Source organism: Euzebyales bacterium (genome assembly GCA_035461305.1).
GTDB lineage: Bacteria > Actinomycetota > Nitriliruptoria > Euzebyales > JAHELV01 > JAHELV01.
The window spans coordinates 1-56046 of sequence record DATHVN010000179.1; the positions used below are offsets into that span (position 1 = coordinate 1).

At 70.9% G+C, this 56046-nt stretch carries 62 protein-coding genes and 1 pseudogene (1 of these 63 only partly in view); 44 read left to right on the top strand and 19 right to left on the bottom strand.

Annotated features, from left to right (window positions below):
- From VK923_16545 to rffA, 3 genes are all read left to right on the top strand, one after another.
- On the top strand, window positions 1-1407 hold a 1407-nt coding region (locus VK923_16545), incomplete at its 5' end, for a glycosyltransferase family 39 protein (protein HSJ46287.1).
- Window positions 1404-2468, top strand: coding sequence for a glucose-1-phosphate thymidylyltransferase (locus VK923_16550; protein ID HSJ46288.1), 1065 nt, complete (start codon window positions 1404-1406; stop codon window positions 2466-2468). The genes VK923_16545 and VK923_16550, both read left to right, overlap by 4 nt.
- Window positions 2465-3622, top strand: a complete 1158-nt coding sequence (gene rffA / locus VK923_16555; GenBank protein HSJ46289.1) for a dTDP-4-amino-4,6-dideoxygalactose transaminase — start codon at window positions 2465-2467, stop codon at window positions 3620-3622. The genes VK923_16550 and rffA overlap by 4 nt, the downstream gene beginning before the upstream one ends.
- Window positions 3623-3631: 9 nt before the next feature.
- On the opposite strand, the gene VK923_16560 is transcribed toward rffA, so the two are convergent.
- Window positions 3632-4363: a sulfotransferase gene (locus VK923_16560; GenBank protein HSJ46290.1), complete on the bottom strand. Its 732-nt coding sequence runs from the start codon at window positions 4361-4363 to the stop codon at window positions 3632-3634.
- 189 nt (window positions 4364-4552) lie between these two features.
- On the opposite strand from VK923_16560, the gene rfbB reads away from it, so the two are divergent.
- Window positions 4553-5563 (top strand): dTDP-glucose 4,6-dehydratase, encoded by a 1011-nt coding sequence (rfbB, locus tag VK923_16565; protein ID HSJ46291.1) that lies wholly within the window; start codon window positions 4553-4555, stop codon window positions 5561-5563.
- Between the two features lie 12 nt (window positions 5564-5575).
- On the opposite strand, the gene VK923_16570 is transcribed toward rfbB, so the two are convergent.
- The gene (locus VK923_16570) at window positions 5576-6877 is read right to left on the bottom strand and encodes a hypothetical protein (protein HSJ46292.1); all 1302 of its coding nucleotides are present in this window, start codon (window positions 6875-6877) and stop codon (window positions 5576-5578) included.
- A 151-nt stretch (window positions 6878-7028) separates the two neighbouring features.
- On the opposite strand from VK923_16570, the gene VK923_16575 reads away from it, so the two are divergent.
- Both VK923_16575 and VK923_16580 read left to right on the top strand, forming a co-directional pair.
- Window positions 7029-7910: an amidohydrolase family protein gene (locus VK923_16575; GenBank protein HSJ46293.1), complete on the top strand. Its 882-nt coding sequence runs from the start codon at window positions 7029-7031 to the stop codon at window positions 7908-7910.
- Between the two features lie 33 nt (window positions 7911-7943).
- The gene (locus tag VK923_16580; GenBank protein HSJ46294.1) at window positions 7944-9029 is read left to right on the top strand and encodes a maleylacetate reductase; all 1086 of its coding nucleotides are present in this window, start codon (window positions 7944-7946) and stop codon (window positions 9027-9029) included.
- Here the strand turns inward: VK923_16580 and VK923_16585 are convergent.
- Window positions 9004-9321, bottom strand: a complete 318-nt coding sequence (locus tag VK923_16585) for a DUF5808 domain-containing protein (GenBank protein ID HSJ46295.1) — start codon at window positions 9319-9321, stop codon at window positions 9004-9006. The genes VK923_16580 and VK923_16585 overlap by 26 nt on opposite strands.
- Before the next feature lie 59 nt (window positions 9322-9380).
- Complete coding sequence (locus tag VK923_16590) at window positions 9381-9827, bottom strand: hypothetical protein (protein HSJ46296.1); 447 nt, start codon at window positions 9825-9827, stop codon at window positions 9381-9383.
- Window positions 9828-10310: 483 nt separating this feature from the next.
- On the opposite strand from VK923_16590, the gene VK923_16595 reads away from it, so the two are divergent.
- Both VK923_16595 and VK923_16600 read left to right on the top strand, forming a co-directional pair.
- Window positions 10311-11465 (top strand): aminotransferase class I/II-fold pyridoxal phosphate-dependent enzyme, encoded by a 1155-nt coding sequence (locus VK923_16595; protein ID HSJ46297.1) that lies wholly within the window; start codon window positions 10311-10313, stop codon window positions 11463-11465.
- Window positions 11462-12040 carry an Hsp20/alpha crystallin family protein gene (locus tag VK923_16600; protein ID HSJ46298.1) on the top strand — a complete coding sequence of 193 codons (579 nt, stop codon included), beginning with the start codon at window positions 11462-11464 and terminating at the stop codon, window positions 12038-12040. The genes VK923_16595 and VK923_16600 overlap by 4 nt, the downstream gene beginning before the upstream one ends.
- On the opposite strand, the gene VK923_16605 is transcribed toward VK923_16600, so the two are convergent.
- On the bottom strand, window positions 11949-13478 hold the full coding sequence (locus VK923_16605; GenBank protein HSJ46299.1) for a hypothetical protein: 1530 nt from the start codon (window positions 13476-13478) through the stop codon (window positions 11949-11951). The genes VK923_16600 and VK923_16605 overlap by 92 nt on opposite strands.
- A 215-nt stretch (window positions 13479-13693) precedes the next feature.
- Between VK923_16605 and VK923_16610 the strand changes: the two genes are divergently transcribed.
- Entirely contained in the window at window positions 13694-14104 is a 411-nt protein-coding gene (locus VK923_16610) for a pyridoxamine 5'-phosphate oxidase family protein (GenBank protein HSJ46300.1), read from the top strand.
- A gap of 67 nt (window positions 14105-14171) precedes the next feature.
- Entirely contained in the window at window positions 14172-14585 is a 414-nt protein-coding gene (locus VK923_16615; GenBank protein HSJ46301.1) for a CBS domain-containing protein, read from the top strand.
- On the opposite strand, the gene VK923_16620 is transcribed toward VK923_16615, so the two are convergent.
- Window positions 14571-15254 carry a response regulator transcription factor gene (locus tag VK923_16620; GenBank protein HSJ46302.1) on the bottom strand — a complete coding sequence of 228 codons (684 nt, stop codon included), beginning with the start codon at window positions 15252-15254 and terminating at the stop codon, window positions 14571-14573. The two genes, VK923_16615 and VK923_16620, sit on opposite strands and share 15 nt — an antisense overlap.
- A gap of 61 nt (window positions 15255-15315) precedes the next feature.
- Between VK923_16620 and VK923_16625 the strand changes: the two genes are divergently transcribed.
- The 3 genes from VK923_16625 to VK923_16635 all read left to right on the top strand — a co-directional run bounded on the left by VK923_16625 (window position 15316) and on the right by VK923_16635 (window position 18894).
- On the top strand, window positions 15316-16941 hold the full coding sequence (locus tag VK923_16625; GenBank protein HSJ46303.1) for a GAF domain-containing sensor histidine kinase: 1626 nt from the start codon (window positions 15316-15318) through the stop codon (window positions 16939-16941).
- Between the two features lie 104 nt (window positions 16942-17045).
- Entirely contained in the window at window positions 17046-17456 is a 411-nt protein-coding gene (locus tag VK923_16630; GenBank protein HSJ46304.1) for a pyridoxamine 5'-phosphate oxidase family protein, read from the top strand.
- 235 nt (window positions 17457-17691) lie between these two features.
- Window positions 17692-18894 (top strand): cyclopropane-fatty-acyl-phospholipid synthase family protein, encoded by a 1203-nt coding sequence (locus tag VK923_16635; GenBank protein ID HSJ46305.1) that lies wholly within the window; start codon window positions 17692-17694, stop codon window positions 18892-18894.
- A gap of 33 nt (window positions 18895-18927) precedes the next feature.
- Here the strand turns inward: VK923_16635 and VK923_16640 are convergent, their stop codons facing one another.
- Window positions 18928-19098 carry a hypothetical protein gene (locus VK923_16640; GenBank protein ID HSJ46306.1) on the bottom strand — a complete coding sequence of 57 codons (171 nt, stop codon included), beginning with the start codon at window positions 19096-19098 and terminating at the stop codon, window positions 18928-18930.
- Window positions 19095-19691 (bottom strand): hypothetical protein, encoded by a 597-nt coding sequence (locus tag VK923_16645; GenBank protein ID HSJ46307.1) that lies wholly within the window; start codon window positions 19689-19691, stop codon window positions 19095-19097. Before VK923_16645 ends, VK923_16640 begins: the two co-directional genes overlap by 4 nt.
- Before the next feature lie 542 nt (window positions 19692-20233).
- On the opposite strand from VK923_16645, the pseudogene VK923_16650 reads away from it, so the two are divergent.
- Window positions 20234-20764 (top strand): annotated as a pseudogene (locus tag VK923_16650) (LLM class flavin-dependent oxidoreductase).
- A gap of 183 nt (window positions 20765-20947) precedes the next feature.
- Here the strand turns inward: VK923_16650 and VK923_16655 are convergent.
- Both VK923_16655 and VK923_16660 read right to left on the bottom strand, forming a co-directional pair.
- Window positions 20948-21205: a hypothetical protein gene (locus VK923_16655; GenBank protein HSJ46308.1), complete on the bottom strand. Its 258-nt coding sequence runs from the start codon at window positions 21203-21205 to the stop codon at window positions 20948-20950.
- A 58-nt stretch (window positions 21206-21263) separates the two neighbouring features.
- The gene (locus VK923_16660; GenBank protein ID HSJ46309.1) at window positions 21264-22712 is read right to left on the bottom strand and encodes a GH1 family beta-glucosidase; all 1449 of its coding nucleotides are present in this window, start codon (window positions 22710-22712) and stop codon (window positions 21264-21266) included.
- Between VK923_16660 and VK923_16665 the strand changes: the two genes are divergently transcribed.
- The 9 genes from VK923_16665 to VK923_16705 all read left to right on the top strand — a co-directional run bounded on the left by VK923_16665 (window position 22713) and on the right by VK923_16705 (window position 30184).
- Window positions 22713-23276 carry a Fur family transcriptional regulator gene (locus tag VK923_16665; GenBank protein HSJ46310.1) on the top strand — a complete coding sequence of 188 codons (564 nt, stop codon included), beginning with the start codon at window positions 22713-22715 and terminating at the stop codon, window positions 23274-23276.
- Between the two features lie 101 nt (window positions 23277-23377).
- Window positions 23378-24394 (top strand): energy-coupling factor ABC transporter permease, encoded by a 1017-nt coding sequence (locus tag VK923_16670; GenBank protein ID HSJ46311.1) that lies wholly within the window; start codon window positions 23378-23380, stop codon window positions 24392-24394.
- A 1-nt stretch (window position 24395) separates the two neighbouring features.
- Window positions 24396-25163: a cobalt ECF transporter T component CbiQ gene (gene cbiQ / locus VK923_16675; protein HSJ46312.1), complete on the top strand. Its 768-nt coding sequence runs from the start codon at window positions 24396-24398 to the stop codon at window positions 25161-25163.
- Window positions 25160-25969 carry an ABC transporter ATP-binding protein gene (locus VK923_16680; GenBank protein HSJ46313.1) on the top strand — a complete coding sequence of 270 codons (810 nt, stop codon included), beginning with the start codon at window positions 25160-25162 and terminating at the stop codon, window positions 25967-25969. Before cbiQ ends, VK923_16680 begins: the two co-directional genes overlap by 4 nt.
- Before the next feature lie 125 nt (window positions 25970-26094).
- Entirely contained in the window at window positions 26095-28344 is a 2250-nt protein-coding gene (locus tag VK923_16685) for a malate synthase G (protein ID HSJ46314.1), read from the top strand.
- On the top strand, window positions 28341-28769 hold the full coding sequence (locus tag VK923_16690) for a heme-binding protein (GenBank protein ID HSJ46315.1): 429 nt from the start codon (window positions 28341-28343) through the stop codon (window positions 28767-28769). The genes VK923_16685 and VK923_16690 overlap by 4 nt, the downstream gene beginning before the upstream one ends.
- Before the next feature lie 250 nt (window positions 28770-29019).
- On the top strand, window positions 29020-29178 hold the full coding sequence (locus VK923_16695; protein HSJ46316.1) for a hypothetical protein: 159 nt from the start codon (window positions 29020-29022) through the stop codon (window positions 29176-29178).
- 179 nt (window positions 29179-29357) lie between these two features.
- Window positions 29358-29798: a VOC family protein gene (locus VK923_16700; protein ID HSJ46317.1), complete on the top strand. Its 441-nt coding sequence runs from the start codon at window positions 29358-29360 to the stop codon at window positions 29796-29798.
- 62 nt (window positions 29799-29860) lie between these two features.
- On the top strand, window positions 29861-30184 hold the full coding sequence (locus VK923_16705) for a metalloregulator ArsR/SmtB family transcription factor (protein ID HSJ46318.1): 324 nt from the start codon (window positions 29861-29863) through the stop codon (window positions 30182-30184).
- A gap of 1087 nt (window positions 30185-31271) precedes the next feature.
- On the opposite strand, the gene VK923_16710 is transcribed toward VK923_16705, so the two are convergent.
- Window positions 31272-32213, bottom strand: a complete 942-nt coding sequence (locus VK923_16710; GenBank protein ID HSJ46319.1) for a sensor histidine kinase — start codon at window positions 32211-32213, stop codon at window positions 31272-31274.
- Between the two features lie 528 nt (window positions 32214-32741).
- Here VK923_16710 and VK923_16715 point away from each other — a divergent pair.
- From VK923_16715 to VK923_16770, 12 genes are all read left to right on the top strand, one after another.
- A complete protein-coding gene (locus tag VK923_16715) occupies window positions 32742-33311 on the top strand; it encodes a hypothetical protein (GenBank protein ID HSJ46320.1) in 570 nt (189 codons plus the stop codon).
- A 94-nt stretch (window positions 33312-33405) separates the two neighbouring features.
- Window positions 33406-33771 carry a metalloregulator ArsR/SmtB family transcription factor gene (locus VK923_16720; protein HSJ46321.1) on the top strand — a complete coding sequence of 122 codons (366 nt, stop codon included), beginning with the start codon at window positions 33406-33408 and terminating at the stop codon, window positions 33769-33771.
- Window positions 33768-34133: an NADH-quinone oxidoreductase subunit A gene (locus VK923_16725; GenBank protein HSJ46322.1), complete on the top strand. Its 366-nt coding sequence runs from the start codon at window positions 33768-33770 to the stop codon at window positions 34131-34133. Before VK923_16720 ends, VK923_16725 begins: the two co-directional genes overlap by 4 nt.
- Window positions 34124-35170, top strand: a complete 1047-nt coding sequence (locus tag VK923_16730) for a hypothetical protein (protein HSJ46323.1) — start codon at window positions 34124-34126, stop codon at window positions 35168-35170. The genes VK923_16725 and VK923_16730 overlap by 10 nt, the downstream gene beginning before the upstream one ends.
- Entirely contained in the window at window positions 35167-36108 is a 942-nt protein-coding gene (locus VK923_16735) for an NADH-quinone oxidoreductase subunit H (GenBank protein ID HSJ46324.1), read from the top strand. Before VK923_16730 ends, VK923_16735 begins: the two co-directional genes overlap by 4 nt.
- Window positions 36105-36716 carry an NADH-quinone oxidoreductase subunit J gene (locus tag VK923_16740; GenBank protein ID HSJ46325.1) on the top strand — a complete coding sequence of 204 codons (612 nt, stop codon included), beginning with the start codon at window positions 36105-36107 and terminating at the stop codon, window positions 36714-36716. Before VK923_16735 ends, VK923_16740 begins: the two co-directional genes overlap by 4 nt.
- Window positions 36717-36903: 187 nt before the next feature.
- Window positions 36904-37194, top strand: coding sequence for an NADH-quinone oxidoreductase subunit K (locus VK923_16745; protein ID HSJ46326.1), 291 nt, complete (start codon window positions 36904-36906; stop codon window positions 37192-37194).
- 4 nt (window positions 37195-37198) lie between these two features.
- Window positions 37199-39118: a proton-conducting transporter membrane subunit gene (locus tag VK923_16750; protein HSJ46327.1), complete on the top strand. Its 1920-nt coding sequence runs from the start codon at window positions 37199-37201 to the stop codon at window positions 39116-39118.
- Between the two features lies 1 nt (window position 39119).
- Window positions 39120-40619: an NADH-quinone oxidoreductase subunit M gene (locus VK923_16755; GenBank protein HSJ46328.1), complete on the top strand. Its 1500-nt coding sequence runs from the start codon at window positions 39120-39122 to the stop codon at window positions 40617-40619.
- A 2-nt stretch (window positions 40620-40621) separates the two neighbouring features.
- Window positions 40622-42061, top strand: a complete 1440-nt coding sequence (locus tag VK923_16760) for an NADH-quinone oxidoreductase subunit N (GenBank protein ID HSJ46329.1) — start codon at window positions 40622-40624, stop codon at window positions 42059-42061.
- A 134-nt stretch (window positions 42062-42195) separates the two neighbouring features.
- On the top strand, window positions 42196-43311 hold the full coding sequence (locus VK923_16765; protein HSJ46330.1) for a sialidase family protein: 1116 nt from the start codon (window positions 42196-42198) through the stop codon (window positions 43309-43311).
- On the top strand, window positions 43308-43649 hold the full coding sequence (locus VK923_16770; protein ID HSJ46331.1) for a MoaD/ThiS family protein: 342 nt from the start codon (window positions 43308-43310) through the stop codon (window positions 43647-43649). The genes VK923_16765 and VK923_16770 overlap by 4 nt, the downstream gene beginning before the upstream one ends.
- Before the next feature lie 26 nt (window positions 43650-43675).
- On the opposite strand, the gene VK923_16775 is transcribed toward VK923_16770, so the two are convergent.
- Window positions 43676-44761 carry an NAD-dependent epimerase/dehydratase family protein gene (locus VK923_16775; protein HSJ46332.1) on the bottom strand — a complete coding sequence of 362 codons (1086 nt, stop codon included), beginning with the start codon at window positions 44759-44761 and terminating at the stop codon, window positions 43676-43678.
- A gap of 10 nt (window positions 44762-44771) precedes the next feature.
- Window positions 44772-45212, bottom strand: coding sequence for a CoA-binding protein (locus VK923_16780; protein ID HSJ46333.1), 441 nt, complete (start codon window positions 45210-45212; stop codon window positions 44772-44774).
- A 238-nt stretch (window positions 45213-45450) separates the two neighbouring features.
- Here VK923_16780 and VK923_16785 point away from each other — a divergent pair, with 238 nt between their 5' ends.
- Both VK923_16785 and VK923_16790 read left to right on the top strand, forming a co-directional pair.
- Complete coding sequence (locus tag VK923_16785) at window positions 45451-46569, top strand: CBS domain-containing protein (protein HSJ46334.1); 1119 nt, start codon at window positions 45451-45453, stop codon at window positions 46567-46569.
- A gap of 249 nt (window positions 46570-46818) precedes the next feature.
- Window positions 46819-47997, top strand: coding sequence for a zinc-dependent alcohol dehydrogenase (locus VK923_16790; GenBank protein HSJ46335.1), 1179 nt, complete (start codon window positions 46819-46821; stop codon window positions 47995-47997).
- 62 nt (window positions 47998-48059) lie between these two features.
- On the opposite strand, the gene VK923_16795 is transcribed toward VK923_16790, so the two are convergent.
- Together VK923_16795 and VK923_16800 are read right to left on the bottom strand one after the other, a co-directional pair.
- Window positions 48060-48650 (bottom strand): UdgX family uracil-DNA binding protein, encoded by a 591-nt coding sequence (locus tag VK923_16795; GenBank protein HSJ46336.1) that lies wholly within the window; start codon window positions 48648-48650, stop codon window positions 48060-48062.
- 239 nt (window positions 48651-48889) lie between these two features.
- Window positions 48890-49120 carry a hypothetical protein gene (locus VK923_16800; protein HSJ46337.1) on the bottom strand — a complete coding sequence of 77 codons (231 nt, stop codon included), beginning with the start codon at window positions 49118-49120 and terminating at the stop codon, window positions 48890-48892.
- A 25-nt stretch (window positions 49121-49145) separates the two neighbouring features.
- On the opposite strand from VK923_16800, the gene VK923_16805 reads away from it, so the two are divergent.
- From VK923_16805 to VK923_16830, 6 genes are all read left to right on the top strand, one after another.
- Complete coding sequence (locus VK923_16805) at window positions 49146-49556, top strand: hypothetical protein (GenBank protein ID HSJ46338.1); 411 nt, start codon at window positions 49146-49148, stop codon at window positions 49554-49556.
- A gap of 39 nt (window positions 49557-49595) precedes the next feature.
- Window positions 49596-49826, top strand: a complete 231-nt coding sequence (locus VK923_16810; GenBank protein ID HSJ46339.1) for a PfkB family carbohydrate kinase — start codon at window positions 49596-49598, stop codon at window positions 49824-49826.
- 77 nt (window positions 49827-49903) lie between these two features.
- Window positions 49904-50377 (top strand): hypothetical protein, encoded by a 474-nt coding sequence (locus tag VK923_16815; protein ID HSJ46340.1) that lies wholly within the window; start codon window positions 49904-49906, stop codon window positions 50375-50377.
- 16 nt (window positions 50378-50393) lie between these two features.
- Entirely contained in the window at window positions 50394-50849 is a 456-nt protein-coding gene (locus VK923_16820) for a YetF domain-containing protein (GenBank protein ID HSJ46341.1), read from the top strand.
- 387 nt (window positions 50850-51236) lie between these two features.
- Window positions 51237-51620: a ChaB family protein gene (locus VK923_16825; GenBank protein ID HSJ46342.1), complete on the top strand. Its 384-nt coding sequence runs from the start codon at window positions 51237-51239 to the stop codon at window positions 51618-51620.
- 32 nt (window positions 51621-51652) lie between these two features.
- The gene (locus VK923_16830; protein ID HSJ46343.1) at window positions 51653-52498 is read left to right on the top strand and encodes an SDR family oxidoreductase; all 846 of its coding nucleotides are present in this window, start codon (window positions 51653-51655) and stop codon (window positions 52496-52498) included.
- Between the two features lie 341 nt (window positions 52499-52839).
- Here VK923_16830 and VK923_16835 read toward each other — a convergent pair whose 3' ends face one another.
- Window positions 52840-53400, bottom strand: coding sequence for a hemerythrin domain-containing protein (locus VK923_16835; protein ID HSJ46344.1), 561 nt, complete (start codon window positions 53398-53400; stop codon window positions 52840-52842).
- Between the two features lie 274 nt (window positions 53401-53674).
- Between VK923_16835 and VK923_16840 the strand changes: the two genes are divergently transcribed.
- On the top strand, window positions 53675-54187 hold the full coding sequence (locus tag VK923_16840; GenBank protein HSJ46345.1) for a hypothetical protein: 513 nt from the start codon (window positions 53675-53677) through the stop codon (window positions 54185-54187).
- Between the two features lie 627 nt (window positions 54188-54814).
- Here VK923_16840 and VK923_16845 read toward each other — a convergent pair.
- The 3 genes in view from VK923_16845 to VK923_16855 are tightly spaced (each overlapping or abutting the next) and all read right to left on the bottom strand, a layout consistent with a single transcriptional unit that may run on beyond the window.
- The gene (locus VK923_16845; GenBank protein ID HSJ46346.1) at window positions 54815-55174 is read right to left on the bottom strand and encodes a gas vesicle protein K; all 360 of its coding nucleotides are present in this window, start codon (window positions 55172-55174) and stop codon (window positions 54815-54817) included.
- The gene (locus tag VK923_16850) at window positions 55171-55344 is read right to left on the bottom strand and encodes a gas vesicle protein (protein HSJ46347.1); all 174 of its coding nucleotides are present in this window, start codon (window positions 55342-55344) and stop codon (window positions 55171-55173) included. Before VK923_16850 ends, VK923_16845 begins: the two co-directional genes overlap by 4 nt.
- On the bottom strand, window positions 55341-56046 hold the 3' portion of the coding sequence (locus VK923_16855) for a GvpL/GvpF family gas vesicle protein (protein HSJ46348.1). The gene runs 65 nt beyond the window's last position; 706 of the gene's 771 nt are visible here — the last part of the coding sequence; its start codon lies beyond the right edge, outside the window; it ends in the stop codon at window positions 55341-55343. The genes VK923_16850 and VK923_16855 overlap by 4 nt, the downstream gene beginning before the upstream one ends.

Here is a 56046-nt window from a genome sequence, read left to right on the forward strand (position 1 = left end):
GGCTTCTACTGGGCTGACGTCCGGGCGCCGGGCCTGCCGATCCTGATGACACCGACCGCCTGGTTCGGGGCGACCGACCAGGCCATCCGGGCCGGCGTCCTCGTGAGCGCGGTCGCGGGCGTCGGCCTGACCTGGCTCGAGGCGCGCCTGCTGCTCGACCGCGCGGCGGCGATCATCGCCGCCGTCCTCCTCGCACTGTCACCCGGGTGGTTCGGGACCGCCTGGCGGCTGCTGCCTGACATCCCCGGCACGACGCTCGTGCTCGCCTCGGTCGTCGTGCTCACGCTCGCGACCCAGCACGAGCGCATGCGGTGGTGGGCGGTCGCGGTGGCCCCGATCGCCGCGGTCGCGACCGCCGTGCGCTACGGCACGCCGTTGCTCCTCGGTCCAGCGCTCGTGGCGGTCGTGGCTGTCCGCTGGCGTGCCGCCATCCGCGCTCCGGTGGTGCTGACGCTGACGACGCTGCTGACCGCCGGGGCGACAGCCGCCGTCTGGCTCATTCCGGAGGTCACCGGCTCCCGCCAGTCACCCGTGCTGATCTTCCGCGACCGCCAGGTCGCGAAGGCGGTGCCGATGCTCGACAGCACGCTCGACTTCGTCGGCAAGATCCCGGTCCTGGTCGGCCCGATCGTCGGCACAGCGATCGTCGTGGGCATCGCGGCCGCACTGGTGGCCGCCCGCCGCCGCCAGGTCCCCGCGGCCCCCGTCGTGGCGTGCCTCGCTGTCGCCCTGACCTGCTTGGGCCTCCTGCTGCTCGGCGTCGCGGTCTACCAGGTGCGCTACCTCACACCCACGCTGCCGTTCCTGGCGATCGCCGCGGGCGCCGGTCTCGCCTGGGTCGGAGCGAGGGTGCCGGGCAGGACGGTCGTGACGGTCGTGACGGTCGCCGCGGTCGTCGCGGTCGCCGTGGGCGCAGTGCTCGCGCTCCGCACGGCGACGGTGACCGCGGACCGGCTCGAACGCAGGTACGGGCCGACGCGGACCGCGGCGTCCAACCTCTCTGACGTCGCGCCGGACTCCTGCTACGTCCTGTCGTCACTGCCCCAGCAGACCCAGTGGTACTCGTGGTGCGGCGCCAGCTACCTCCCCGTGCTGCCGATCGGTGGCGGCCGCAGCCGCCAGACCGGGATCAGTGACGCGCAGCTGATGGCCGAGCGGCTGCGCAGCGTGTTCAGCCGGCGACTCGCGACCCACGGTATCGACGACGGTGCGCCGGTCTACGTGATGCTGAAGCGGGGCTCCATCAGCATGTCCAGGGGCGAGGCGCGCGCCCTGCTCCTCGACCTGTCACGATGGAAGATCGCCGGCGCCCGTGGCCGCGCGCCGATCACCATCGGGTACCTGGGCACGGCCGGTGAGCTCGCTGAACGGGCGGACACCATCGCACCGCCGGGAGGTCGCACATGAAGGGGTTGGTGCTGGCCGGCGGTGCCGGGACGCGCCTGCGTCCGATCACCCACACGAGCGCCAAGCAGCTCGTACCCATCGGCAACCGTCCGGTGCTCGACTTCGGCCTGGAATCGATCGCCGAGGCCGGGATCACCCAGACCGGGATCATCGTCGGTGAGACGCACCGCGAGATCAGGGCGCACGTCGGCGACGGATCGCGGTACGGCCTCGAGATCACCTACATCCACCAGCCCGAGCCCCTGGGCCTCGCACACGCGGTCCTCGTCGCGTGCGACTTCATCGGCGATGACGACTTCGTCCTCTACCTGGGCGACAACCTGCTCACGAGCGGGATCGCCGACGTGGTCAGGAGGTTCCGCCCGGGCGACGCGGCCGCCCAGGTGATGCTCGCGAAGGTCACCAACCCACACCAGTTCGGCGTCGCCGTGCTCGACGGGACCGGCCGGGTCGCGCGCCTGGTCGAGAAGCCCGCGGATCCGCCCTCGGACCTGGCACTGGTGGGCGTCTACCTGTTCTCGTCGAAGATCGTCGACGCGGCACGCGCCATCCACCCCGCGTCGCGTGGGGAGCTCGAGATCACCGACGCCGTGCAGTGGCTGATCGACAACGGCGACCGGGTCGACGCCCACATCGTGTCGACGGGCTGGTGGAAGGACACGGGCAAGCTCGAGGACCTGCTGGAGGCCAACCGCATCGTGCTCGACGCCCTCGTGCCCCGCAACGACGGGACGCTGCGGGACTCGAGCACGCAGGGACGCGTCGTGGTCGACCACGACGTAGAGCTGATCGACAGCTTCGTGCGCGGCCCCGCGATCATCGGGCGGGGGACGAGGCTGACACGTACGTTCATCGGCCCGTACACGTCGATCGCGCCCGACTGTGAGATCGTGGACTCTGCGATCGAACACTCGGTCGTCCTCGACCACAGCGTCATCCGGGGGGTCGAGCGACTCGAGGACTCGCTGATCGGCAAGTGCGCCAGGGTCGGACGCAGCGACCGCCGCCCCAGGGCCCACCGACTCATGGTCGGCGACCACAGCCAGGTGGAGCTGCCATGAGCGGGGTGCGGAGCACGCGTCGGCTGACCTTCAACAGACCCACGCTCGAGGGTGACGAGCTGGCCTACGTCCGCCAGGCCGTCGAAGGGGGGCACACATCGAGCTCCGGGCCATTCGCCGCGCGGGCCGCGGCCACCCTGCGCGACGAGATCGGCGCGGCGGACGTGCTGCTGACGACGTCGTGCACGGCCGCGCTCGAGATGAGTGGGTTGCTGCTTGGCCTGCAGCCTGGAGACACCGTGATCGTGCCGTCGTTCACGTTCGTGACGACAGCCCTGGCGTTCGTCCGGGCGGGCGCCCGGCTCGTGTTCGCCGACATCGAGCAGCACACCCTCGGCATTGACCCGGCGTCGGTCGCCGAGCTGCTCGACAAGCGCGTCCGCGCGGTCGTCGCCGTCCACTACGCCGGAGTCGGCTGCGACCTCGAGGGGCTCGGCAAGGTGCTCTCCTCAGCGCCGGACACCGATCTGATCGAGGACAACGCGCACGGGCTCTTCGGCCGGTACCGCGACCGGCCACTGGGCGGGTTCGGACGCTTCGGAACGCTCAGCTTCCACGAGACGAAGAACTTCGTGTGCGGCGAGGGCGGAGCGTTGCTGCTCAACGATCCGGCGGACATCGAGCGCGCCCACGTGCTGTACGACAAGGGCACGAACCGCCGCGCGTTCATGCTCGGCGAGGTCGACAAGTACTCGTGGAAGGACACCGGGTCGTCCTTCGGCCTGTCCGACATCCTCGCCGCGTACCTTCTGGCCCAGCTCGAGCAGCGCGACAGGATCCTGTCCAAGCGCCGCGTCGTGTTCGAACAGTACGACCGGCTCCTCGCACCACTGGGCCCCGAGCTGGGCTTCCGCACGCCTGTCGTCCCCGCTGACCGCGACGCCGCGTGGCACATGTACTACGTGCTGCTGGAGGATCGCGCGACACGCGACCGCGTCCTGGACGGGATGCGGGCGCAGGACATCCACCCGACGTTCCACTACGTCCCGCTGCACACGTCCGACGGGGGCTACCGCTTCGCGGCCCGCCTCTCGGACTGCCCCGTCACCGCGAGCGTCAGTGGTCGCCTGCTGCGGCTGCCGTTCCACAACGCCCTGACCGCCGAGGACGTCGACCGCGTCGTCGAGACCTTCCTCGCGTGCCTCGGCCCGTGACGAGATCCGTCACTGCCATGCGTCCAGCGTGCGCCCGAGGTGCCGAGCTAGCGCGGCGTTCGGCTCCGCGAAGTGGTCGCGCAGCCTGTCACGCACCGCCGCCGACAGCGTGGCCGGCGCGGTCGACGGATTGACCGCCACCGGCGGCCCACCGTTGCGCGGTGGCTCGGCGACGCCGAGCGCCCGGAAGATACGTGCGGCCTCGCCGACGTCGGACACGAGCTCCTCGAAGACGACGACGTGGATCCGCGTCCTGTCGAAGCGCGCCTCGACCCGGCGGATCGCCTCGAGGTAGTGGCCGCGGCGCACGTACGCGTACGGCGAGACGGAGAAGCGCGCCCGGTCCCAGGCGCGCTCGCGTCCCTCGAGATCGTCGAGGAGCGCGGCGTCGGGGGACCGGTCCTCGTGCCCGTGGTCGACGGAGAACCTGTAGTTCGACACCGCACGCTCGATCGGGTCGCGCACAGCCACGACGATGTGTGCATCCGGGAACGTCTTCCCGATGCGATCGAGCGCCGCGGGATGCTCGAGGTAGCTCGTCGCCTTCTCGCCACGCACCGGCGTCGCCCTGACGTCGGCGAACAGCCGCGCGTCGTAGGCCTGCGGATCGCCGACGACGTCATCGGCGAGGAAGACCTTCGGCTCGGGGCGGACGGGCCGGGCCATCATCACGTCGGGGTGGCTGTCGAGCAGTCGGTACAGCAACGTCGAGCCACAGCGCTGCGCGCCGACGATGAACACCCGTGTGATCACTTCTCCCGTTTCCCCCGGGCCCGGTGCGAATGCGCCGCGGTCGGCCAGACGACCCCTCTGCCACCAGGACAGGAGCCGTTGCGCAGCGGCGCGTGTCGCCGGGCGACTATGGTACCGATCGCGAGGAAACAGAACGTGGCAGCCACGGCACGTCGCCGTGGCGGAGGGTGGCGTTGGATGCGGCTGTTCGTGACCGGCGGGGCCGGCTTCATCGGCTCCTGCTTCGTGCGCTGGGTCCTCAGGACGCAGCTCGGTGTGTCGGTGACCACCTACGACGCGCTGACCTACGCGGGCAACCTGGACAGCCTGCGGGAGGTCGACGACGACCGGCACCGCTTCGTGCGGGGCGACATCGCCGATGACGCGACGCTGCGTGAGGTCCTGCCTGGCCACGACGCCGTCGTCAACTTCGCGGCGGAGAGCCACGTGGACCGGTCGATCACCGGCTCGGCCGACTTCCTGCGGACGAACGTGCTCGGCACCCACGTGCTGTTCACTGCGGCCCGCGACTGCGGCGTGCCGCGGTTCCTGCACATCTCGACCGACGAGACCTACGGCGTGGTGGTGGCACCGGGCCGGTTCCGCGAGGGCGATGCCCTCGAACCGAACTCACCGTATGCGGTGTCCAAGGCATCGGCGGACCTGTTGGCCCGCGCCAGCAGGGTGACCTTCGACTACCCCATCACCATCACGCGCACGACCAACAACTTCGGGCCGTATCACTACCCCGAGAAGGTCGTCCCGTTGTTCATCACCAACCTGCTCGACGGCGAGCCCGTCCCGGTGTACGGGGACGGCGCCAACGTGCGCGACTGGACCTATGTCGAGGACAACTGCCTGGCGCAGTGGCTCGTGCTCACGGAGGGCCAGCCCGGGGGGATCTACAACGTGGGCGCCGGCAACGAGATGACCAACCTCGAGCTGACACGACGGATCCTCGGCGGCGTCGGCCTCGGCGAGGACATGATCCGCCACGTCGCCGACCGACCCGGCCACGATCTACGCTACGCGGTCGATACCGCGAAGATCCGCGCGCTCGGCTGGGCGCCGGACCACGACTTCGACGAGGCGCTGGCCGCGACGATCGCCTGGTACCGGCGCAACGAGTGGTGGTGGCGGCCGCTCAAGCGGCGCGGCGCGACCCGACGCCAGGGTCTGCTGACCGGGCGGCGGGTGCCCGCCGGCTGACGGGGGGCAACCTCACGGTGTCGTCGGCCGCTCGCGGCCGGTGCCCGGAGCCGTCCAGGCACGGTGCACGCGGACCTCACCGAGCCACATCAGGACGAACGCCGTGACCTCCGCGGCCAGGAACGCCCACGACACCAGCGGCAGCGGTGGGAGCGGCGACGCCAGGATCACCGCGACGGCGACGCCGACCGCAGCCACCCAGTTCGCCGTCAGCTGCCCGGAGGATCCGCGCGCAACGAGCAGCACGGTGAACACCAGGTTCGCCAGAGCGACGGTCGTGGCAGCGGCGACCAGCGCGACGACCTGTGGGGTCGGTGCGACGTCGGCGCCGAAGACCAGCCTGATCAGCATCGGCCCGACCTTCAGCCCGAAGAGCCACGCCGCGCAGGCGGCGAGGACACCGCCGACGACGAGCAGCCGACGGATCCGACGCACCACGCGGTGGCGGCCACCGACGATGAGATCGGTGAAGGCTCCGGTGACCTGGGTGACGAGGCCCAGCGCGAGCAGGTACGGGGCGCGGAACAGCGCCAGCGCCGCGAACAGGGCCGTGATGTCCGCGGCCCGTCCACCGATGCTCGCGAGCACGACCGGCCCACCGGTCAGGACGAGCTGGGCGATCAGCGAGCCGGCCGCGATCCCTCCCAGCAGCACCGTCACGGACGCTCGCTCGTCCCCTGCCGCCGGAGCGGGGAAGCGGAACGCCGAGGGCCATGCAAGGACGGCCAGTCCACCCGCCGACAGCGCCAGGCCGAAGCCCACGGCTCCGCCAGCGCGCCACACGACGATCACAGCCAGCAGCACACGCAGCACGTTCTCGGCGGCGATGGCGACCCCGGTCGCCACGAACCGCTGGGCGCCGGCGAGCCGCCCACGTACGACACCGACGACGAAGGCGCCGACCGTGACGGCGGCCGCCATCATCGGGAACGCCACGTCGTCGCTCGTGAACACCTGCTCCCGTGCCAGCCAGGAGATCACTGCCACCAGGACGGCAAGCGCGAGCACCGCGCCGGTGACATGCGGCAGCACCCGTCGCACCGCCGCCAGGCCCGCATCAGTGTGCGAGCTGCGGATGATCCAGTGCTGGACGGGGAACGTGAGCACGGCCGCCGAGGCGCTCCAGTACGTCCACAGCTGTGCGACCGGTGCTGCACCCTCGCCTCCCAGCGTCCTGGTCGCCAGCGCGAAGAAGACGTACGCCAGGACACCGTTCACGGCGGTGCCGATGAGCAGGGCCGTCGTGTCGACCGCTCTGCCACGCGCCGAGCGCCGCGTCGGTGGAGAGGCCGACGTCCCGGTGAGGATGCTCACCGGCCACTTCCGGCAGTGGGGAGGGCTTGCATGGCGTGGACCGAACGGCGTAGATGACCCGGACCGGTACGATGCGGACGTGCGCAGCCATCATGCCCGCCGGCGTGGCGGGTACCAACGTGGAACCGCCGACGCGGCGCGGGCATAGGCCGTGTCCGACCGCGTGGATCCCGCCGCCGTCACGGCGATCGACATGCACGTGCACTGCGAGATCTCCGCAGACGGTCGGCCGGCGCTGCCGCAGCACCTGCAGGACGGCGCCCGGCGGTTCTTCGGTGACGACACCGGACCGCTGCCATCCATCGACGACACGGCCGGCTACTACCGCGAGCGCGACCTGGCCGCGGTCATCTTCACGATCGACATCGCGTCGACGTTCGGCCACGACGGCGTGTCCAACGTCGAGATCGCCGACGCCGCCGCACGCCACCCCGACGTGCTCATCCCGTTCGCCAGCATCGATCCGGCACGCGGCGTGGCCGGCATCGCCGAGGCCCGCCGGCTGGTCGTCGAACACGGCGTCCGCGGCTTCAAGTTCCATCCCAACCTGCAGGCGTTCCAGCCGAACGACCGCGCCGCCTATCCGCTGTACGAGGCGATCACCGACCTGGGTGTCCCCGCGCTGTTCCACAGCGGGCAGAGCGGCATCGGAGCGGGGCTGCGCGGTGGCGGCGGCATCCGCCTGAAGCACTCCAACCCCCTGCTCCTCGACGACGTCGCGGTCGATTTTCCCGACCTGCAGATCATCATCGCCCATCCGTCGTTCCCCTGGCAGGACGAGGCGCTCGCGGTCGCGGTCCACAAGCCCAACGTCTGGCTCGACCTGTCGGGCTGGTCGCCGAAGTACTTCCCCCCACAGCTGGTGCGGTTCGCCGACACCATGCTGCGCGACCGGGTGCTGTTCGGGTCCGACCACCCGTTCATCACACCGGACCGCTGGCTACGCGACTTCGAGGACGTTGCCATCCGCGACGAGGTCCGGCCTGGGATCCTCAAGCACAACGCGGCCCGGTTGCTGGGACTGCGGTCCTGAGACACGTGCGCCCGCCACACCCGTCATGGCCGCATGGCATCATCACGCCCCATGATGCTCGACTTCGTCCACGACGCCCTGCCCGGACGGGTCCGCTTCGGCGCCGGCGCCCGCACGCACGTCCCAGGTGAGGTCGAGCTGCTCGGCGGCGGCCGGGTCCTGCTCGTGAGCCGCCGCGGCTCCGTCGAGGCTGTCGCCGACGAGCTTCGCGATGCACTCGGTGACCGGTGCGTGGGGTGGTTCGACGAGGTGGCGGTCCACGTCCCCGGCGAGCTGGCCGCATCCGGCGTCGCCAGGGCACGCGAACTGCACGCCGGCACGCTGCTGTGCGTGGGCGGCGGCTCGGCCATCGGCACCGCGAAGATGGTGGCGCTCGAGCTGGACCTGCCCATCGTCGCGGTGCCCACGACCTATGCGGGCTCGGAGATGACCCCGATCTGGGGCACGACCAGCGACCGCCGCAAGCGGACCGGGCGCGACCTGCGCGTGCTGCCCCGGACGGTGATCTACGACCCGGAGCTCACCACGGCCCTCCCACCACATGTCACCGGGCCGAGCGGCATGAACGCTCTGGCGCACGCGATCGAGGCCCTGTACGCACCGGCCACCACACCGGTGGTGCGGGTGCTGGCCCGCGAGGCGATCCGCGCGCTCACGGACGGCCTGCCCCGCGCGGTGGCGGACGGATCCGACCTAGACGCGCGCGGCACGACCCTGTACGGCGCCTACCTCGCCGGCGGGGCGCTCGCTGTGGCCGGGACGAGCATCCACCACAGGATCGCCCACATCCTGGGCGGGACCTGGAGCCTGCCCCACGCTCCGTTGCACGCCATGCTGCTGCCGCACACCGTGGCGTTCGCGGCGCCGGCGGTCGCCGGCGCGCTGGCCACGGCGGCCGAGGCCATGGACGTCGACGACGTGCCCGCGGGCCTCTACGACCTGCTGGGGCGGCTGGAGATCGGTCCGGGGCTCACGAGCGCCGGCATGCCGGCCGACGCGCTCGACGACGCGGTCGATGCGATCGTCGAGGCGCAGCCCACCAGCCCGCGTCCCGTCGAACGGCGCGCCGTCGAGCGGCTGCTCAGCGGTGCCCTCACCGGGACACCGCCCGCGGCCTGACTACTGCCCCCTGCGGGGACAGCAGGTGCCAGATCCGGCCGACGTTTAGCGACCAGCCGACGCCGAACGGCTGCGCCACGACGATGCTGGGATCGTCGGGACGCCAGAGCGCGTCGCGGACGCGGGTCAACGTCGGAGGTCGCAGGTCGTAGGGAACGAAGCCGATGCGTCCGTGCCACGTCCGCTCGGATGCGGGCATGCGCAGCTCGCGGACCACCGCCGTCACGAGCAGCGCGAACGAGGCGAGCCTCAAGAGGTCCTGCAGCTTTCCCCGTCCCTTGTCTTCGGCCATGACGCCCTCCTGTAGGTTCGACGCCGTGATCCTCGCACTGCCGACGTCGCCCGTCGACCTCAGTCGCCGACCGAGGCCTGCGACAGGAACGCCCGGATCGACGTCGGTGCGTGACCGGCCACCGTTGCGACGTCGTCCGACACGACGTCGAGCTCACCCTCGCGGATGGCGAGGTACGTCGTGACCCACCCGGTGACCTGGTAGTCGGGTGCGCCGTAGGAGGCGCGCGAGGCGTAGGCCTCCTCGACCGTCTCGTCAACGAACCGGACCGGCGTGCCCGTCACCTCGGTGAGGATCCGTGCGACGTCGGCCATGGTGACCAGGTCCGGACCGGTGAGGACGAGGGTCGTGCCGTCGTGCGCCGGGTCGAGCAGCACGACCTCGGCGACGTCGGCGATGTCGTCCCGGGTGACCGGTGCGAACCGGCCGTCGCCCGCCGGACCGCGGAGCTCACCGCGGCCCGCCATGAGGAGCAGGAAGTCGGTGTACATGCTGTCGCGCAACATGACCGTCGCCATCCCAGATGCCCGCAGGTGCTTCTCGGTGTGGAAGTGATTCCGGACGAATGTGAAGGCGCGTCGGGCGCGGCGCCGACGAACGAGGTGTAGACGACCCGCTCCACCCCGACCGCGGCGGCCGCGTCGACCGCCGTCCGGTGCTGGTCGAGCCGGTCGCGCGCCTCGGCGCCCGACACCAGGAAGACGGTCCGCGCACCGTCGAACGCCCGGCGCATCGCCTCGCCGTCGCGGTACTCGCCGACGGCGACGTCGGCATGGTCCAGCTCCGGCGCACGCGACGGGTCGCGGACAACGAGCCGCTGCCGGACCCCGCGTGCGGCGAGCCGGCGCGCGACGCGTCCACCGAGCCCTCCGGTAGCACCGGTCACGGCGATCTCTGCGGTCATCCTGGCGGTCCTCCTGCGTTGTGGCCCCGGACGGCACGGCCGGCCGCTGCGCGGGCCACGAGCGATGGCCTCTAGCATCGCAGGCATGACCGACGATCACGTCCACTTCCCGTCGCTCGACGAGCTGCGCTGCCGGCGGAGCGTGAAGTGGCGGACCTACGCCGACGACGTCCTGCCGGTGTGGGTGGCCGAGATGGACGTCGCGCCGGCTCCCGTCGTCGCCGAGGCGCTGGCGGCTGCCGTCGACCGGGGTGACACGGGATACGTGCACGCGGGCGATCTGCCCGAGGTCTATGCGGCGTTCTCGCAGCGACGGTACGGCTGGGCGCCCGTGCCGGACCGCACGTCGCTGATCCCCGACGTGATGAGCGGCATCGCCGCCGTGCTGCGGCTCGTCACGTCTCCGGGCGACCCCGTCGTGATCACCCCGCCCGTGTACCCGCCGTTCTGGTCGTTCGTGGCGCACGCCGACTGCGTCGTCCTCGAGGTCGATCTCCGGGTCGAGGACGAGGGGCATGCGCTGGACCTCGAGGCGCTCGAACGGGCCTTCGCCGGTGGCGCTGCCGCGTTCCTGCTGTGCAACCCGCACAACCCGACCGGCAGCGCCTGGGACCGCGCGACCCTGGAGGCGGTCGCGGACCTGGCCGGGACCTACGACGTGCTGGTGCTCGCCGACGAGGTGCACGCCCCGCTGACCCACCCGGGCGTCGAGCACGTGCCGTTCCTGTCACTGGACCATCCCGCCGCCCAGCGCGCGGTCGCGTTCGTCGCAGCCTCGAAGGGCTGGAACCTGCCGGGCCTCAAAGCCGGCCTCACGCTCGCCGGACACGACGCGCCGGCGGTCACGACCAGCCTGCCCGAGGCCGTGCAGGTCGGCACGGGACTGTTCGGTGTGATCGCCGCGCAGGCCGCGTTCGCCCATGGCGAGCCGTGGCTCACGTCGCTGCTCGACGTCCTCGACGCCAACCGCAGGCTGCTGGGCGACCTGCTGGCCACGCACGTCCCGGCCGTGCGGTACCAGATGCCGGCGGCCACCTACCTGGCGTGGCTCGACTGCCGGGAGGTCGGCCTCGGCGACGACCCTGCACGGGCCTTCCTGGAGCACGGACGCGTGGCGTGCAGTCCGGGGCACACGTTCGGCACGCCGGGCCGCGGGTTCGTGCGCTTCAACCTCGGCACCTCGCCCGAGCTGATCACCGAGGCGGTGCGGAGGATCGCCACGGCCGTCGAGGCGGCATGACCGCCTGCTTTCGGCAGACCGCACAGCGCCCCAGCGTCAAGCAAAGTTGCCAGTTATGCTATGAAGCTTTTTTCCTAGTTGCTCCGGTATCGGATACGGTGACCGGGTCGACAGACATCACAACTGAACAAGGAGGGATCGTCGTGGCGAGGTTCGTGGACCCGTTCGAGGAGATGGACCGCATGTTCGGGCCGTCCGGAGGCCGCTGGCGCAGCGGGGGCCTCATGCCGATGGACGCGTTCGAGAGGGAAGGTGTCTACACGCTGCGGTTCGACCTGGCGGGCGCCAAGCCGGACGCGGTCGACGTGACCGTCGAACACGGCGTGCTGACCGTGACGGCCGAGCGTCCCATCGAGGAGACCGAAGGCGTCAACTGGCTGGTGCGCGAGCGGCCGACCGGCACGCACAGCCGGCAGGTGCGCCTCGGCGACCGCCTCGACATCGCCAACATCGATGCCAGCTACGACCAGGGCGTGCTGACCGTCACCATCCCGATCCGGCCGGAGGCCAAGCCGCACAAGGTGGCTGTCGCCAGCGGCCAGAGCCAGGCGGTGGACGCCGGACCGACGTCCTGACACGCCCTCCACGGGCGGGGCCGCTGGCGCCCCCGCCCGTGGTCGCCCGTCCCGGGCCGCGGCTACGCCCGACGGACGTCCGGTGCGGCCTCGAGCGGGCCGAGACCGAGGTCGAGGTGTTCCTCGGCCCATGCGAGCGCGCTCGCGACCAGCGGCGCGACCATCGTCCCGGTCGGCACGACGCCCGGCGCGACCGCCAGCCGTACGAACCCCCGATCGCCGCGGGACCGCAGTGCACGGTGACCTCGGCGTCCGGATCGTCGGTCGGGCACATGCCCCCATCCACCCCACGCAGACCGATGATGTGGTCACCCACCGGCCGGTCGACCACGACGTGGCAGCGGACCTCCCGCGCCGCGTCGGCGGCGGTGACGATCATGCGCTCCAGATCGGCGCCGCGCCAGTCGGCGGCGACGTCCTCGACGACCGCGAGGTGCAGGAGGTACAGCGGGACCTCGACCGCCGCCGACAGCAACCCGAGCGCGGCACCGAACCGCGGGTTGAGCTCAGTCGGTCGGAATCCGTCGGCGGTCATGATGCCGTCGATGCTGAACGCGCCCCGGCAGCCGAGCGCCGCGTGGAGATGGTCGCCCACCCGCCGCGCATACGCGCGCATCCGGTCCCTGTCGTCGGTGGGCGGGTCCCACGTGCTGGCCACGCCCGCGTAGCACAGCTCCGAGTGGCCCGGCCGGCGCAGCACCACCATCTCACACGGCCGCAGCGCACGCGTGCCGTCGGGCAGCACGATCCCGTGGATCGAGCACGGCACGCCGTCGAGGAACGGCATCACGCGAACCCGATCAGCGCGCCCAGCCATGAACGCGGCAGCCGCGCTCGCCTGCTCGTCCGTGCGCACCCATCGCAGTCCTGTCGCACCGCCGTGCCAGCCCTGGCGGTTGTCGGCGACCCACGCGGTGCCGTCCCCTGCGTCCATGGCGGCGGCGGCGGCGCGCAGGGACGACGGATCGGCGGGCACCACGACCGCGGGTGCCTGCGGCACACCGGCCGCCAGCCAGACCTCGTCCACGACGGTCTTGTCCTCCAACGCACGCCACGACGCGGGACGCGCGCCCCACACCGGACGACCCGCCGCAGTGGACCGCTGGCTGAACAGCGGCGCGATCACCGCCGCGCGGCGATCCGGGTCGAAGGCGTCGACCTGGGCGAGGACGTCGGCCGGCAGGTCACCGATCACGTCGTCGAACGCGTGCAGCGCCGACATGAGGTCGTCGGCGGTGATGCCGAGGACGACCGTCCGGACGTCGGCAGGCGCAGGGCCCGTCCCCTGGCTGCCGGCGACCACGAACACGTCGTTCATGTCGTTCACGCCGACGCGCGCGAGGGCGGCCAGGTGCGCCGGCGCCGCCGCCAGAACGTCCGCCGCCAGGATCCAGCGCCGTCCCTGGTAGATCTGCCGCAGCACGTCGATGTGGTGCACGAGCCCCTCCTCGTGGACGTGCCCGCGAGCGCAGGCGGCCGGCGCGGAGTCACGTCGACGGCCATCGGTCTGCGGCCGGGGTTGTGGGATGACGCTGGCATCGCAGGCTATCGCCCGACGGCCGAACGTCCGCGCGGGGTGGGGTCGTACGACCTGCCCCAGGTGACGGGGCGTCGGCCACCCTTGATGGTGCGAGCACGATGACAGGAGCCGACATGCCACTCGAATCCGGGACGGAGATGAGGGAACTGACGGTCGAGGAGTGCTGGCAGCGGCTCGCGGACCACCCCAGCCGGGTCGGTCGCATCGGCATGGGAGGACCCAGCCCCGACATCCTGCCTGTCAACTACGCGGTCGACGGGCACAGCATCGTGTTCCGCACCGGGCAGGGCAAGAAGCTGACAGCCGTCGGACGGGGCGAGCGCGTCGTGTTCGAGGTCGACGACGTCGACCCGGAGTGGCGTCGGGGCTGGAGCGTCGTGCTCCGCGGGTTCGCAGAGCACGTCACCGACCTGCGCCAGCAGGCACGGCTGCACGACCTGCCGCTGCAGCCCTGGGACCCCTCGCCCAAGGACGACTTCGTCCGCATCACCACCCACATGGTGTCCGGCCGCGAGATCGTCTGAGCCCCACCAGTCGTCTCCCAGTCACCGACCGCCGATCGGGCGGACACCCCTCAGGAGGTGGACCAGCATGCAGGTCAAGGACGCGATGACCCGGCACGTCACGACGGTCCCACCGACGATGTCGGTGCTGACCGCGCTCCGGCTGATGCACCGCGACGGCATCCGCCACCTGCCGGTCGTCGACGAGGACCAGACGCTCGTGGGCATCGTCAGCGACCGTGACCTGACGCCGGCGACGCGCACCGCCCCGTCGACGTCCGTGCGCGAGCGCGTCGTGCGCCAGCTCATGACCACACCGGTGCGGTGGGCCCGGCCCGAGGACGATCTCGTCGCCGCGACCCGTCAGATGCTCGCATGGCACATCAGCGCCCTGCCGGTCGTCGAGCACAGCCAGGTGGTGGGGATCCTCACGACCACCGACTGCCTGCACGCGATGCTGCGGATGGCCGACGACCAGGCGTCGGCGTCACGAACCGGATGACTGTTGCCGGCCACGGTGCTCGGCCAGGTAGGCGGCCGCCTCAGCCCGCCGCGACATGTGCATCTTGGCGAGGATCGACGAGACGTAGTTCTTGACCGTCTTCTCGGCCAGCCCGATCCGCTCACCGATCGCCCGGTTGGTCATGCCGTCGGCGATCATCTCGACGATCCGCAGCTCCGTCGGCGTCAGCCGCGCCAGCCGCGCGTCGCCCCCGGTGTCGGGGTGGCGCAGGCGGTCCAGCACCTTCGCCGTGACCGCCGGGTCGAGCAGCGACTCGCCGGCGCTGACCCGCCGGATACCGTCGACCAGCTCGGTGCCCCGGATCTGCTTGAGCACGTAGCCCGCGGCGCCCGCCATGATCGAGTCGAACAACGCCTTGTCGTCGGCGTACGACGTCAGCATGAGCACCGCCATCCCGGGGTGCTCCTCGCGGATGTCACGGCAGACCTCGACGCCGGAGCGGTCCGGCAGCCGCACATCGAGGACGACGACGTCGGGGTGGTAGGACCGCGCGCGCAGCACCGCGTCCGCCGCGTTGTCCGCCTCCGCGACGACCTCGAGGTCGTCGTGGGCGCTGATCAGGCCGCGCAGGCCGGCCCGGACGACCTCGTGGTCGTCCACCAGCATGACGCGGGTGACGTCATCGACGTCGGGGTTGCTGTCGTTCATTGGCGGCAGCCCTCCTACGTCCCGTTAGGCTACCTCCGATGCCGGTCGCGGTCGGAGGAGCATGGACGACGCAGTGATCTCGCGCATCGGTGACGCCGCCGTCACGGTCGCGAGCGGACTCGAGCTGGCCGACGTGCTGCAGCACGTGGTCGAGGCCGCCGCCGAGCTGCTGGACGCACGGTACGCCGCGCTCGGCGTGATCGGCGACGACCACATGCTCGCCGAGTTCGTCCACACGGGGTTCGACGGCGACATCGAACGGATCGGCCACGTCCCGCGGGGCGATGGCATCCTCGGCCTGCTCATCCGCGAAGCCCGCCCGCTCCGGCTCGACGACCTGACCACCCACCCGCAGTCGGTCGGGTTCCCCGAGGGCCACCCGGTGATGCGGTCGTTCGTCGGCACGCCGATCCGCGTGCGCGAGCGGGTGTACGGCAACCTCTACATAACGGAGAAGCGCGACGGTCGGTCCTTCACCGCCGCCGACGAGCAGCTTGCCCTGCTCGTGGCGGCGGCGGCGGGCGCCGCCATCGACAACGCGATCCGCTACAACGCGACACGGCAGCGGGAGCGCTCGCTCGACGCGGTGCGCGAGATCTCCGGTGAGATCCTCCGTGGGTCGGACCAGGACCGGGTGCTCGAGCTCATCGCCGAACGCGCGCTCGAGCTGACCGGCGCCGCGCTCGTGGTGATCTGCGTGCCGCAGGCGGCCGCGCCCGAGACATCGCTGGACGTACGAGCCGCCGCGGGGTCGCGGGTGGCCCACGTGCGGGGCGCGGTCGTGTCGAAGGCGTCGTCGCTGACGGGCGAGGTCATGCGCGCGCGGTCCGTGGTCGTCGCCGACGAGCTGCCGCCCGAGCTCGCCGCGGTGGCCGACGCGGGCTCGGAGCAGGAGCTGTTCGCGATCGGGGCGCCCCTGCTCATCCGCGGCGAACCCTACGGCGCCCTGACCGTCGCGGTCAGCCGGCTCGGCGCCGAGGAACGCGACCTCATCCAGACGTTCGCCAACCACGCCGGTGTCATCGTCGAGTTCGCACGTGCCCGCGCCGAGCTCGACCGGCTGCTGCTGGTCGAGGAGCGCGAGCGGATCGGCCGCGACCTGCACGACACGGTCATCCAGCGCCTGTTCGCGATGGGCCTCGAGCTGCAGTCGCTGGTGTCGCGTCACCCGCGTGACGAGCATCTGTCGGAGGCGCTCGGCGATGCGATCGACGGCCTCGACGACATCATCACGCAGATCCGCGCGACGATCTTCGCGTTGCAGCCGCCCTCGCTGACCGACGGCAGCGGCGAGTCCAGCGCGGGCAGGATCCACGCCCTGGTGGCCGACATCGTCGACGAGGCGCGCCGCCCGCTGGGCTTCGAGCCGGAGCTGCTGCTGCCCAACGACCCCGAGACCCCGGTGCCGGGCGACATCGCCACGCACCTGCTGGTCGTCGTGCGCGAGGCGCTGAGCAACATCGCGCGGCACGCAGGCGCGACTGCGGCGAGCGTCGAGGTCCACATCGGACAGGAGGTCCTGGTGCGTGTGACCGACAACGGGGTCGGTCTGCCATCGGATACGCAGGTCAGCGGCAACGGCCTGGCGAACATGCGCCATCGCGCCAGGGCGGTCGGGGGCGAGTTCGTGATCGGCCGCAGGATCGAGGGCGGCACGGTCCTCGAGTGGCGCACCCGGGTCGTCTAGGCGGTCGGGGCGAACGCCGTGCCCGAGGAGGTCCTTGGACCCGGCGATGACGGCGCGCGTCAGGTGTCCTTGGGTCACCAACGGTGCCCAACAGGTGGCCCCCAATGGCGACGACGATCCCCGCGATCCGGCGGATGCGCGAGCTGTCCGTCGACGAGTCCCTCGCGCTGCTGCTGACCAGACCGATGGGCCGCCTCGTCTACGTAGTCGACGGCGATGCGAAGGTCGTCCCGCTCAACTACATGGTGCACCGGCGGTCGATCACGTTCCGGACCGCCTACGGCGACCTGCTCAGCGAGATCGAGCGGCGTCCGGTGTTGTTCGAGGTCGACTACTCCGACAACGCACGCCGCGCCGGCTGGAGCGTCATCGTGCGCGGGATCGCCGAGGAGATCTGGCGCGGTGACGAGCTGACGATCATGCGCGAGCTGCCGCTGCAACCGTGGGCGCCGGGGAACCGCGACCGCTACGTGCGGATCGTCGCGTCGGACATCACGGGTCGGATGATCAGCTGACCGGCATGCGGCGCGTTTGCATCGGCCCGATCATGCGCTACACCGGAGGGTGATGCTACGGCATCGACGGACTGACGACGTCGAAGCACAGGAGGGACCAGAAATGTCGTTGGTCACCAGGTCCCCGCGAAGCCGACCGGATGTCAGATCGCGGCAACCGCGTCCGACTGAAGACGACACTGCGGCGCGGGTCCTCGCGCCCCTGCTCCATGCCGTCTTCGGCGAGCGGACGCCGGTGCGCTTCGCCTTCTGGGATGGCAGCGACACCGGTGCGTCGCCGGTCGACGGCGTCGTGCGCGTCCACTCACCGCTGGCGGTCCGCCGCATCCTGTGGGCTCCTGACCAGCTGGGCCTCGCCCGCGCCTACGTCGCTGGCGAGCTCGACATCGACGGGGACGTCTACGCCATGCTGACCGCGTTGCGTGACGCCGTCCCGACCGACATGAGGCTCGGGTGGCAGGTCGCGCCCGCGGCGCTGACGGCCGCCCGGCGCCTGGGCGTCCTGGGGCCGCCTCCGCCGCCGCCCGACGAGGAGCGGCGCCTACATGGCTGGCGGCACTCGGTGCGCCGTGACAGCCGGGCCATCAGCCACCACTACGACGTCGGAAACGACTTCTACCGGCTCGTCCTGGGCCCCGCGATGACCTACTCATGCGCCTACTTCGCCTCGCCGGACCTCGACCTGGCGGGCGCCCAGGCCGCCAAGCACGAGCTGATCTGCCGCAAGCTGGGCCTGCACGAACGCGCCGGGATGCGGCTGCTCGACGTCGGCTGCGGGTGGGGGTCGCTGGCGATCCACGCGGCGCGCGAGCACGGCGCGCAGGTGGTCGGCATCACGCTCAGCCGGGAGCAGGTGCATCTGGCCCGCCAACGGTTGGCGGACGCGGAGGTGTCGGACCGGGTCGAGATCCGGTTGCAGGACTACCGCGACCTGCACGACGAGACGTTCGACGCGATCGCGTCGGTTGGCATGTCCGAGCACGTCGGCGGCGGTCGGATCTCCCGCTACTTCAGGATCCTGCGCGATCTGCTCGTGCCGGAGGGGCGCCTGCTGAACCACGCCATCTCGTCGGTCGACGGGTCGCGGCTCGGACGGCGTTCCTTCGTAGGGCGCTACGTCTTCCCGGACGGTGAGCTGCTCGACGTCGGTGACACGGTGCTGGCCATGGAGCACGCCGGGCTCGAGGTCCGCGACGTCGAGGCGCTGCGCGAGCACTACGCCACGACGCTGCGGTGCTGGGTGGCCAACCTCGAGGCCGCCTGGGACGAGGCCGTCGCGCTGGCCGGACCCGGCCGCGCCCGGGTGTGGCGCCTGTACATGGCGGGCTCGGCGATCGGCTTCGCGGACGCGGGCCTGTCGGTGCACCAGGTGCTGGGTGTCCGGACGACCGTGGAGGGACGCAGCGGCGTGCCGCCGACTCGTGCGGGGTGGACCTGAGCGACGTGACGTCCCGTCGGACTGGGCGCAGCATCAGCGCCTGACGATCGTCGGGTGCCACGCACGTAGCGCTCCGGGAGGCATGGTGATCTCGAGCTCCGCCGGCTCGATCGCCTCGACCTCCCAGCCCTCGACGAACGCCGCGTGGATGAACGCACGGCTGGTCCGGCGGGGCCCGACGTGCCCGGGCTGCTCGTCGCTCACGCAGAGCAGGTGGTAGCGGCCGCCCGACCGCAGCACCGCGCGAAGGCTGTCGACGAACCTCGAACCGGGCGCTCAAGCCACGGTCGGCGGCCTTGCGCTCCGACGCCGCGATCGCCCCTTGGCGCGGGGTCGACGCCAACGGCGTCGAGGCCCAGTGAGGCAGCCAGCAGGGCGTGCTCGCCCGTGCCGCAGCCCACGTCGAGGACGCGACCGATGATCGCGCCGTCGTCGGCCAGCTGGAACACCGTCTGTGGCCGGCCGATGTCCCACGGCGGCGTGCCGCCGTACATCGCGTCGAAGCCACCCTCGAGGCCCGGCCGCGGTCGTCGGACGTCGTCGGCCGGCGCAGCGAGCAGCCGCTGCGCGAGGACGTCGAGCGCGGCGAGGACCTCTGCGACGACCCGCGGGTCGTCGGAGTCGACGGCGGCGGCCACCGCCTCGCCGATCGACGCGTCGGACATGCGTGTCGCGGCCTGCTGCTCCGCCTCCGGCGCGGCGCGCACGAGCGTCCGCCGGCGGTCGGCGGGGTCGGGGCCGGTGACCACGGCACCACCGTCGCGCAGCGCCGCGACCGATGACGAGATCTGATGCATCCGGCCACGTAGCATCGTGCCTGATCCGACCACCTCCCCACCGTGCAGGACCACGATGCAACTCGGCATCTACACCTTCGCTGAGCGCACGCCCGATCCCGGGACGGGCACGACCATCAGTCCGCGCCAGCGCCTTGCGGACCTTCTCGAGGAGATCGAGCTCGCCGACCAGGTCGGACTGGACGTCTTCGGCGTCGGCGAGCACCACCGTCCCGACTTCGCCGTGTCGGCGCCCGCGGTCGTGCTGGGGGCCGCGGCCGCCCGCACCGAACGGATCCGCCTGACCAGCGCGGTGTCGGTGCTCAGCTCCGACGACCCGGTGCGGGTGTTCCAGCAGTTCTCGACCGTCGACCTGATGTCGGGCGGACGCGCCGAGATCATGGCCGGCCGTGGGTCATTCATCGAGTCGTTCCCGCTGTTCGGCCACGACCTCGAGGACTACGACGCGCTGTTCGCCGAGAAGCTGCAGCTCCTGCTCGAGCTGCGACGCGGCGAGCACGTGACCTGGTCGGGGCGACACCGGCCGCGGCGTCTACCCGCGCCCCGTCCAGGATCCACTGCCGGTGTGGGTGGCGGTCGGCGGCACGCCGAACTCTGCCGTCCGTGCAGGCGCGCTAGGCCTGCCGATGGCCCTGGCGATCATCGGCGGCGTACCCGAGCGCTTCACGCCGTTCGCCGACCTGCATCGCCGCGCCGCCGCGCAGGCCGGGCACCCGACACCGGCACTCAGCATCAACTCGCACGGCTACATCGCGGACACCTCGCAGCAGGCGGCCGACGAGGCGTTCCCGCCGTTCGCGACGATGATGGACCGCATCGGCCGCGAGCGCGGCTGGCCGCCGATGAGCCGGCAGGCCTTCGAGACGTCCCGCACACTGCACGGCGCGAACTTCGTCGGCGGCCCCGAGCAGGTGGTCGACAAGGTCCTGCACCAGCACTCCCTGTTCGGGCACCAGCGCTTCCTGCTCCAGCTCAGCGTGGGAACCATGCCCCACGCCCGCATCATGCGCGCGATCGAGCTCTACGGCACCAAGGTTGCCCCCGCGGTGCGCACGGCGCTCCGCACCACCTGACGCAACGTCGCCACGTCACGTTGACGTACCAGTCCCGGCTGACCTGCACGTCGGAGGCCACCAGCAGGTGCGTCAACGCCGACGCGGTGAGGCGCTCCATGCGTCGACCATACTCCCGACCGGTGACGATCCCAGCCGCGTGCCGGATCCGCGTGCGGTCCCCCGCGTCCCGACGGACGGAGGTCAGCCGGTGTGTTCCTGCCGTGCGATCCATTCGACGAGGTCGTCCACGTCGCCGGACCCCTCCTCGCGCGCGTAGGCATCGGCCCACTTGCGGATCTCCTCCCGGTCGAAGCCCTGGGCCTCGAGGCGCTCCCCGGCCTGGTCGGCGAGCAGCCGGGCGGCCTCGACGTGGGAGACGTCGGGCTCGGCCTCGGAGACACCGGCCTCGCTCGGCTCCTCGGGTTCCAGGTCCTGATCCGTTCCGGTGCCATCGGTCATGGTCACCCTTCCCGTCGTGCTCGACCTGCGCGGTGGAACTGTACGCGACCCCGTGAGCTCAGGACGCCCGCGACGCGAGCAGGTCGCGCAGCCAGTTGGCGCTGGACTTGGGCACCCGCTGCTGGGTCTCGTAGTCGACGAAGACAACGCCGAACCGAGGCACGAAGCCTTCGGCCCACTCGAAGTTGTCCAGGAACGACCAGACCATGTAGCCACGCAGGTCGACACCCGCGTCGCGTCCCTCGAGCGCCGCGGTCAGGTGCCCGTCGAGGTAACGCACCCGTGCCTCATCGCGCACCTCGCCGTCGGGACCCGGGGCATCGTCGTAGGCCGCGCCGTTCTCCGTCACCCACAGCGGCAGCGGACCGTAGTCATCGGTGATGCGCTGCAGGATGTCGGTCATCGACGGCGGGTGGATCGGCCCGCCCAGCTGCGTGCGCTCAGCGTCGATCTCGGGCTGGGTGATGCCGTCGAGGCCGGGGCCGACCGCCGGCCGCCCGTCGCCGCCGGCCGCAGCCTGCTCGGGGTTGTAGAAGTTCACGCCGAGCCAGTCGATCGGCGTGGCGATGACAGCGAGTTCGCCGTCGCGGATGCACGACAGGTCCGCGACCTCACCAAATGCCTCCAGGACGTCCGTGGGATACCGGCCGCGGCAGACCGCGTCGAGCCACAGGCGGTTGCGCACGCCGTCGACGAGGCGCGCCGCCTCGCGGTCGGCATCGTCGTCGCTCGCAGGCCACACCGGCGCCGGGTTGAGGACGAGGCCGACCTCGCGACCCCCCGCACTGCGCACCGCCTCGGCACCGTGGCCGTGCGCCAGCAGCAGGTGGTGCGCCGCGGCGACGGCCGCCCGGTCGTCGCGGATGCCGGGCGCGTGCACGCCCGTGTGATGGCCGAGGAAGGCAGCGCACCACGGCTCGTTGAGCGTGGCCCACATGCTGACGCGGTCACCGAGGCGCGCGGCGGTGAGCGCCGCGTAGTCGGCGAAGCGCAGCGCCGTGTCGCGTGCGGGCCACCCACCGTCCTGCTGCAGCGCAGCAGGCAGGTCCCAGTGGTACAGCGTCGCCAGCGGGGTGATCGCACGCTCGAGCAGGCCGTCCACGAGGCGGTCGTAGAACCCCCGCCCCGCGCTGTTGGGTCGTCCGCGACCGTCCGGTTGGATCCGCGGCCATGAGATCGAGAACCGGTAGGCGTCCACGCCGAGCCACACGAGCAGGTCGAGGTCCTCGTCGACCCGCGCGTGGTGCTCGGTCGCGTGGTCCGCGTTCGTCCCGTCGCCGATCACACCCGGCACGCGGGTGAACTCGTCCCAGATCGACGGGCCCTTGCCGTCCGCCGTGGCGGCCCCCTCGATCTGGAACGCCGACGTCGCCACGCCGATGCTCAGGCCTCCAGACGGGCAACATCCATGGTCGTCTCCCTTCACGTCGCCGTGCGGATCGTCGGGCCCGCGCCGTGACCCCCTCCGCCGTATCATGCCGAGCACGCCGCCGCCATCGAGGGTCACGTGCGGTACCTGACGGACACGTTCGAGCGTGTGCCCCGGGCACCGACGGTGCGCTTCGAGGACCAGCGGTGTCCCGCGGCAGCGGCCCCGGGCCGGACGGGACCGTCCGCGTACCCTGGGCTGATGTCCAGTGCAGGCGACCTCACCGACCAACTGCGTGACAGGGGCTTCCGGGTCACCCGTCCACGGCAGGCGGTCTGGCGCGCCCTCATGGACGCCGACGGACACCTGACCGTCGAGGAGGTCGCCGCACGCGTCGCCGAGCGCCACCCCGGCGTGAACCTCGCCTCCGTCTACCGGTCGCTGGCCCTGTTCGCCCAGCTCGACCTCGTGCGGGAATCCCGTCTGGGAGACGAGGACGTCACGCGGTGGGAGCTTGCGCATCCCGACGAGCACTTCCACCTGGTCTGCGACACGTGCGGTCGCGTCGACCACCACGCGGGTGATCTCGTCACGCGGATCGTCGAGCACCTGCGCCGCGGACACGCGTTCGACGCGACGTCGGTCGAGCTGTCCGTCGTCGGTACGTGCGCCGACTGTCAGACGGACGCCGAGGCGTCCTGAACGACTCCGAACTATTGCGAACCACTCGCGATAGTGGCTATCGTGGTCCCCTCTGGGCCCTTGACGGGTCGAGCCAGCTCCCTCCGACCGGAGGATCACCGGTGCACGCTCCCGACGGCTTCCTGAACGCAGGCACTGCAGTCACGACAGGAGCGCTGAGCGCCGGTGCCGTGGGGACGTCGCTGCGTCACATGCGCACCTCCCTCGCCGACCGGCAGGTCCCGCTGGCGGGGCTCGCCGCCGCGTTCATCTTCGCCGCGCAGATGTTCAACTTCCCGGTCGCCGCCGGCACCACCGGGCACCTGCTGGGCGGTGCGCTCGCCGCGATCCTGCTCGGCCCTGCGACGGGCGCGGTCGTGGTCACAGTGGTGGTCGCGGTGCAGGCACTGGCCTTCGCCGACGGCGGGCTGACGGCGCTCGGCTACAACGTGCTCAACATGGCGATCGTGACCGCGTTCGGCGGTTACGGCATGTTCGTCCTGCTGCGTCGGGTGCTGCCGGACAACGCGACCGGAGTCGTGGCGGCCACCGGCATCGCGGCGGGCCTGTCCGTGCCGCTGTCCGCGGCGGCGTTCGCCGTCGAGTGGCTGTTCGGCGCCACCGCGCCGGTGCCGTTCGACACCGTGTTCGGCGCGATGGTCGGGGTGCACCTGCTGATCGGCATGGGCGAGGGCCTGATCAGCGCACTGGCCGTCGGCGCGGTGCTCGCCGCCCGCCCGGATCTGGTGTACGGCGCACGCGATCTGGACCGCACCCAGACCGCCAGGCGACCACGGATCGGCATGCGACCGTTCGTGATCGGCGCGGTGCTGGTGGCGCTGCTGGTCGCCGCGGTCGTCAGCCAGTTCGGCGCCCCCGGCCCTGATGGCCTCGAACGCGTCGCGGAGGACCAGGGCTTCATCGCGAGCGCCGAGGACCACGCTCTGGCGACCGGGCCGTTCGCCGACTACGCGACCGCGGGCCTCCGCAACGATTCGGTCAGCCTCGCGGTCGCAGGCGGGACCGGTGTCGTCATCACTCTGGTCGTCGGCCTGGGTGTCATCGTCGCCATCCGGGACCGCACGTCGACCAGGCCCTCGGACGCCGATCGGTCACCACGGACAGCCGGCACCCCCTGACATGGGCGCAGGCCACAGCCACCCGCTCTACGTTCACGCGCACTCCGCGGCGCACCGGCTGGCGCCGGAGGTGAAGGTGGCCGTGACGGTCGCGTTCGTGGCCGCCGTCGCCGTGACACCACGCGAGCAGATGTGGACCTTCGCCGTGCACGCGGCCATCGTCGCGACGGCGGCCGCCGTGTCGCACATCAGGCCCGGCTTCGTCCTGCGTCGCCTGCTCGTCGTCGTGCCCTTCATCGCGTTCGCGGTGCTGATTCCGTTCGTAGGGTCCGGCGAGCGCATCGACGTGCTCGGCGCCGCCGTCTCCCGCGACGGCCTGTGGGGTGCCTGGAACGTCATCGCGAAGGCGACGCTCGGGGCGACGGCGAGCATCCTGCTGGCGGCCACGACCGAGGTGCCACGCATGCTGACCGGCATGATCCGACTGCGAGTCCCGGCGGTCCTGACCGCGATCGCCAGCTTCATGGTGCGCTACCTCGAGGTCATCGCCGGTGAGCTCGGCCGCATGCGGACGGCGATGGCGGCACGGGGCCACGCGCCGCGCTGGCTGTGGCAGGCCCGCCCCGTGGCGACGTCCGCGGGTGCGTTGTTCATCCGATCCTACGAGCGCGGCGAACGGGTCCATGCAGCGATGCTGGCGCGCGGCTACACGGGCACGATGCCGGAGATCGGCGTGCCGCGGGCGAGTGCCCGGCAGTGGTGGACGGCGGCCCTCTTCCCCCTCGTCGCGTGGGTGGCGACCACGTCCGCGCTCGTGGCTGCGGCATGACGACCGCAGGGCGAGCGATGCAGCCGGCGACCGATGGCGGTCCCCGCGCGTCCACCCCCGCGGTGGAGGTCAGCGGCCTGCGCTTCCGCTACCCCGACGGCCACGAGGCGCTGTCGGGACTGGACCTGCGCGTCAAGGAGGGCCAACGGATCGCGCTGCTGGGACCGAACGGCGCCGGCAAGACGACGCTGGCGCTGCACCTCAACGGCATCAACCTCCCGGACACCGGCACGGTCCGCATCGGGGGCCTGCTTGTGGCCGAGCCCGACCTCACCGAAGTCCGCCGGCGCGTCGGGCTGGTGTTCCAGGACGCCGACGACCAGCTGTTCATGCCGACCGTCGCCGAGGACGTCGCGTTCGGACCGGCGAACCTCGGCCTGCGTGGCGCGGACCTGGAGGCGCGGGTCGACGAGGCGCTCGCCGCCGTCGGCGCCGGTGAGCTGCGCACGCGCGCACCACACCACCTGAGCGGTGGCGAGCGTCGCCGGGTCGCACTGGCCACCGTGCTCGCGATGCGTCCCGACGTGCTGGCGCTCGACGAGCCGACCTCCGGGCTCGACCCGGCCGGTCGGCGGGAGCTCGTCACCGTGCTCCAGGCCCTGGAGATCACGCAGCTCGTGATCACCCACGACCTGCCGTTCGCACTCGAGCTGTGTCCACGGTCGGTGATCATCGACGGTGGGCGCGTGGTCGCCGACGGCGCGACGCCGGACCTGCTGGCTGACGACGTCGTGCTCTCGCGGCACCGCCTCGAGCTGCCATTCGGCTTCGACCCCCGCGTGGTCGCTCGCCGGCACCTGCGATGACGCCAAGGCGCGGTCACCGTCAGCTGACGGCGGGCTGCCCACTGGGGGGATCCGGTGTTCGGCGTGCGGGATCCGGGCATGGTCCTGATCTGAGCCACCATCCCTTCTCGGACGCGGGAGCGACGATGCCCACGGACCTGATCGAGGTCGCCGGACTGCAGGTCGGCCGGCCGCTGCACGACTTCCTGACCAATGAGGCGATCCCGGCCGCCGGCGTCGACGAGGAGCGGTTCTGGGCCGGGTTCGCGTCGATCATCGCGGACCTGACGCCACGCAACCGCGAGCTGCTCGCGGTGCGCGAGGATCTGCAGCAGCGCCTGGACGACTGGCACCGCGCCCGCCGCGATGAGCCGCACGACCAGCAGGCCTACCTGGCGCTGCTCAAGGAGCTGGGTTACCTGGTGGCGGACGGCGACGACTTCATCATCGACACGAGCGGCGTCGATCCCGAGATCGCCGAGATCGCCGGACCGCAGCTGGTGGTACCCGTCACCAACCCCCGGTATGCCTTGAACGCCGTCAACGCCCGCTGGGGGTCGCTGTACGACGCGTTGTACGGCACCGACGCGATGGGCGACGAGCCACCGCCGGGCGGGTTCAACACCGACCGCGGCGAACGCGTGATCGCCAGGGTGCGCGACTTCCTGGACGACGCGATCCCGCTCGACGGCGCGTCACACAGCGCCGTCACGCGCTACCGGATCGCCGACGGTGCCCTGGTCGCGACCGTCGACGGCGGCAACGTCGGCCTGGCCGAGCCTGAGCAGTTCGTGGCGTACCGCGGCGATGCGGACGCCCCGAGCAGCGTGCTGCTGCGCCACCACGGCCTGGGCATCGAGCTGCGCATCGATCCCGACGACCGGATCGGGCAGATGGACACCGCGGGGGTCGCTGACGTCGTCATCGAGGCGGCCGTCACGACGATCGTGGACTGCGAGGACTCGATCGCGGCGGTCGACGCGGTGGACAAGGCGATGGCCTACCGCCACTGGCTCGGCCTGGTCACGGGTGAGTTGGCGGCGAGGGTCGACAAGGGCGGCGAGTCGTTCATCCGAAGGCTGCATGACAACCGCATCCTGACCGGTTCCGACGGATCCGAGGTCGTGGTGCGGGCCCGGTCGCTGATGCTGGTCCGCAACGTCGGCCACCTTATGACCACGCCGGCCGTGCTCGACGCCGAGGGCGAGCCGGTGTTCGAGGGCCTGCTCGACGCCGCCGTCACGGTGCTGTGCGCGATGGCCGACGCCGACCGGCCCAAGGCCGACCGCAACTCCCCCGCTGGCTCGGTGTACGTCGTCAAGCCCAAGATGCACGGCCCCGACGAGGTGGCGTTCACCGACGAGATCTTCACGCGCGTCGAGGACCTGCTGGGTCTGCCGCCCCACACCGTCAAGATCGGCGTCATGGACGAGGAGCGGAGGACGAGCGCGAACCTCAAGGAGTGCATCCGCGCCGCGAAGTCCCGCGTGGCCTTCATCAACACCGGCTTCCTGGACCGCACCGGCGACGAGATCCACACGTCGATGGAGGCAGGGCCGATGGTCCGCAAGGCGGAGATGAAGACCCAGCCGTGGATGCTGGCGTACGAGGACCGCAACGTCGACATCGGGCTGGCGTGCGGGCTGCAGGGCCGCGCCCAGATCGGCAAGGGCATGTGGGCCGAGCCCGCCAACATGGCGGCCATGCTCCAGGCGAAGATCGGCCATCCGACCGTCGGCGCGAACACGGCGTGGGTGCCGTCGCCGACCGCCGCGACGCTGCACGCCACGCACTACCACCAGGTCGACGTGTCCGCGCGCCAGCACGAGCTGGCGGACCGGGAGCTCGCACCGATCGAGGACCTGCTGACCATCCCGCTGGCCGACCCGACGTGGAGCGACGACGAGATCCGCGACGAGCTGGACAACAACTGCCAGGGGATCCTCGGCTACGTCGTCCGCTGGGTGCAGCAGGGCGTGGGATGCTCCACCGTTCCGGACATCAACGACGTCGGCAAGATGGAGGACCGCGCGACGTGCCGCATCTCGTCGCAGCACATCGCCAACTGGCTGGACCACGGTGTGGTCTCGGTCGAGCAGGCCGACGAGGCGCTGCGTCGCATGGCCGAGAAGGTCGACGCACAGAACGAGGGCGACCCGCTGTACACACCGATGGCCCCCGGCTTCGACGGGCCCGCCTTCACTGCCGCGCGCGATCTGATCCTGAAGGGCACGGAGCAGCCGTCGGGCTACACCGAGCCCATCCTGCACCGTCGCCGCGAGGAGGCGAAGCTGCACGGCTTCCCCGCCCTGCCCGACGCACAGGCGCCGGAGGCCGAGGTGCGGGCGAGCGTCAGCGAGCCGGAGGGCGAGGACCAACAGGAGGACGTGACATGAGCCTGGGCCTGGAGACCGCTCGTCAGATCATCGCCGCGACCCGCGCGGCGGGACGCGACAAGGGGCTCAAGCCCCTGTCGGTGGCGGTGCTCGACGCCGGTGGGCATCTGCTGGCGTTCGAGCGTGAGGACGGCTCGTCGACCCACCGGTTCCAGATCGCGCACGGCAAGGCGCACGGCGCCATCGCGCTGGGCGTCAACTCGCGGCAGCTGAACGCCATGGCGGAGGAGCGCCCATACTTCATCGCCGCGGCCGGCGCCGCGGTCGGTGGTGCCCTGGTCCCCGTCCCGGGTGGCGTGCTCGTCGTCGACGGGGACGGCGCGGTCATCGGCGCCGTGGGCGCCAGCGGCGACACCTCCGACAACGACGAGGCCGCGGTCATCGCGGGACTCCAGGCGGTCGGGCTCACGGCCAAGCCCAGCTGAGTTGCCGGCACCGGCACGGGCACGGGCACGCCGAGGTGGTTCGAGGGCTTCGACGACGCCCGGACGGTGGACGACGTCACCCCGAACCTCGTCCACGGTGGTGACGGCCCACCACTGCTCCTGCTGCACGGCTACCCGCGACCGCGCCGACCTCGACGCGGGCCGACGGTTGGCGTGCCCGGTCCTGGCGCCGCGGGGTGCCACGGGCGACATGGGGTCGGCGCTACGCCGTCGTCGACGAGTGGCGGGCATGGCCGCCGTCGAGGCGGTCAGCGCGGAAGGGACGACGTTGACCCGGGACCTGGGGGGACCGCATCGACCGATGAGACCCGGACCTGCTGCACGAGGCGCCGCGCACGACGCCGGTGCGCCGGAGCTGACCGATGCGGTGCTCGCCGCGCTCGACTGAGCGGCCACAGCCGCATCCGGGAACCGTCCGGTCACCGGCGGCCGCGCGCGCATCCGGTCCGGTCACGTCAGCGTGCCGCGACGTCGAAACGGTGCGGCATCTGCCATCATCGCGGTGGAGGCAGGTCCGGCCGCGTCCCGACGGCCGATCCTGGTCGCAGCGCTCACGAAAGGCCCGACATGCCCACGGTCACCCTGATCACGCTCGGCGTCGCCGACCTCGAGCGGTCGGCGGCCTTCTACACCGCCCTTGGCTGGCACCGGTCGACGGCGTCGGTGGCCGGCGAGGTGGTCTTCATGCAGGGCGACAGTGTCGTCCTGTCGTTGTACGGCCGCGACGACCTCGCCGCGGACGCCGGCGTGGCGATGCCGGCCACGGAGCACGCGGCGCCCATCTCACTGGCCATGAACGTGCCCTCTGAGGCGGATGTGGACGCCGCGCTGGCCACAGCCGCAGCCGCCGGCGGCCAGGTGGTCCGGTCGGCGTACCGCACCGACTGGGGTGGCTACATCGGCTACGCGGCGGACCCCGACGGGCACCTGTGGGAGTTCGCCCACAACCCAGGGTTCCGCCTGCTCGACGATGGCCGCGTCGTGCTGCCGAAGGGCGGGGCGGCCTGACCGCCGGCACGACCCGGCAGTCTGCTATCGTGGAGCCGTTCATATGCCGAAGGAGGCATGCGTTGGCCAGGCCGCAGCGGCACCGCATCCACCGTCACACGCAGGCGGCGGGGCGGACGGCCGGCGGACCACCGACCGTCTTCGCGGTGATCGGGGATCCCACCCGCCGCCGGATCATGGAGCTCCTGCACGAGCGCGAGCGCACGGTCGGCGGGCTGGTCCTCGAGCTGAACATGGCCCAGCCCGCGGTGTCCAAGCACCTGCGGACGCTGCGGGAGGCAGGTGTCGCAGCCGTCCGGGCAGACGGCCGCCACCGGTGGTATGCGCTGCGCAGCGCACCCCTCGAGGAGCTGGGGTCCTGGCTCGACGGGTTCGGCGCGCGTTGACCGCCGACCGTCAGACCGCACGATCGTCGCTGGGGAAGCAGAGCACCACCGTCGTGCGTTGGCTCCCCGGACGGCCGGGCCGGACCGCGTGGGGAGCCGAACGACCACTGTGGGTGATGGCTCCCCGGAGCGTCGACTCAGTCCGCGTCCCGGACGTGGACGAGGGCGGTCTTGTAGGCGCTGAGGGGCAACGTGCCGGGCGCGACGACGGTCGCCCCGCGAGCATGCACAGCAACGTTGTCTTCCCCGTGCCGTTCGCCCCGACCAGCGCCACGCGCTCGGGTCCACGGAGCCCCAGGTCCACTGGCCGCCGCCACAGCCGTACCGGCGAACCGTTGGAGTCAGCCACCGCGCGTTGGGGTCAGCAAGGTCGCCGACGTGGACCCGGACCGTGCCGTCGCACAGCTCGGCGATGCGGTCCGTGTGCCCGAGCAGTGTGCGGTCGTGGCCGACGACCACGAGCACGCCGCGGTAGGCGTCGACGGCCTCGTACAGTCGGGCGCGGTGACGACCGTCGAGGTTGTCGGTCGGCTCGTCGAGAAGCAGCACGTCCGGCGGATCGACGAGCAGCCGGCCAGGGGCGAGCAGCACCGACTCCCCGCCCGACAGGCGACCGTGCTGTCCAGGCCGACGTGCGCGAGCCCGAGCCGATCGAGCGTTGCGCGGGCGCGCGCGTCGACGTCCAACGCACCGACGAGGATCTCGAGGTGCTCCGCCGTGACGTCGCCCGCTTCGACCCCACACAGGGCATGGCGTTGTGTGGCCACGCCGAGCACGTCGTCGACCGGCCGGTCCGTCTGCGGTGGGAGGTGCTGTGGCAGCAGGCCGACGCGACCGTCGGCGCGGACCCGGGCGGATCGGGATGCCACAGGGACGCTCGTCCGGGTTTGGCGCCGCCCGTCCGCCGAGGTGACGACGACATCCGCGCACGCTGCGCGGGTGGCTGTGACCTCAGCTACGCATGTCTGCGGCGCCAATCAACGACGGCCGGAGGATGGCAGGATACCGCACTGTGCCGCGCGACGGAAGCGTCGGCGTTGGTCGCAGAGGGTTGGCGGCGACGGGGAGCACGCCGACCCGCCGGCCCTCAGGGATGCACGTGCAGGCGGACGACGCTGCCCTGTGCCGACGAGCGGACCTGCACGATGTCACAGACCTGGTTGACCATCCACAGACCCCGCGGGTCGTGCTCCTCGTGGCCTGGCACCACGCGGCCGATGAAGGGATCGGTGATCACCCCGGCGTCGCGCACCTCGCAGACCACGGCGTGGTCACGCCAGATGCGCACATCGGCGCCGCCGCCTGCGTACAGGAGGCTGTTGCTCGCGATCTCGTTGGCAGCGAGCACGAGATCCTCGACGCGGGACTCTTCCAGGCCCGCGGCGGCCGCCTGCTCGGCGACGAACGTCCGGAACTGCTTCAGCCGACCCGGTCGCAGGGTGAAGGCCACAGGCGGAGCCAATGGCTCCGGCAGCGGCGCGTCGAGCACGGAACTCGTCGCGACCTCCGGTCCCTCATACAGGTCGCTGGCAACATCGTTGTCGCCCTGGACGATGAACGGATGGCTGCGTCGGGCCCCGTCGACGACCGCGGGGTCCAGCGCTCCGATGTCGTAGGGACACCGGAGCCAGAAGTCATCGGCGGCGGCGAACGCGACGTTGAGCAGCGCCTCCATGTGCTGGGCCTCGACCAGGTCGTCACGTCCGCGGGCCGTGGTGATCGGCTCCCCGACGCCCCGCAGCGACGTCGACGGATGGGAGTCGACGAACGCACGCCACTTCGGGATGATCCGCGCGGGGTTGCGTCCCACGTCGCCCATGTCCGCGAGTTGGACCATGTCCGCATCGGCCAGGTCGCGCAGCCATTCGATCTTCTCGGCCGAGGCGACCACGAGCGTCGGCTCACCCGCCGCCATGGCATCGGCGAGGAACGCCGACACCGACGCGTGGAACTCGTCGGCACCGTCGTAGAAGAGCGCGTCGTGGCGATAGGCGCGCGGTCTTGTCGTCGAGGCCGCGGAGGGCGTCACGAGGAACTCTTTCAGCCGCCTGCTTGAGGTGTGTCGGAAGTGTTCCCGGTCCGCACCGACCAACCTACGTCGCCGACGGATGCGACGGGGCGGTGCGCAGTGTCAACGTAGGGTACGACGGAGGCCGGCACCGAGCACGTCCACGACGATCGCCAGCCGATCAACGCCAGGACGACGGTGAGGACCGCACCGTGGTCGAAGGCGGCGAGCCGCGTCGTCGACATCCTCAAGGACCGCTGGACGGCTTCGATCGGCTTCGCCGGAGGTTGGAGGCGACGGTCTGACGCGGGTGGCGCGCGACGACGGTCCACAGTGCGGGCTCACGACGCAGCCGGCGAACCGACTGCGATCGGCTCGCATGATTCGCGGTCACATGGCTACGATGAAGGGCCGTCGACAATGACGGGGACCGGCGCATGCGCTCCGACCCCCGTCGACGTCAGCACGCTGTAGGAGCGACATCATGTCCGCAAGGCACGGCTGGTCGCGGCACCGGGGGAGCCGTTGCTGATGGTCGAGGATGCCAGGATGCGCAGGAACCGGGCGGGTCCACGGGTGCTCGTCCTCCTCGCCCTGCTCGGTGTACTGGCGACCGGCTGCGCCGAGCTCACGGCGACGGAGCTGCGGCAGATCGAGCGCAGCGGGACCTCACTGCGACCGCTGCTGGACCCCGATTCGCTCGCGATCCCCGGGACCGACACCGACGATGTCATTGAGGCCCTCGGCGATCCCTACGAGACCGACGAGACCAGTCCACCTCAGGATCAGCGGCCGGGCACGGTCATCACGATGCGCTACGAGGGGCTGGAGGTCGTCGTCCGCGAGCTGCGCGAGCCGACCCGCGAGTTCATCTCGGACATCACGATCACCAGCAGCGAGTACGCCACGAGCCTGCCCTTCCGGGTGGGCGCCTCCCGCGGCGAGATCGAGGAGGTCCTGGGCGAACCGGCGGAGGCCCGGGACGATGCCGAGAGCTCCGAGAATACCGGGAGCCCGACAGGCACGGAGGCCGTCTACGCGCTCACCGACGACGGGGACCGCTGCATCGTCACCTACGAGGGCGACCGAGCGTCGCGCATGCGGTTCACGTTCTCGTAGGTCGTGCGGGCGGTGGGTGCATGGTGATCGGGACGTGACGGGCGCTCATCACTACATCCTTACATCTCTGCGGCTGTGAGGGTATGCTCGCTACGTGTCCGACCTGGATCACGAACACCCGATCGACGCGGCGATGGTCGCGGCGGCACGGCAGCTGGTACTGTCCTCGGCCGCCGGTGAGCGTACCGCTGACGCGTTGCGCCTGCTGGCCGATCCCGTCCGCGTGCGCATCGTGTCGGCCCTCCACGCTGCCGGCGAGCTCTGCGTCGGCGACCTCGTGCTGGTGCTCGACGTGAGCGACTCGTCGGTCTCGCACGCGCTGCGCCTGCTGCGCACCGCCGGCGTGGTGCAGAACCGACGCGATGGGCGGGTCGTCTACTACCGTCTCACCAACACCTGGGCGCCCCGCGTGCTGGACGTCGTCGCGACCGACGACCCGGCCGCCCGCGGGGACCGGTGAGCACGGTGCTGGCCGCCTTCCTGTCGTCGTTGACCGTGGCCGCCGCCGCGGCAGTCGCGACGGCGGCGTGTGTGGTCGCGGCCCGCCACACGTCGCCGTACCGCTCGACCGCCCCACAACGCGTCCCGGTGCTCGGCGGACTGGAGCCCAGAACGCACGCCTGGAGCCGGTTCCACGTCCGCTACTACCCCATGACCCTGCTGTTCATCGCCTTCGAGATGGAGATGATGTTCATGTACCCCTGGGCGGTCGTGTTCGTCGAGGAGGGTGTCAAGGCGCTCGCCGAGATGGGGATGTTCCTGGGGATCCTGTCGGTCGGCGTCGTCTATGCCTGGCGCGAGGGCGCGTTCCGATGGCAGTGACGCCGCACGAGGTGGGCGTAGCGGTTGCAGCCGGCGCCGACGCCTGGGAGCCCGTGCAGGACCTGCGCGGCGTGCCGGGGGTCCGGCTGGCGGCCTCCCCGCGCCACGCGACCGTCCTGCTGATCGCAGGCACGGTCTCCGACGCCGACCGCGAGGCGCTGCACCGCGTCCACGATCAGCTCCCGCGCCCTCGCGCCGTCGTCGCGTGGCGGCCCGCGGAGGCCGCGGCGGAGGTGCCTGCACAGACGGTCGCCGGCGACGTCGCAGCGCTGGTCGACGCCCTCCACGAGGCACAGGCCGCGGTGCTGGCGACACCCGAGCGGGGCGCGGACGATCTGCTGCCCGACACCGAGCCCAACGAGTGGCGCGGCGTCGGTCCGTTCGGACAGGGTGGCGAGGGGATGATGGGCGGCGCGCCCTACGGCCGTCCGATGGCGATGACCGGCGATGACCGTGACGGGCTGGCGCTCGACCAGCTCAACCTCACGCTCGGCCCCTTCCTCGATCCGCTGCCGGGCGGCTGCCGGCTGAAGGTGACGCTGCAGGGCGACGTGCTTCGAGAGGTCGAGCTGACCATCGCCGCAGCTCACAACAGCAGGTTCCCGCAGCCGGACCGGAGGGACCTGCGCACCGCACGCCACCTGCTGCGCCGGACCGCGCACGGATTGCACGTGGCCGGCCTCGACGCGCTGGCGGCACGCACAGCGGCACTCGCCGGCCGGGTCGCCGACACCGCGGACCGCACGGCGCTGGTCCGCGATGCCCGTCGCCTCGAACGGCGCATCCGACGCAGCGGGCTGCTGTGGACCCACCGGGGCGTCGGCGCGATGGACGGCGTCGACGCCGCGGATCGTTGGCGGGCCCGCCTCGCGTCGCTGGTCAGCGCACTCGATGGGACTGTTGTCACGCCAGCGGCGCCGGAGGACCAGGCGACGATCGAGACTGTGCTGACCGGCATGACTCTGGGCGACGCCATGGCCACGCTGGCGAGCGTGGACGTACGAGCGCAGCAGCCGGCAGCGGCGGTGGCGTCATGACCGAGGTCACCGCGCTGTCACCGGCGCCGGCGGTGGCGCTGGTCGCGGTCGTGCTCGCCGTGGGCGCCTACCTGGTCGCCGTCGCCGACCGCGTCCTGTTCGCGCTTGTCGCCGGACAACGGTCGACCCTGGCGACGACCGTGACTGCGCCGGCGCGCGAGGCAATGGCCCTCATCCGACGGCAGCCCGTGACCACAGAGGCGCCAGACACCATCCTACGGGTCTGGGCGCCCGCCGCGTATGCGGGTCTGGCTGCGATGACACTCAGCGTCGTGCCGCTGGCTCCGGGCGTGGCCGTCGCCGATGTGCGGACCGGCATCGTGGTGTTCGGTGCCGCGGAGGCTCTGGCGATCGTCGCGATCTTCCTGCACGGGTGGGCGCCGAACTCGGCGCTGCCGCTTGTCGCCGGGTACCGCCTCGTCGGTGTCGCGCTGTCCTATGAGCTGCTCAGCATGTTCGTGCTGATCGCAGCAGCGCTGCCCGCCGAGTCGCTCTCGATCGGCGCGATCGTGGCGTCGCAGCAGTCGGTGTGGAACGTCGTCCGCCAACCGCTGGGCCTCCCACTGTTCCTGGTCGTGGCGGCCGGCGTCACCTTCACCGGTCCGCTCGGCGTCGTCGACGCCACAGACCTGGCGGGGGGCGGTGCGACGGAGGCCAGCGGCGTGCCGCGGCTCGTCTGGTCGGCCGCCCGTGCCGCCATGCTGGTCTCCTTCGCCACGGCCGCGGCCGCGGTGTTCCTGGGCGGCTGGTTCGGTCCGGTGCTGCCCGGCGCCGTTTGGATGGCGCTCAAGACCGCCGGCGTGGCGGTCACGGTGCTGGCTGGCAGGCACCTGCTGGCGCGCGTGAGCCCCGAGCGCTTCGTGCGGGTGGCATGGACCGTGCTGCTGCCGCTGGCGTTCGCCGATCTTGCGATCGCGGGGGTCGTCTCGCTGTGGTGACCGTTGCGTTCGCCGTCTTCTCCGCCGGCGCCATCTGGACGGGCTGGCGGGTGTTCCGCACCGACTCAATGGTGCGCGCATCGTTCCTTCTGCTCGCGTCGTTCCTCAACGTCGGCGCGATCCTTGTGCTGCTGCTGGCCGAGTACCTGGGAACGGCGTTGGTCTTCATGATGACCGTGGAGATGGTCGTCATGGCGCTGTTCATGGTGATGTTCATGATGAACCCCGCCGGCCTGAACCCGATGAACATGGTCCACCAGCCGCGTGTCGCGATCGCCGCGGGCGCGCTGACCGCCGTCGGCCTCGGCGTCGTCGCCATCGCAGGCGACTTCCCGGACGCACCTGTCGATCCGACCGCCACGACGATCCGCGCCCTGGGCGTCGAGCTGCTCGGCCGGTCAATGCTGGTGTTCGAGACGGCCGGCGTGACGTTGCTGGCGACGATGATCTGCGCAGTGATCCTGTCGTCGGCGCGTGGCCGGTTCGGCGATGACGACCACGGTTCGATCGCCCCGCCATTGGAGCCCGGCGGCGACCACCGCCCCGAGGACGACCTGGTCGCCGACGGTGGCGACGGACACGAGCACATGCATCACGGAGGACACTGATGCCGCGCCACGCACGACACACGACGTGGGGACGCCGCTCCGGCCCCGCGTTGGGGGACGTCCCCACCGGACGGTGGCCGCGCGATCTGGGGACGCCGCGCCGGCCCCGGGTTGGGGGACGTCCCCGGACGGGCACACGCGCGAGCGGGTCGAGGTCGAGAAGGTCGGCGACATGACGCTGGCCACCGTGCTGCTGGTCGCCGCGGTGCTCATCGGCATCGGCGCGTGGGGCGCGCTCGCCCAGCAGACGTTCGTCATGATCATGATGGGCATCGAGCTCATCGTGAACGGCGCGATCCTGGCGAGCGGCGGTCTCTGGGCGTTCGCGGCCGGCGGCGTCCCCGAAGGTCAGGTGCTGGTGATCGTCGCCATGGTGGTCATGGCGGTCGAGATGGCGATCGGCTTCGCGCTGGTCATCGCCGTTTATCGCGCGCGCCAGGCCGACATGACCGAGGGCATCTCGTCGCTGAAGGGCTGAGCTGATGCTGCTGACCCCAATCTGGCTACCGGTCGCCACGGGCGTCGTGCTCGTGCTGTGGCGCGGCGGCTCACGTCGGCTGTTGGGGCTCGCCGCGATCGCGTCGCTGACGGTCACGTTGGCCGCCGCGGCGTGGGCCGCAGTGTGGCAGCCCTCGGCGTCCGTGCCGTGGGGAGGTGGCCTGACGCTGCACCTGGGCGTGAGCGGGATGAGCCGGCTGCCGGTCGTGTTCGTCCCGCTCGTGGCGCTCGCCGTCACGGCCTACGCCTCTGCGCACGAGGAGCGGCCCGGGCTGTCCCGCCTGGTCGGGCTGCTGGTCGCGTTTGTCGGCGCGATGGAGCTGATCCTGCTGGCCGATGATCTGCTGTCGCTGCTGATCGGCTGGGAGCTCGTGGGCGCGGTGTCGTGGGCGCTGATCTCGCATGAATGGCGGACCGATGCGCCGGCGCAGGCTGCACACGCCTTCAACGCCACGCGCGCCGGTGACCTCGGCCTGTTCCTCGCCGCGGGCGTCACCTTCGCCGCGACGGGAGGTCTGACCTTCGCCGACGTGGCAGCGGTCGAGGGAGGTGCCGCCCATGCGCTGGTCGCGGGCGTGCTGCTGGCCGCGGTCGCGAAGTCGGCGCAAGTGCCGTTCTCGCCGTGGCTGTTCTCGGCGATGGCGGGACCGACCTCGGCGTCGGCGCTGCTGCACGCCGCGACCATGGTCGCGGCCGGCGCCTACCTGCTCGCCCGGCTGCAGCCGATCCTCGACGGCGTCGGTTGGTTCGGGCCGACCACGATCACCGTCGGGCTATTCACCGCGCTGGCGGGTGGCGTGGTCGCCGCCGTACAGGACAACGCAAAGAAGCTGCTGGCCGCGTCGACGTCAGCGCAATACGGGCTCATGCTGGTCGCCGTCGGCGCGGGCTACCCCGCGATCGCCATCGCCCACCTCGTCGCGCACGGGCTGTGCAAGGCCCTACTGTTCCTGTCGGCCGGGGTAGCGATCAGCGCGGCCGGCACGGGCGAACTCGCCCGCATGGGACTGGGCAGGCAGCTACCTGCCATGTCCTGGCTGACCGCCACGGGTGCGCTGGCACTGGCCGCGGTGCCCCCGCTGGGGATGGCGTGGACCAAGGACGGTGTGGTCGCTGCCGCGGCGCACGACGGACCCTGGCTCGCCCTGATCGTCCTGCTCGCCGGCGGGCTCAGTGCGTACTACGCGGTGCGGTTCCAGCAGCTGGCCTTCGGCCGCGCCCGTGACCGTCAGGACGCGGCGCTGGTCCACCGGCCAGGCACGACCGAGCACCTCACGGTGGGCGCGCTCGGGATGCTCGGGATCCTGCTCGGCGTCCTGTGGCTGCCAGCAGGTGAGCAGGCGCTCGCCGCTGTGACCGGTGGCACGCTTCCACCGCGCGCGCCGTGGGAACTGGCCGCATCGCTCGCGACGATCGCGGTGGCCGGCTACAGCGCGGTAGTCCTGGACCGGCGCGGGCGCCTGGCACGTGCGGCGCTGACACCACGCAGCCGGATCGCCGGTAACTGGCTCGGTCTGCCCGCAGCGACCCATGCGGCGGTGGTGACGCCGGCACTGGCGGCCGCGCACACCGCCGCCCTCTTCGACGATGCGATCCTCGACCGCGCCGTCCGCGGCGTGGCCGCCGGGGGCGTGGCCGCGGCCAGCATCCTGCAGCGTGGCGACGACCGCGTCGTCGACGCCGGTGTGCGCGGCGTCGCAACACTGACCGCGTGGGCCGCGCGGATGCTCGACCGCGTCGCCGAGCTCGGCCTCGACGGCGCCGTCGTCGGCCTGGCACACCTGGTCGGCGCCGCCGGCCGTGACAGCCGCATGGTCCAAAGCGGCCAGACCCACACCTACTACGCCCTCATCGCGGTCGGCACGGTCGTGCTGGTCGTGCTGACGGCCATCTGGAGCGCCTGACGTGCTTACGCTCGTCATAGTCATACCTCTGCTGGGCGCGATCGCGCTCATGACCCTCACGGCCCTGGACGAGCGCGGGTCGCACCTGCTCGCCGCGGCCGCAGCCACGCTCCCGCTGGTGCTGCTGGTCGCGTCGTGGCTGCGCTTCGAGACCGGCAGTGATGCGCTGTTCCAGCAGGTCACGGACGTCGACTGGATCCCGACGCTGGGCGTCGGCTGGCGGATCGGCGTCGACGGGATCGCCCTGGCGTTGGCGTTGCTGACGGCGCTCCTGTTCGTCGCCGCGGTCGCGTACCCCGTCGACATGCGCGGGCGGCACCGCCAGTACCGGGCGTGGCTGTTGTTCCTGCAGTTCGCGTCGCTCGGCCTGTTCCTCACCGTCGACCTGCTGATCTTCTATGTGTTCTTCGACCTGAGCCTGGTGGGCATGTACTTCCTCATCGGTCGGTGGGGGCACGGTGACGCGCGCGCGTCCGCGCTCAAGTTCTTCCTCTTCACCCTCGCCGGCTCGCTCGTCATGCTGCTCGGCTTCCTGGCGCTCTACCTGGGCACCGATCCGCTGACTTTCGACATGCGCGAGCTGATCGCCCAGCAACCGCTCGCTGGCACGGGTGCGCGGGCGACGCTCGCGGTGCTCGCGATCCTGTTCGGCCTGGCGGTCAAGACACCGCTGGTGCCGGTGCACACCTGGCTCCCACCCGCGCACGTGGACGCGCCCGGGCCGGCGTCCGCGATCCTGGCCGGCGTACTGCTGAAGATGGGTACCTTCGGCATGATCCGCATCCCGCTCGCGATGGCGCGCGACACGTTCGCCACGGTCGCCCTGCCGCTGGCGGTCATCGCGGTGATCAGCATTGTCTACGGCGCGCTGGTCGCCATGGGCCAGGGCGACCTGAAGCGCCGCATCGCGTACACATCGATCAACCACATGGGCTACGCGGTGCTGGGCATCGCAGTGGCCGGCACCGCCGCAGCCGGACAACAGGCGGCCCGGAACCTCGCCATTACCGGTGCGGTCGTCGAGATGGTCGCCCACGGGCTGATCACCGGCGCACTGTTCCTGCTGGCGGGGTCGGTGTGGCAGCGCACGGAGGACTACCGGCTCGACCACTACGGCGGCCTCGCGTCGCCCGCACCCCGCTTCGCGGGTGCCACCACGCTGGCGGCCTTCGCGAGCCTGGGCCTGCCCGGCCTGGCCGGGTTCATCGCGGAGTTTCAGATCTTCGTTGGCACGTTCGCGGTCTACCCGGTCCTCGCCGGCATCGCCCTGCTCGGCGTGCTCATCACCGCCGCGCTGTTCCTGCAGATGCTCCAGCAGCTGTTCTTCGGCGAGACACCCGACCGCCTGACATCCTTCGCCGACCTCGGTGCCCGCGAGACCGTCGTGCTGGCCGTCCTGCTCGCGCTGGTGGTGCTGATAGGTGTCTGGCCCGCCTGGCTGCTCGACCTCGTCACCCCCACCTCAGGGCTGCTGCTGGACGTCGTGACGCGCGCCGGGTGACCATGAGCGGCATGGGCTCGATGGCCGTCGGCCACCTCGGACCGGAGCTGGCGCTCGTCGCCGGTGCGGTCGTCGTCGTGCTCACCGCCGCGTTCCTGCGGCGGCGGAGCCAGTGGATCACGACGCTACTCGCCCTGGTCGCGGTCGGCGTCTCGGTGGGCTGGAGCCTGCGGCTGGCGATGCTCGAGCCGGTCCTGACGTTCATGGGCGACTGGGCCCTGGACCGCGTGACCACCGGCGCGGAGCTGACGGTCCTGGCGGTCACGGCGGTCACCCTGGCACTCGCGCACACGTGGATGCGCAGCGACCCACGGGCGGGCGAACACCCCGCCGTGGTGCTGTTGTGCGCCACGGGCGCCATGGTGCTCGCGGGCGCCGCGGACACCATGGAGATCATCGTCGGGATGCTGCTGGTGTCGGTGACCGGCTACACGATGGCCGCCTATCACCGGCGGTCGCCGGCCGCGGTCGAGGCTGGCATGAAATACTTCCTCATCGGCGCGCTGACCAACGCGGTCTTGTTGATCGGCGTCGTGCTGCTGTTCGGTCTGACCGGCACCACGAGCCTCGACGGTACCGCGACCGCGCTGGCCGGAGGGGACCCCGACAGGGTCGTGCTGCTCGCCGCCGTCAGCGCGATCGGCGTTGGGCTGGCCTTCGAGATCGGCGCGGTGCCGGCACACGCATGGGTGCCCGATGTCGCCCAGGGCGGACCGGCGCCCGCTGCGGCGTTCCTGACCGTCGTACCCAAGATCGGCGCCGTGGTCGCGCTGGGCCGCGTGATGCAGGTGGTGCCCACAGGGGTCGTCGACTGGCGGGTGTTCGTGGCGCTGCTGGCAGCAGCCACGATGACGTTGGGCAACCTGGCGGCCCTGTGGCAGGACGACCTGCGTCGGCTGCTCGGCTGGTCGTCGGTGTCGCAGGCCGGCTACGCGCTCATGGCTGTCGTCGTGCTGGACCGCAGCCCGCTCGCCCCGGGAGCGCTCATCTACTTCCTGGCCGGGTACGCGGTCGCCAACGTCGCGGCCTTCGGCGTCGTGGTCGCGCTGCGGGGACGCACCCGCCTCGACGACTACCGGGGGCTCGCGGCCCGCCGGTCCGCCCTGGGCGCGGTGCTGGTGGTGGCCCTGCTGTCGCTGGTCGGCATCCCGCCACTCGCCGGCTTCGTGGGCAAGCTGACGCTGTTCACGGCCGCGATCGGGGGCGGATACGCCTGGCTGGCGGTCCTCGCTGTGGTCAACACGGTGGTGTCGCTGTTCTACTACCTGCGGGTCGTCGGACCGATGTACTTCGAGGACGACACGGTGGCCGACGAGCCCGCGCCGCTGCTCGGCGCGTGGGCGACGACCGCGACGATCACCGCCGGTGTCGCCACGGTCGTGCTCGGCCTCGCCGCCGGCCCGGTGCTCGACGTCCTGACGTCCGCCCACCTGCTCCCCTGACCCACGCGCGGAGCGCTGGCTCACCGATGAGTTCCCACGGTCGCGTTCGTCGTACAGACTGGACCCGTCCCACGACCGTCCCGGCGCCCGGGGTGACGATCCGGGACGTACAGACCACGAAGGAGCATGGATCGATGACTGACGTACGGGTGCTGGTCGGGACGAGCAAGGGCGCGTTCCTGCTGACGGCGGGCGGCCACCGACAGGACTGGGAGGTCACGGGGCCGCTGTTCGGCGGCTGGGAGGTCTACCACGTCGCCGGGTCACCGGCCGATCCGGACCGGCTGTACGCGTCGCAGTCGAACGGCTGGTTCGGACAGATCGTCCAACGGTCGGACGACGGCGGCACGACGTGGGAGCCGGTCGGCAACGACTTCAGCTACGAGGGCGATCCGGGGACGCACGAGTACTACGACGGCTCGTCGAAGCCGTGGAGGTTCGCGCGCGTGTGGCACCTGCTGCCATCGGTCGAGGACCCCGATACGGTGCTGGCGGGCGTCGAGGACGCGGCGCTGTTCCGCAGCACCGACGGCGGCCACTCGTGGTCGGAGCTGCCGGGCCTGCGGACGCACGCCTCGGCGTCGTCCTGGGCTCCTGGGGCGGGCGGGTTGTGCCTGCATACGATCATGCCCTGGCCCGACGACCCAACGAGGATGCTGGTGGCCATCTCGTCGGCGGGGGTGCTGTCGACCGCCGACGGTGGCGCGACCTGGCAGCCGGCCACCCGGGGGCTGCGGTCCGAGTTCCTGCCCGAGCCCGAGGCCGAGGTCGGCCACTGCGTGCACAAGCTCGCGCGACACCCGTCGCGTCCGGATGTGGTCTTCATGCAGAAGCACTGGGACGTGATGCGCTCCGACGACGGCGGGATGTCGTGGCGTGAGATCAGCGGAGACCTCCCGACCGACTTCGGGTTCACGATCGACGTCCACGCCCACGAGCCCGACACCGTCTACGTGGTGCCGATCACCAGCGACGAGCTGCACTACCCACCGGACGGACGCCTGCGGGTGTTCCGGTCCCGCACCGGTGGCGACGAGTGGGAGCCGCTCACCGACGGGCTGCCGCAGTCCGACTGCTACGTCAACGTGCTGCGTGACGCGATGGCCGTGGACGCGATGGACCCGTGTGGCGTGTACGTCGGCACCACTGGCGGACAGGTGTACGTCTCGCCTGACGGCGGTGAACACTGGGCGCCGATCGTGCGCGACCTGCCGCGCGTCCTCTCGGTCGAGGTGCAGACGCTGCCATGAGTGCGCAGGAGGCCGGGGCGGCGGCCGAGGACACGAGGCGGCCAATCCGGATCGTGGTGCCCCAGCAGCTCCGCACGCTCGCACGTGTGACCGGCGACGTCGTCGTCGAGGTCGCCCGGCCGGTCACCGTCGAAGCCGTCGTCGACGCGCTCGAGGTGGCACACCCGGCGCTCGCGGGGGCGATCCGGGACCGTGACACCGGACGGCGCCGGGCGATGATCCGTATCTACGCCGACGGCCTGGACTACTCCGACGCCTGGAGCGACACCGAGCTGCCCGACCCGGTCCTCGAGGGACACGAGCCGCTGCGCCTGGTCGGCGCGATCGCCGGCGGCTGACCGGCGCATAGCACCGCGCGGCGGCGTCACCGCCGATCGGGTTCGTGCGCTCGCGGGTCGGCGGTGGATCGACCACCCATGCCGGTGCGCAGCGCATCCAGCAGCTCGACCTCGACCGGATGCGCCGCCAGGGGTGGCGTCGGCCCGGCCGATCCGTCGGCGATGCCGCGCAGGACGGTGCGCAGCGCGGTCGGACCGTCGTGACGCGGGGTCCACCCGAGCTCGGCGCGGGCGCGGGTCGAGTCCAGAATCGGGCAGCGAGCCGCCAGGTCGAGCCACCCTCCCTCGAGCGGGTGCAGCCGCAGCCGCCAGGCCACATCGATCCACCACCGCGCAAGGGCGAACGGCACCGGGACGGGACGCGCGCCGAGCAGGTCGGCGACATCCCGAGTGGACAGCGCCTGGTCGGTGGCGACGTTGACCGCACCGCGCACGTCGCTCAGGACGGCCCGGAGGAACGCGTCGGCGACGTCATCGGCGTGGACCGCCTGGAAGTGGACGCCCGACAGGTGCGGCATGACTGGCAGCACCCCCGGCCGCAGCAGCAGCCTGGGCAGCAGCGGTCCGGCGAAGTAGCGCTTCTGCGACGCGGCGGCCTCGGTCTGGAAGATCAATCCCGGCCGCAGGCGCGCGACACGGGTGGTGGGATTGCGCGCCTCGAAGTCGTCGAGCATCCGCTCGACGTACGCCTTCTGGCGCGAGTACGCCGAGCTGGCGATCCCGTGGGTCGGCCACGTCTCATCGACGGGGTCAAGCGACGACCGCGGCGAGTAGGCACCGACGGACGACGCGACCACCAGCGCGGGCACGCCCTCGTCTGCCACCGCGGCGAGCATGCGCGCGGCACCGGCAACGTTGACCGCCCACTGGATGTCGAGCGACCTGCTCGGTTGGATCAGCCACGCCAGGTGCACCGCGGCGTCCGCGCCTGCCACGATCGGCCGCAGGTCCGCGCCGGTGACGTCCGCCACCACCATCCTCGCGCCGGCGGGCAGTGCTTTCGCGTGACGCCGAGCCACGACCGTCACGTCATGGACGCGCGGCTCGGCGGTCAGCGCTCTCGTCAGCGCCAGACCGACGTTGCCGGTGCCACCGATCACGACGACACGCATGGGATCGGACCTAGCTGGGATTCCGTCGAGCAGGCGCGCCCTTGATGCCGAGCCGCTCGTGGGTGGCGCGCATGCACTCGTCCATGACGACCGTCAGGCCTGCATCCTCGGCCAACCTGGCAGCGTCCTCGGATCTGATGCCCAGCTGCAGCCAGAGCACGTTCGCACCGATGTCCACAGCCGCCCGGGCGATGTCCGGTGCCTCTGACGCTGGCCGGAACACATTGACGACGTCGACGTCCCTTTCGAGCTCCCGCAGTCCATCCGCGGCCTTCCGACCCAGGACCTCGTCCCGTGCCGGGTTGACGGGGATCACCCAGTACCCCTGGTCCTGTAGGTACGCAGGAACCTCGTGTGCATCCTTCTGCTCGGATCCCGAAGCACCGACGACCGCGATGGTCCGTGCTCTCTCCAGGATCTCCCGCAGCCGCTCGTCATCGCCGACCGGCATCGGCACTCCTCTCGTCGCTCATGCCAGCACCAGTGCCCAGCGCCACGACGCACAACCGTGCGCACGTGGCGATGCCGACGGATCGATGACAGCGATCAGGCCAGATCGTGATTGAGCACCCACGGAGCGGGCACCGTGGGGGCCGCTTCCCGGAGCCCGAAGCGCACAGAGGTCCTCGACCTGCCCCCGGGGTGCGGCTGATCGAGACGACATCACGACCGTCCGCAGAGGAGATTCCATGCCAACCCAGAACACCATCGCCCGCAGTCTGCATGATCTCGGCCTTGCCGGTTGGTTCGGCGGCTCGCTCATGGGCGCCGTCGGCCTCAACGGCGCGACGGCGCACCTCGACGACCCGACCGAGCGAGCCCGCGCCGCGAACGCCGGGTGGGACCGCTGGACGCCCGTCAACGGCGCCGCGATCGTCGCCCACCTGCTCGGGGGCGCCCAACTGGTCTGGAACAACAAGGGGCGTCTGGCCGTCCAGCGCAAGGCACGCTGGGTCAACCTGGCCAAGGCCGGCCTGACCGCCGTCGCGTTGGGCGTCACCGCCTACAGCCGGTGGCAGGGCCGGCAGCTGGAGGACACGGCCGGGGACGCGGAGGTTCCCGTGCGTGACGCAACGACGCCCGCACCCGGAACACCCCCACGCGCGGCGAGGGCGCAGCGCCAGCTGACGGCGCTGCAATGGGTCGTCCCCGCGTCGACGGGGGCGTTGGTGGTGCTCAACGCCAAAGCCGGTGAACAGCAGCGGCCGGCGGCCATCGTGCGCAGCGCGATCCGTTCGCAGATCCAGGCCTGGGCCAGGCTCGCGGCGTCCGCCGCCTCGTCGGCGGCCCCCGACGTCGACGTGCCATGGGCCAAGGTCGGCGGAGCGATCATCGGACTCATGGCGACGCGGCGCGTCCTGCGCCGCCGGCGCGGCCGCGTCCGATCGGGCGTCACGACGGCACGCGACATCATGACGAGCGACGTGATCACCGTCGCGACCACCGACAGCGTGACGACGGCCGCTCGCCGCCTGGCCGACGGTGACATCGGCTCGGTCCCGGTCTGCGACGGCGACCGCCTGTCGGGGATGTTGACCGACCGCGACATCGTGACCCGCGTCGTCGCGAACGGCACGGACCTCGATTCGGTCACGGCGGGCGAGATCGCCGGCCGTCGGGCCGTCACGGTCGACGCCGACGATCCGCTGGGCGAGGTCGTGACGACCATGGCGCGCCACCAGATCCGTCGCCTGCCGGTCGTCGAGGACGGCCGCCTCGTCGGGATGATCAGTCAGGCCGACGTCGCGGCCACCGGCGACGACGACGTCACCGGGCGGCTCGTCGAGCTCATCTCTGCCGACCACTGAGCCCGTGAGACACCCAATGGGGGCCTGTGGTGAGCGATCCGCAGCACGACACGCGCGGCGGGGTCGACCCGATCCCGCACGCTGACGGCCAGCGGACCACGCGGTTCGGGCCGCGTTCTTCGAGCAGTGCCGTCAGCTGCGGCACTGGCCACGCGAGCAAGCCGACCGGACCTGAGCTGACCGAGCGACACGAACCGACCGGTCCGACGACACCTCCGGGCCGCACCGTCCGAAGGAGCGATCAGTTCGATGAAGGCAGTCACCTGGCACGGCACGCGCGACGTCCGCGTCGAGACAGTCCCCGACCCGGTCATCCAGGAGCCGACCGACGCCATCGTGCGCATGACGACCACAGGATTGTGCGGCTCGGATCTGCACCTGTACGAGGTGCTGGGCCCGTACATGAACGAGGGCGACATCCTCGGCCACGAGCCGATGGGGATCGTCGAGGCCGTGGGCGCCGAGGTCGATCGCCTGGAGGTCGGAGACCGGGTCGTCGTCCCGTTTCAGATCGCATGCGGCGACTGCTTCATGTGCGACCGACAGCTGTACACCCAGTGCGAGACCACCCAGGTCCGCGACCAGGGATGTGGCGCCGCGCTGTTCGGATACACCAAGCTGTACGGCTCGGTCCCCGGCGCGCAGGCCGAGTACCTGCGCGTCCCCTTTGCCGACGTCGGGCCGATCAAGGTGCCCGACGGCCCGGCCGACGATCGCTTCGTCTACCTGTCGGATGTGCTGCCGACCGCGTGGCAGGCGGTGGCCTACGCAGACGTCCCCGACGGCGGCAGCGTCGCCGTGCTCGGGCTCGGTCCGATCGGTGACATGGCGTGCCGCATCGCGATGCAGCAGGGTGCGGAACAGGTCATCGGCGTCGACCGCGTGCCCGAGCGGCTGGCCCGCAGCTCGGCGCGCGGAACCACCGTGCTCGACCTCGACGCGGCCGACGTCGGTGCCGCGGTCCGCGACCTGACCGGAGGGCGTGGCGTCGACGCGGTGGTCGATGCGGTCGGCATGGAGGCGCACGGCTCACCGGTCTCCAAGGCAGCGCACCAGGCCGTCGGTCTGCTGCCCGACGCCGTCGCCGAGCCGATGATGGACCACATGGGCGTCGATCGCCTCCACGCGCTGCTGACCGCCATCGACATCGTGCGGCGCGGGGGCACGGTCTCGCTGTCCGGGGTGTACGGCGGGCAGGCGGATCCGCTGCCGATGATGACGATGTTCGACAAGCAGATCCGGCTGCACATGGGCCAGGCCAACGTGCGTCGCTGGGTAGATGACATCCTGCCGCTGCTCAGCGACGACGACCCGCTCGGCGTCGACGGCTTCGCGACGCACCACGTCCAGCTCGACGACGCACCGGTCGCCTACGAGACCTTCCAGCAGAAGGAGGACGGCGCCGTCAAGATCCTGTTCCGCCCCTGACGGACGCGGCGACGCCGCGCTCGTGGCGAGGCGGCGCCTCACCGCTCGCCTGGTACGCGACGTCAGCGCAGCATGGTCTCGACGCCGGCCAGGTCGGTGACGAAGTCGTCGTAGGCTGCCTGCCGACGCTCGGCGGGAACGCGCAGGATCGAGGACGGATGGACCGTGGCGGTGACGCGGTAGCCGTCCCGCTCGAACACCTCACCACGCTGCACGGTGACACGGAACGACGAACCGAGCAGCGCCTGCGCGGCGGTCGCGCCCATCAGCACGACGACGTCCGGGTCCACGGCGCCGATCTCGCCCTCCAGCCACGGCATGCAGGCCCCGACCTCCTCGCGATTCGGCTTGTCGTGGATGCGCCGCTTCCCACGGCGGGTGAACTTGAAGTGCTTGACGACGTTCGTCACGTAGGTGCGACCACGCTCGATGCCGGCGTCACGCAAGGCGTCGTCGAGCACGCCACCAGCCGGGCCGACGAACGGTGCGCCCTGCAGGTCTTCCTGGTCACCGGGCTGCTCGCCGACGAGCATGAGATCGGCGTCGGTGGGTCCCTCACCGAACACGGTCTGCGTGGCGTCCTTGTACAGGTCGCATCTGGTGCATCCGGCGGCATCGTCGCGGAGCGCTCGCAGATCGGTCGCCGCGGTCACGACGCCACCTGCATGGATGCCGGTCGTTGGCCCATTGCACACCCACCTGGCAGGGCCGGGGTCGTCACGGTCGACGGCGACCTCGGATCGGATCCCCCTACCCACTCGATCGAGCGCACAGTCGTCGCCGACGCGCCGCAGATGCCGGCACGATGGCCAATCCGCGCCCACCATGCCGTCAGCACGTTCTACGATGCGCCGTGGGGTGACGTGTGACCACTGACATGATTGACGCCGGCTCATCGCCACAGGTTCGGGATCGGGGTGGCGCAGTCTGCGTACTCGAGCCCGGTCCCTACCTCGAGGTGACCATCGAGCCGGGCGCGCACGAAGACGCCGAGCTGCACCTCCATCCGGCCGGGCAGGGCTTCTGGATCGCACGCATCGCGGCACGGCTCGGCGCCGACGTCACACTCGTCGCGCCGTTCGGGGGCGAGACCGGCGGGGTACTCGAACGCCTCATCGCGCACGAGGGCATGCGCACGGCCCTCGGTCGTGACCGAAGGCGCCAACGGCGGCGTCTTCCACAATCGTCTCGCAGCGGACAGAGCGGCGATCTCGGTGCCCGGGACGCAGCTCGCGCGGCACGACCGCGGCGACCTTCACGGCGCGGCGTTCTCATCGGCGCTCAATGCCGAGGTGTTCGTGCTCGCCGGCACGTGCACCCCGGTCCTCGACGCCAGCCTGTACGACACCTCGCACACGACGTCCACCGCAACGGGGTCACGGTCATCGCTGACCCGTCGGGGGATGCTGTCCGCCGCGCTTGCGGGCGGCATCGACCTCCTCAAGGTCAGCGACGACCAGTTGCGCTCGGACGGCTACATGTCGGGCGAGGACCGCAATGACATCCTCCGCGCCATCGAGGACGTGCGTCGGGCCGGCGCGGGCAACGTCGTCGTGTAGCGCGGCCGAGCTCCGAGCACCGCCGCCATCGATGACCACCTGTGGGAACCTCGCGGACCTGACGTCGAACCCGTCGACAGCCACGGTGGCGGTGACTCGATGACCGGCGCGCTCGCCACCGCGCCGGCCGCAGGCGACTCCTACGACACCGCCGTCCGCCTCGCGATGGCGGCCGCAACCGCCGGAGTCCTGCGCCATGGACTTGCGTCGGCTCGTCGCGAGGACATCGAACGACTCGCCGAGCGGGTCACGATCACCCACCTCACATGAGGCACGCTCCAAAGGGACGGCGCCCCGACCAACGTCGCGTTGCAGCGACATGGGACGACGATCCATCGTCGCGCAGCATGGTGGGCCTCGAGACTGAACACGACGACCGCTTCGCCACCTACGAGTGGCTGACGCACCGTGTGGCGGTCGTCGTGATGACGCTCGTGGTGCTGGGCGGCGCACTCGGGGTCTTCGGCTTCGGTCCACTCGCGTCCGCGACGCGTCGCGGCGAGGGCTTCACCGTCACCTATGAACGGTTCGCGCGCAACGGTGCCCCACTGCGGCTGACAATCGAGCAGTTCCGGCCGGGCTCGCCGCGTGTGTGGATCGACGATGCGGTGCTGGAGGCGATGCAGCTTGAGCGGGTGGTGCCCGCCGCCGCAACCGAGCGACGCACCGCTGCCGGCGTGACGTTCGGCTTCGACGGCCCGGACACGGCGGACGGGACCGCCGCGTTCACACTGACCGGCGACGACGTGGGCATGGTCCGCGGTCGGGTCGGCCGTTCCCCGACCGACGCCGTCCCAATCTGGATCCTGTTGTATCCGTAGCACCGGGAGTCACCCCATGGATGCGATCGCGCGCGCACTGGCCGTCTACCTGTTCCTGCTCGTCCTGTTCCGCGTGTCGGGGAAGCGCACCCTCGCCGAGGCCAGCAACTTCGACTTCGTCTTGTTGCTCATCGTCGCTGAAGCGACGCAGCAGGCACTGCTCGGCGACGACTTCTCGGTGACCAACTCGATCCTGATCATCACCACGTTGTTCCTGACCGACGTCGCCGCGACCTGGTTGAAGAACCGCTCCGACCGGTTCGACCGGTTGATCGACGGGCTTCCGGTGCTCCTGATGGACCGGGGCGCCGTGCTGCATTCCAACCTCGACGAGCACCGGATCAACGTCAACGACATCCTGGAAGAGGCACGACGCGACCATGGACTGCGGTCGCTGGAGGACATCGAATACGCAGTCCTCGAACGATCTGGCGACATCTCGGTCATCCCCAGAACCCAGGAGCGGGCCTGACGTCGATTGCTGGCAACGGCGGCCGGCGACGCCGGTGAGACCGGACGCGGGGGTCACGGCTGTCGTCGTTCTCCGGTCGTGCCGCGGGTACCCGGACCGGTGGACGTTCCTTCCCACCCCGACGTGACCACGTGGACCGCATCGCAGACGCCATCGGACGAGGGTTGCTGGCCGGGCTCGTCGGCACGGGGGCCTGACCGTGTCGAGCACACTCGAGGCGAAGGCGCGCACCGGCAGGCAGCACCGCACCCGCCGACGCCGCCCGTGCCACCGCCGCCATGGCGTTCGAGCGGCTCAGCGCTCGCGGCGGAGCTGACCGCACGGCGATTCATGAGACGGTCAGCGGGAAACCTGGGCCCCCCAGCCACACCTGGAAGGAGGAACGGCATGCCGGCCGACAAGGAAGACCTGCCAGGCACCATCCAGCGGTCACCGAAGAGTGCTCGGCGCACGTATGCGAAGGCGCTGGATTCCGCGCACGAGCAGTACGACTCTGAGGATCGGGCGCACCGCGTGGCCTACGCCGCAATCAAGCACACCCACGAGAAGGTCGAAGACCACTGGGAACCCAAGGAGGTGTCCGGCCCCTCCCACGAGCGCGCCAGGCACCCGCGAGCACGGCAGAACGAGGGCGAGACCGCCGGCGGGGTCGACGTCGCCGGCCACACCAGAGACGAGCTCTACGAGCGGGCCAAGGACCTCGACATCTCCGGCCGCTCGTCGATGAGCAAACAGGAGCTCGGCGAAGCGATCGCCCGCGCCCAGGACTGACGCACACCCTCTCCACGACGTCAGGTCGTCCGATGACCCAAGGGAATCCTCCGCAGAGCCAGTCCCAGCCAGGCAGGCAACACGAGATGCGACCGCAGCCGGAGTCGGCCGGGCCACATCGCGGCTGCGCACGACTTGAAGGCAGGACGGCGATCATCACCGGCGGCGACAGCGGCATCGGTCGCTCCGTCGCCGTGCTGTTCGCCCGCGAGGGCGCGAACGTCGCCGTCGTCTACCTCGAGGAGCACGACGACGCCGAGGCAACGGCCCGGATGGTCGAGGACGAGGGAGGCCGCTGCCTGCTGGTCTCGGGTGATGTCGGCGACGAGGCGTTCTGTACCGAGGTTGTGCGACGCACCGTCGGGGAGTTCGGCCGGCTCGATGTCGTCGTGAACAACGCCGCGGAACAGCATGTCCGCGACGACATCACTGACATCTCCTCGACGCAGCTGGTACGGACCTTCCGCACGAACGTCTTCGCGATGTTCCACCTCGTCAAGGCCGCCCTGCCATACCTCGGCGACGGCGCGTCGATCATCAACTCGACCTCGGTCACCGCGTACCAGGGCAACCCGATGCTGGTCGACTACTCCGCGACCAAGGGAGCGATCGTCGCCTTCACCCGGGCGCTGTCACAACAGGTCATCGACAGGGGCATCCGCGTCAACGCCGTCGCGCCGGGACCGATCTGGACGCCGCTGATCCCGGCGACGTTCCCGGCGAATGCGGTGGAGTCGTTCGGGACGAACACGCCCATGGGTCGCCCAGGTCAGCCCGACGAGGTCGCGCCCTGCTACGTCTTCCTCGCATCCGACGACGCCTCCTACGTCGCCGGTCAGGTGCTGCACCCCAACGGCGGCCAGGTCGTCAACGGCTGACGCTCGCCGTGCGCCGGGATTGCTGGTCGTCCTGGCAGGTCAGCTCTCCGAGGCGCTGAGGCCGGGCACGAGTTCGCCCAGGCCGCCAAATCGCTCGTCGAAGTTCTCAACAGTGAGACGGTCAGCGTCACGATCCCAACGATCTGGGGCACGACCACGATGAGTGCGAGCGTGCTGGAAACGATCCCGCCCGTCGTCAGTCCCAGGTTCTCACGCCTGGGATCGGTGTCGAGGCGACCGCGACGCCCGACGAGCACCCTGACGTCATCACCGGTGGCGGAGCCAACGAGTGACGCCGTCAGGGTCGGCCAGAGGCATCGTCCCCCTGGGAGTTGTCGTCGTCAGGTCTGGGACGATGAGAAGACGTCTCGAGCGGCGTCGCGTGCGCGGTCGAAGATTCCCGCAATCGGCCCGACGGCGGCGCGCACCTTCGGATCCTGCGGTGTATGTGGATGCGGATGGGTCGGCGCCAAGCCCTTCAGACGTTCGAACCCATCTGCCATCTGCACACGGCGGTCCGCGTCCAGGTGCTCACGCAACCGCGGAAACTCCTCGGCCTCCTCATGCTCGGCGTGGGCCAACACGTCATCGCGCAGCTGGCGGAACCGGGTGAGGAACTCCTGACTCGTCGGATCGATCTCCTCCATCTCGGCCATCAGCCGCTCAGCCTGGTCCTCCTCCTCGAGCACCGCGTTCGCGATCTGCTCGCCCCCTGGGATGTCGTCGCGGGTCGCGGAGTGCACGACCGCTTCCTCAGCGGCTTCGTGTCGCGCCAGCTCGCTGACGATGTGCCGGAACAGATCGCCACGTTGTTCGGTAGGTGTCGTGTCGAGCTCTCCGAACAGCGACCGGATCTCGTTGTGGTCGTCGGTCAACCGATCGACGATGTCCTGCTCAGCCATGATGGTCTCTCCTGGTCCTTGTGTATGGGCGTCACCGGCGTACCCGAGCGCCGGAGCAAGAAACGGCTGGTGCCCTGGTGGCGCGCACCCCACGGCCGCCGTGCCATCCCACGCCGGCCCACGAATCGGGATGTCGGCACGGTCCTCCCGCTCCACAGGCTCTGCATGTGCGGTCAGTCGCGGGGTAGATCTCGCCGGCGCATCAGCGTCCGGGCGGAGCGTGCGACGCACTGCCGGGCGGCAGCGATGATCACGACGACAGAGGCCGGTACACATGAACGTCCAACGCATTGATGGGCACCAGCGACGCCTGCTTGGCATCTACCTCAACGACCACCTGATGGGCTCCGTCGGCGGCAGCGAGCTCGCTCGTCGGTGCCTGAGCAACAACCGTGAGACCCCCCTCGGAACCTTCCTTGCACTGCTGCTCGAGGAGATCCTGGAGGACCGCCGCACGCTGGAGGATGTGATGGCGCGACTGGACATGTCGGTCGACTGGCGCAAGGTCGTGGTCGCGTCGGTGGGTGAGCGCGTCGCACGCCTCAAGCTGAACGGCCAGCTCTTCGGCTACTCCGACCTGAGTCGCGTCATCGAGCTCGAGGCACTCTGTGCCGGGGTGGCACTCAAGCGACGTCTGTGGCACAGCCTGCAGAAGATCAGGGACAGGGATCCGCGGATCGTCGATATCGACTTCGCGCAACTGGCCGACCGCGCGTCATCGCAACTCGAGGGCCTCGAACGACACCGGCTCGAGGCCGTTGAGCGCGCGTTCGTCGGCCAGCCTTGAATCGCATGGCACTGACGTGGGTTCGGATCCAGCCCGATCTCAGTTCGCGTCCACACAGCAGGTGTAGCTACGGGGAACGGAGCTGAGTCTGGGATCCGGCCGCCCACTCTTATGGCTGACGCTTGACTGAGTCTAGCGCTCCAATCCGCGTCGTCGAAGCGCCCAGTAGCACGGCGAACATTGTCAAGAGAAGCCACAGGTTCAATACAATGACGTCTGGAGGTGCACCATACGTCCTGTTGTACGAGCCGAAGCTGTTGACGAAAACGAAACGGCCACGAACACGATGCAGGCGATTGTGAGCAGTATCGCGAGAACCGGCGCTGACGAAGGTGCGTTGTTCCTCGGAGAACGCGACGTTGACTCCTCTGATGAGCCCATTCATGGCCGCTCGACGCGCTCCATACAACGCTGGCCAAGGCAATCACGACACCAAGCCCGAGTCTCCGACTCCGCGCCGCCGACTCGATCGGAGCGCTGACCACACGGGCGACGTCGTCGGACAACGAGCGCGTTACGTACTCGATCTGATTGGTCACTGTGTCCGAGACTGGCAACCAGCCCATAGATCACTATCAATGCGATGAGCACGGGGGATCAGAGCGACCCTCTGTGCCTGCGTCGACCTCAGGCCCCAGTGTCATCGTACTCGCCGAACGACGAAGCTACGTGGCCGGATCGCGGGACGTTTACCGACGCCTCCTCTGGAGTAGTCAGAAGATTACCGAGCGGGCCGAGATCGATGTTCAGATCCTCCGGCTCGAGCCCAAACTGATCGCGGAGCGCATCCATGGCCTCTTCGAGTCGCATCAGACCAAGGCCCAACTGTTCGACCGTCTCCTCTGGCAGGTCACCATTGTCGACCCGCCGAAGGGCTTGCCGCTCCATGAGTTGTCGCAGCAACTCCACGATGGAGAGCACCAATCGACCAAGATCGCGACCAATGTTATCCGCGTCCGTCTCGACTCGCGTTGGTAGGTTTGTCATGATCGATCCGCCAAGGTGTCGACCGAACTGATCAGTGCACGGAGTGACACATGCACGAGATCAACCCCTGCCAAGGAAATTGTGACGTCGCCCGTGAGTACCACACCACCGGCCAACAGCCGGTCGAGAAGATCCACCAGGGTCAGTTCGTCCGTCTGCGCGACGGTCATGGCTCATCGTCCAACGCAGCGAACGAGTATGGTGCCCACGGCCCAGTCAACTCCAACTGCAAGTGGCGATCGCTCCACTCCAAGACAGTCCGTTGGAAGGACGCGGTGCCCTGTGGCTCGACGAGATAGGCCGCATTGAGCATCATCTCGCTGCGACGGCCGGTCAGGCGGGGATCCTGAGGCGCGTGTACACGCGACGCCACGGCTGCATCAGACAGGCGCCGATGGAGATCGTCTATGGCACGAACTGCTGCTTCCCGCCAATCGTCGGTGCGGTCCCGCGTCGCACGGCGCCGGGCGAGATAATGAGTGCCAGGTCCAGTGCCTTCAGACACCTCGGGCACCGACTCGGAAGGCGCCGAGGTCAAGTAGGCCTTGACACCCCACTCGGTCCGTCCGCCGCGGATGCGGTCCAGAGCGTCACCAAAGCGCGCCGCGTTCCGCTCGAGCATGTCATGGACGCTGTGGTCGGCGATGTAGATGGTGGCCATGCGTAGAGGGACCACCGGGTATCGACGACTTGCCGCGTCTACCACCGCATGATGTGCTCGGGCGGTGGCTTCGAGCCACGGGAGCCGTTCGAGATTCTCCTTCAATGCCTCTTCCCCGAAGGTCTCCGCGTCGACGGAGCTGACAAGCGCGGCGAGTTGACCCGCGGACACTGCGCGTACCGGCCCCTCGCCAACACCGGGCAGTCCCACC

Excerpts from the sequence above, each read along its gene's own strand:
- VK923_16550 (HSJ46288.1), top strand. The coding sequence starts at position 1,404 with ATGAAGGGGTTGGTGCTGGCCGGCGGTGCCGGGACGCGCCTGCGTCCG.
- rffA (HSJ46289.1), top strand. The coding sequence starts at position 2,465 with ATGAGCGGGGTGCGGAGCACGCGTCGGCTGACCTTCAACAGACCCACG.
- rfbB (HSJ46291.1), top strand. The coding sequence starts at position 4,553 with ATGCGGCTGTTCGTGACCGGCGGGGCCGGCTTCATCGGCTCCTGCTTC.
- VK923_16580 (HSJ46294.1), top strand. The coding sequence starts at position 7,944 with ATGGCATCATCACGCCCCATGATGCTCGACTTCGTCCACGACGCCCTG.
- VK923_16585 (HSJ46295.1), bottom strand. The coding sequence starts at position 9,321 with ATGGCCGAAGACAAGGGACGGGGAAAGCTGCAGGACCTCTTGAGGCTC.
- VK923_16590 (HSJ46296.1), bottom strand. The coding sequence starts at position 9,827 with ATGTTGCGCGACAGCATGTACACCGACTTCCTGCTCCTCATGGCGGGC.
- VK923_16595 (HSJ46297.1), top strand. The coding sequence starts at position 10,311 with ATGACCGACGATCACGTCCACTTCCCGTCGCTCGACGAGCTGCGCTGC.
- VK923_16600 (HSJ46298.1), top strand. The coding sequence starts at position 11,462 with ATGACCGCCTGCTTTCGGCAGACCGCACAGCGCCCCAGCGTCAAGCAA.
- VK923_16610 (HSJ46300.1), top strand. The coding sequence starts at position 13,694 with ATGCCACTCGAATCCGGGACGGAGATGAGGGAACTGACGGTCGAGGAG.
- VK923_16615 (HSJ46301.1), top strand. The coding sequence starts at position 14,172 with ATGCAGGTCAAGGACGCGATGACCCGGCACGTCACGACGGTCCCACCG.
- VK923_16620 (HSJ46302.1), bottom strand. The coding sequence starts at position 15,254 with ATGAACGACAGCAACCCCGACGTCGATGACGTCACCCGCGTCATGCTG.
- VK923_16625 (HSJ46303.1), top strand. The coding sequence starts at position 15,316 with ATGGACGACGCAGTGATCTCGCGCATCGGTGACGCCGCCGTCACGGTC.
- VK923_16630 (HSJ46304.1), top strand. The coding sequence starts at position 17,046 with ATGGCGACGACGATCCCCGCGATCCGGCGGATGCGCGAGCTGTCCGTC.
- VK923_16645 (HSJ46307.1), bottom strand. The coding sequence starts at position 19,691 with ATGCATCAGATCTCGTCATCGGTCGCGGCGCTGCGCGACGGTGGTGCC.
- VK923_16655 (HSJ46308.1), bottom strand. The coding sequence starts at position 21,205 with ATGACCGATGGCACCGGAACGGATCAGGACCTGGAACCCGAGGAGCCG.
- cbiQ (HSJ46312.1), top strand. The coding sequence starts at position 24,396 with ATGGGCGCAGGCCACAGCCACCCGCTCTACGTTCACGCGCACTCCGCG.
- VK923_16680 (HSJ46313.1), top strand. The coding sequence starts at position 25,160 with ATGACGACCGCAGGGCGAGCGATGCAGCCGGCGACCGATGGCGGTCCC.
- VK923_16685 (HSJ46314.1), top strand. The coding sequence starts at position 26,095 with ATGCCCACGGACCTGATCGAGGTCGCCGGACTGCAGGTCGGCCGGCCG.
- VK923_16690 (HSJ46315.1), top strand. The coding sequence starts at position 28,341 with ATGAGCCTGGGCCTGGAGACCGCTCGTCAGATCATCGCCGCGACCCGC.
- VK923_16695 (HSJ46316.1), top strand. The coding sequence starts at position 29,020 with ATGGCCGCCGTCGAGGCGGTCAGCGCGGAAGGGACGACGTTGACCCGG.
- VK923_16700 (HSJ46317.1), top strand. The coding sequence starts at position 29,358 with ATGCCCACGGTCACCCTGATCACGCTCGGCGTCGCCGACCTCGAGCGG.
- VK923_16715 (HSJ46320.1), top strand. The coding sequence starts at position 32,742 with ATGCGCAGGAACCGGGCGGGTCCACGGGTGCTCGTCCTCCTCGCCCTG.
- VK923_16730 (HSJ46323.1), top strand. The coding sequence starts at position 34,124 with ATGGCAGTGACGCCGCACGAGGTGGGCGTAGCGGTTGCAGCCGGCGCC.
- VK923_16735 (HSJ46324.1), top strand. The coding sequence starts at position 35,167 with ATGACCGAGGTCACCGCGCTGTCACCGGCGCCGGCGGTGGCGCTGGTC.
- VK923_16750 (HSJ46327.1), top strand. The coding sequence starts at position 37,199 with ATGCTGCTGACCCCAATCTGGCTACCGGTCGCCACGGGCGTCGTGCTC.
- VK923_16760 (HSJ46329.1), top strand. The coding sequence starts at position 40,622 with ATGAGCGGCATGGGCTCGATGGCCGTCGGCCACCTCGGACCGGAGCTG.
- VK923_16765 (HSJ46330.1), top strand. The coding sequence starts at position 42,196 with ATGACTGACGTACGGGTGCTGGTCGGGACGAGCAAGGGCGCGTTCCTG.
- VK923_16770 (HSJ46331.1), top strand. The coding sequence starts at position 43,308 with ATGAGTGCGCAGGAGGCCGGGGCGGCGGCCGAGGACACGAGGCGGCCA.
- VK923_16775 (HSJ46332.1), bottom strand. The coding sequence starts at position 44,761 with ATGCGTGTCGTCGTGATCGGTGGCACCGGCAACGTCGGTCTGGCGCTG.
- VK923_16780 (HSJ46333.1), bottom strand. The coding sequence starts at position 45,212 with ATGCCGGTCGGCGATGACGAGCGGCTGCGGGAGATCCTGGAGAGAGCA.
- VK923_16785 (HSJ46334.1), top strand. The coding sequence starts at position 45,451 with ATGCCAACCCAGAACACCATCGCCCGCAGTCTGCATGATCTCGGCCTT.
- VK923_16790 (HSJ46335.1), top strand. The coding sequence starts at position 46,819 with ATGAAGGCAGTCACCTGGCACGGCACGCGCGACGTCCGCGTCGAGACA.
- VK923_16815 (HSJ46340.1), top strand. The coding sequence starts at position 49,904 with ATGGTGGGCCTCGAGACTGAACACGACGACCGCTTCGCCACCTACGAG.
- VK923_16820 (HSJ46341.1), top strand. The coding sequence starts at position 50,394 with ATGGATGCGATCGCGCGCGCACTGGCCGTCTACCTGTTCCTGCTCGTC.
- VK923_16825 (HSJ46342.1), top strand. The coding sequence starts at position 51,237 with ATGCCGGCCGACAAGGAAGACCTGCCAGGCACCATCCAGCGGTCACCG.
- VK923_16830 (HSJ46343.1), top strand. The coding sequence starts at position 51,653 with ATGACCCAAGGGAATCCTCCGCAGAGCCAGTCCCAGCCAGGCAGGCAA.
- VK923_16835 (HSJ46344.1), bottom strand. The coding sequence starts at position 53,400 with ATGGCTGAGCAGGACATCGTCGATCGGTTGACCGACGACCACAACGAG.
- VK923_16840 (HSJ46345.1), top strand. The coding sequence starts at position 53,675 with ATGAACGTCCAACGCATTGATGGGCACCAGCGACGCCTGCTTGGCATC.
- VK923_16845 (HSJ46346.1), bottom strand. The coding sequence starts at position 55,174 with ATGACAAACCTACCAACGCGAGTCGAGACGGACGCGGATAACATTGGT.
- VK923_16850 (HSJ46347.1), bottom strand. The coding sequence starts at position 55,344 with ATGACCGTCGCGCAGACGGACGAACTGACCCTGGTGGATCTTCTCGAC.